General features: G+C 75.1%; 48 protein-coding genes. 30 read left to right on the forward strand and 18 right to left on the reverse strand.

Annotated elements, in window-relative coordinates; translation table 11 throughout:
- From K1J50_RS10015 to speE, 6 genes are all read left to right on the forward strand, one after another.
- The coding region (locus K1J50_RS10015) for a MotE family protein (protein WP_220117576.1) at positions 1 to 607 on the forward strand (607 nt) is incomplete at its 5' end.
- A gap of 153 nt (positions 608 to 760) precedes the next feature.
- Entirely contained in the window at positions 761 to 1,141 is a 381-nt protein-coding gene (locus K1J50_RS10020; protein ID WP_220117577.1) for a chemotaxis response regulator CheY, read from the forward strand.
- Entirely contained in the window at positions 1,134 to 1,796 is a 663-nt protein-coding gene (locus K1J50_RS10025; protein ID WP_220117578.1) for a protein phosphatase CheZ, read from the forward strand. The genes K1J50_RS10020 and K1J50_RS10025 overlap by 8 nt, the downstream gene beginning before the upstream one ends.
- A gap of 1,046 nt (positions 1,797 to 2,842) precedes the next feature.
- A complete protein-coding gene (locus K1J50_RS10030; RefSeq protein WP_220117579.1) occupies positions 2,843 to 5,140 on the forward strand; it encodes a hypothetical protein in 2,298 nt (765 codons plus the stop codon).
- A 156-nt stretch (positions 5,141 to 5,296) separates the two neighbouring features.
- A complete protein-coding gene (speD, locus tag K1J50_RS10035; RefSeq protein WP_220117580.1) occupies positions 5,297 to 5,767 on the forward strand; it encodes an adenosylmethionine decarboxylase in 471 nt (156 codons plus the stop codon).
- Positions 5,768 to 5,846: 79 nt separating this feature from the next.
- Positions 5,847 to 6,716 (forward strand): polyamine aminopropyltransferase, encoded by an 870-nt coding sequence (gene speE, locus K1J50_RS10040; RefSeq protein ID WP_220117581.1) that lies wholly within the window; start codon positions 5,847 to 5,849, stop codon positions 6,714 to 6,716.
- Between the two features lie 16 nt (positions 6,717 to 6,732).
- Here the strand turns inward: speE and K1J50_RS10045 are convergent, their stop codons facing one another.
- From K1J50_RS10045 to K1J50_RS10060, 4 genes are read right to left on the reverse strand one after another with little or no spacing between them, the layout of a single operon-like run.
- Complete coding sequence (locus tag K1J50_RS10045; protein ID WP_255575158.1) at positions 6,733 to 7,188, reverse strand: NUDIX hydrolase; 456 nt, start codon at positions 7,186 to 7,188, stop codon at positions 6,733 to 6,735.
- A 47-nt stretch (positions 7,189 to 7,235) separates the two neighbouring features.
- A complete protein-coding gene (gene fliP, locus K1J50_RS10050; RefSeq protein WP_220117583.1) occupies positions 7,236 to 7,997 on the reverse strand; it encodes a flagellar type III secretion system pore protein FliP in 762 nt (253 codons plus the stop codon).
- Positions 7,994 to 8,284, reverse strand: coding sequence for a flagellar biosynthetic protein FliO (locus tag K1J50_RS10055; RefSeq protein ID WP_220117584.1), 291 nt, complete (start codon positions 8,282 to 8,284; stop codon positions 7,994 to 7,996). The genes fliP and K1J50_RS10055 overlap by 4 nt, the downstream gene beginning before the upstream one ends.
- A 21-nt stretch (positions 8,285 to 8,305) precedes the next feature.
- Positions 8,306 to 8,599, reverse strand: a complete 294-nt coding sequence (locus K1J50_RS10060; RefSeq protein WP_220117585.1) for a hypothetical protein — start codon at positions 8,597 to 8,599, stop codon at positions 8,306 to 8,308.
- A gap of 96 nt (positions 8,600 to 8,695) precedes the next feature.
- On the opposite strand from K1J50_RS10060, the gene K1J50_RS10065 reads away from it, so the two are divergent.
- The 7 genes from K1J50_RS10065 (at position 8,696) to K1J50_RS10095 (ending at position 13,045) form a co-directional block, all read left to right on the forward strand.
- Complete coding sequence (locus K1J50_RS10065) at positions 8,696 to 9,100, forward strand: flagellar basal body rod protein FlgB (RefSeq protein ID WP_220117586.1); 405 nt, start codon at positions 8,696 to 8,698, stop codon at positions 9,098 to 9,100.
- A gap of 32 nt (positions 9,101 to 9,132) precedes the next feature.
- Positions 9,133 to 9,540 carry a flagellar basal body rod protein FlgC gene (flgC, locus tag K1J50_RS10070; RefSeq protein WP_220117587.1) on the forward strand — a complete coding sequence of 136 codons (408 nt, stop codon included), beginning with the start codon at positions 9,133 to 9,135 and terminating at the stop codon, positions 9,538 to 9,540.
- Entirely contained in the window at positions 9,540 to 9,899 is a 360-nt protein-coding gene (locus K1J50_RS10075; RefSeq protein ID WP_220117588.1) for a flagellar hook-basal body complex protein FliE, read from the forward strand. Before flgC ends, K1J50_RS10075 begins: the two co-directional genes overlap by 1 nt.
- A gap of 99 nt (positions 9,900 to 9,998) precedes the next feature.
- Positions 9,999 to 10,268: a flagellar biosynthetic protein FliQ gene (locus K1J50_RS10080; protein ID WP_220117589.1), complete on the forward strand. Its 270-nt coding sequence runs from the start codon at positions 9,999 to 10,001 to the stop codon at positions 10,266 to 10,268.
- A gap of 23 nt (positions 10,269 to 10,291) precedes the next feature.
- Positions 10,292 to 11,068, forward strand: coding sequence for a flagellar biosynthetic protein FliR (locus tag K1J50_RS10085; protein ID WP_220117590.1), 777 nt, complete (start codon positions 10,292 to 10,294; stop codon positions 11,066 to 11,068).
- Between the two features lie 15 nt (positions 11,069 to 11,083).
- On the forward strand, positions 11,084 to 12,202 hold the full coding sequence (locus tag K1J50_RS10090; protein ID WP_220117591.1) for an EscU/YscU/HrcU family type III secretion system export apparatus switch protein: 1,119 nt from the start codon (positions 11,084 to 11,086) through the stop codon (positions 12,200 to 12,202).
- Between the two features lie 441 nt (positions 12,203 to 12,643).
- The gene (locus tag K1J50_RS10095) at positions 12,644 to 13,045 is read left to right on the forward strand and encodes a hypothetical protein (protein ID WP_220117592.1); all 402 of its coding nucleotides are present in this window, start codon (positions 12,644 to 12,646) and stop codon (positions 13,043 to 13,045) included.
- A gap of 70 nt (positions 13,046 to 13,115) precedes the next feature.
- Here the strand turns inward: K1J50_RS10095 and K1J50_RS10100 are convergent, their stop codons facing one another.
- The 4 genes from K1J50_RS10100 to K1J50_RS10115 form a co-directional block, all read right to left on the reverse strand.
- Positions 13,116 to 14,531: an alpha/beta hydrolase family protein gene (locus tag K1J50_RS10100; protein ID WP_220117593.1), complete on the reverse strand. Its 1,416-nt coding sequence runs from the start codon at positions 14,529 to 14,531 to the stop codon at positions 13,116 to 13,118.
- 103 nt (positions 14,532 to 14,634) lie between these two features.
- On the reverse strand, positions 14,635 to 15,543 hold the full coding sequence (locus K1J50_RS10105; protein WP_220117594.1) for a G1 family glutamic endopeptidase: 909 nt from the start codon (positions 15,541 to 15,543) through the stop codon (positions 14,635 to 14,637).
- Positions 15,540 to 16,451 carry a phosphatase PAP2 family protein gene (locus tag K1J50_RS10110; protein ID WP_220117595.1) on the reverse strand — a complete coding sequence of 304 codons (912 nt, stop codon included), beginning with the start codon at positions 16,449 to 16,451 and terminating at the stop codon, positions 15,540 to 15,542. Before K1J50_RS10110 ends, K1J50_RS10105 begins: the two co-directional genes overlap by 4 nt.
- 35 nt (positions 16,452 to 16,486) lie before the next feature.
- Positions 16,487 to 18,043, reverse strand: a complete 1,557-nt coding sequence (locus K1J50_RS10115; RefSeq protein ID WP_220117596.1) for a winged helix-turn-helix domain-containing protein — start codon at positions 18,041 to 18,043, stop codon at positions 16,487 to 16,489.
- A gap of 581 nt (positions 18,044 to 18,624) precedes the next feature.
- Between K1J50_RS10115 and K1J50_RS10120 the strand changes: the two genes are divergently transcribed.
- Entirely contained in the window at positions 18,625 to 20,250 is a 1,626-nt protein-coding gene (locus K1J50_RS10120; protein ID WP_220117597.1) for an ABC transporter substrate-binding protein, read from the forward strand.
- A gap of 106 nt (positions 20,251 to 20,356) precedes the next feature.
- Here the strand turns inward: K1J50_RS10120 and K1J50_RS10125 are convergent, their stop codons facing one another.
- Positions 20,357 to 20,569 carry a dodecin gene (locus K1J50_RS10125; protein ID WP_220117598.1) on the reverse strand — a complete coding sequence of 71 codons (213 nt, stop codon included), beginning with the start codon at positions 20,567 to 20,569 and terminating at the stop codon, positions 20,357 to 20,359.
- Positions 20,570 to 20,871: 302 nt separating this feature from the next.
- Positions 20,872 to 22,575, reverse strand: a complete 1,704-nt coding sequence (locus K1J50_RS10130) for an ABC transporter substrate-binding protein (protein WP_220117599.1) — start codon at positions 22,573 to 22,575, stop codon at positions 20,872 to 20,874.
- 209 nt (positions 22,576 to 22,784) lie between these two features.
- Here K1J50_RS10130 and K1J50_RS10135 point away from each other — a divergent pair, with 209 nt between their 5' ends.
- Both K1J50_RS10135 and K1J50_RS10140 read left to right on the forward strand, forming a co-directional pair.
- The gene (locus K1J50_RS10135; RefSeq protein ID WP_369413570.1) at positions 22,785 to 23,795 is read left to right on the forward strand and encodes an ABC transporter ATP-binding protein; all 1,011 of its coding nucleotides are present in this window, start codon (positions 22,785 to 22,787) and stop codon (positions 23,793 to 23,795) included.
- Positions 23,792 to 24,853 carry an ABC transporter ATP-binding protein gene (locus K1J50_RS10140; protein ID WP_220117600.1) on the forward strand — a complete coding sequence of 354 codons (1,062 nt, stop codon included), beginning with the start codon at positions 23,792 to 23,794 and terminating at the stop codon, positions 24,851 to 24,853. Before K1J50_RS10135 ends, K1J50_RS10140 begins: the two co-directional genes overlap by 4 nt.
- A gap of 15 nt (positions 24,854 to 24,868) precedes the next feature.
- On the opposite strand, the gene K1J50_RS10145 is transcribed toward K1J50_RS10140, so the two are convergent.
- The 4 genes from K1J50_RS10145 to ygfZ all read right to left on the reverse strand — a co-directional run bounded on the left by K1J50_RS10145 (position 24,869) and on the right by ygfZ (position 28,386).
- Entirely contained in the window at positions 24,869 to 25,786 is a 918-nt protein-coding gene (locus K1J50_RS10145; RefSeq protein ID WP_220117601.1) for an ABC transporter permease, read from the reverse strand.
- Positions 25,783 to 26,739, reverse strand: coding sequence for an ABC transporter permease (locus K1J50_RS10150; RefSeq protein WP_220117602.1), 957 nt, complete (start codon positions 26,737 to 26,739; stop codon positions 25,783 to 25,785). Before K1J50_RS10150 ends, K1J50_RS10145 begins: the two co-directional genes overlap by 4 nt.
- Before the next feature lie 236 nt (positions 26,740 to 26,975).
- Positions 26,976 to 27,446 carry a methyltransferase family protein gene (locus tag K1J50_RS19590; RefSeq protein ID WP_220117603.1) on the reverse strand — a complete coding sequence of 157 codons (471 nt, stop codon included), beginning with the start codon at positions 27,444 to 27,446 and terminating at the stop codon, positions 26,976 to 26,978.
- A 97-nt stretch (positions 27,447 to 27,543) separates the two neighbouring features.
- The gene (gene ygfZ / locus K1J50_RS10160) at positions 27,544 to 28,386 is read right to left on the reverse strand and encodes a CAF17-like 4Fe-4S cluster assembly/insertion protein YgfZ (RefSeq protein ID WP_220117604.1); all 843 of its coding nucleotides are present in this window, start codon (positions 28,384 to 28,386) and stop codon (positions 27,544 to 27,546) included.
- 242 nt (positions 28,387 to 28,628) lie between these two features.
- Here ygfZ and K1J50_RS10165 point away from each other — a divergent pair, with 242 nt between their 5' ends.
- From K1J50_RS10165 to K1J50_RS10220, 12 genes are all read left to right on the forward strand, one after another.
- Positions 28,629 to 29,963: an ABC transporter substrate-binding protein gene (locus K1J50_RS10165; RefSeq protein WP_220117605.1), complete on the forward strand. Its 1,335-nt coding sequence runs from the start codon at positions 28,629 to 28,631 to the stop codon at positions 29,961 to 29,963.
- 80 nt (positions 29,964 to 30,043) lie between these two features.
- A complete protein-coding gene (locus K1J50_RS10170) occupies positions 30,044 to 30,982 on the forward strand; it encodes a carbohydrate ABC transporter permease (RefSeq protein ID WP_220117606.1) in 939 nt (312 codons plus the stop codon).
- 1 nt (position 30,983) lies between these two features.
- Positions 30,984 to 31,835 (forward strand): carbohydrate ABC transporter permease, encoded by an 852-nt coding sequence (locus tag K1J50_RS10175; RefSeq protein WP_220117607.1) that lies wholly within the window; start codon positions 30,984 to 30,986, stop codon positions 31,833 to 31,835.
- A gap of 6 nt (positions 31,836 to 31,841) precedes the next feature.
- The gene (locus K1J50_RS10180; protein ID WP_220117608.1) at positions 31,842 to 32,933 is read left to right on the forward strand and encodes an ABC transporter ATP-binding protein; all 1,092 of its coding nucleotides are present in this window, start codon (positions 31,842 to 31,844) and stop codon (positions 32,931 to 32,933) included.
- A 1-nt stretch (position 32,934) separates the two neighbouring features.
- Positions 32,935 to 33,705 carry an SDR family NAD(P)-dependent oxidoreductase gene (locus tag K1J50_RS10185; RefSeq protein WP_220117609.1) on the forward strand — a complete coding sequence of 257 codons (771 nt, stop codon included), beginning with the start codon at positions 32,935 to 32,937 and terminating at the stop codon, positions 33,703 to 33,705.
- A gap of 126 nt (positions 33,706 to 33,831) precedes the next feature.
- Positions 33,832 to 34,077 carry a helix-turn-helix domain-containing protein gene (locus tag K1J50_RS10190; RefSeq protein WP_220117610.1) on the forward strand — a complete coding sequence of 82 codons (246 nt, stop codon included), beginning with the start codon at positions 33,832 to 33,834 and terminating at the stop codon, positions 34,075 to 34,077.
- Positions 34,078 to 34,086: 9 nt separating this feature from the next.
- Positions 34,087 to 36,105: a hydrogenase 4 subunit B gene (gene hyfB, locus K1J50_RS10195; protein WP_220117611.1), complete on the forward strand. Its 2,019-nt coding sequence runs from the start codon at positions 34,087 to 34,089 to the stop codon at positions 36,103 to 36,105.
- Positions 36,096 to 37,052: a respiratory chain complex I subunit 1 family protein gene (locus K1J50_RS10200; RefSeq protein ID WP_220117612.1), complete on the forward strand. Its 957-nt coding sequence runs from the start codon at positions 36,096 to 36,098 to the stop codon at positions 37,050 to 37,052. The genes hyfB and K1J50_RS10200 overlap by 10 nt, the downstream gene beginning before the upstream one ends.
- A 1-nt stretch (position 37,053) precedes the next feature.
- Positions 37,054 to 37,716, forward strand: coding sequence for a hydrogenase-4 component E (locus tag K1J50_RS10205; RefSeq protein ID WP_220117613.1), 663 nt, complete (start codon positions 37,054 to 37,056; stop codon positions 37,714 to 37,716).
- Positions 37,713 to 39,161 carry a hydrogenase 4 subunit F gene (locus K1J50_RS10210; RefSeq protein ID WP_408869369.1) on the forward strand — a complete coding sequence of 483 codons (1,449 nt, stop codon included), beginning with the start codon at positions 37,713 to 37,715 and terminating at the stop codon, positions 39,159 to 39,161. The genes K1J50_RS10205 and K1J50_RS10210 overlap by 4 nt, the downstream gene beginning before the upstream one ends.
- An 8-nt stretch (positions 39,162 to 39,169) precedes the next feature.
- Positions 39,170 to 40,678, forward strand: a complete 1,509-nt coding sequence (locus K1J50_RS10215; RefSeq protein WP_220117614.1) for a hydrogenase large subunit — start codon at positions 39,170 to 39,172, stop codon at positions 40,676 to 40,678.
- Between the two features lie 16 nt (positions 40,679 to 40,694).
- Positions 40,695 to 41,207 (forward strand): NADH-quinone oxidoreductase subunit B family protein, encoded by a 513-nt coding sequence (locus K1J50_RS10220; RefSeq protein WP_220117622.1) that lies wholly within the window; start codon positions 40,695 to 40,697, stop codon positions 41,205 to 41,207.
- An 11-nt stretch (positions 41,208 to 41,218) separates the two neighbouring features.
- On the opposite strand, the gene K1J50_RS10225 is transcribed toward K1J50_RS10220, so the two are convergent.
- The 4 genes from K1J50_RS10225 to K1J50_RS10240 form a co-directional block, all read right to left on the reverse strand.
- Positions 41,219 to 41,632, reverse strand: a complete 414-nt coding sequence (locus tag K1J50_RS10225) for a hypothetical protein (RefSeq protein WP_220117615.1) — start codon at positions 41,630 to 41,632, stop codon at positions 41,219 to 41,221.
- A 38-nt stretch (positions 41,633 to 41,670) separates the two neighbouring features.
- Entirely contained in the window at positions 41,671 to 42,222 is a 552-nt protein-coding gene (locus tag K1J50_RS10230; protein WP_220117616.1) for an NUDIX hydrolase, read from the reverse strand.
- A 440-nt stretch (positions 42,223 to 42,662) separates the two neighbouring features.
- Positions 42,663 to 43,901, reverse strand: a complete 1,239-nt coding sequence (locus tag K1J50_RS10235; protein ID WP_220117617.1) for a CaiB/BaiF CoA transferase family protein — start codon at positions 43,899 to 43,901, stop codon at positions 42,663 to 42,665.
- Positions 43,894 to 45,081, reverse strand: a complete 1,188-nt coding sequence (locus K1J50_RS10240) for an acyl-CoA dehydrogenase family protein (RefSeq protein ID WP_220117618.1) — start codon at positions 45,079 to 45,081, stop codon at positions 43,894 to 43,896. The genes K1J50_RS10235 and K1J50_RS10240 overlap by 8 nt, the downstream gene beginning before the upstream one ends.
- Positions 45,082 to 45,321: 240 nt before the next feature.
- Between K1J50_RS10240 and K1J50_RS10245 the strand changes: the two genes are divergently transcribed.
- Together K1J50_RS10245 and K1J50_RS10250 are read left to right on the forward strand one after the other, a co-directional pair.
- A complete protein-coding gene (locus tag K1J50_RS10245) occupies positions 45,322 to 45,984 on the forward strand; it encodes a Bug family tripartite tricarboxylate transporter substrate binding protein (protein ID WP_220117619.1) in 663 nt (220 codons plus the stop codon).
- Positions 45,985 to 46,104: 120 nt separating this feature from the next.
- On the forward strand, positions 46,105 to 47,319 hold the full coding sequence (locus K1J50_RS10250; protein WP_369413569.1) for an acetate/propionate family kinase: 1,215 nt from the start codon (positions 46,105 to 46,107) through the stop codon (positions 47,317 to 47,319).
- Positions 47,320 to 47,442 lie beyond the last annotated feature (123 nt).

Consider the following 47,442-nt stretch of genomic DNA (forward strand, 5'->3'; position numbering starts at 1 on the left):
GCAGGGCGGGGTGCCCGCTGCCCGGCCGGGCGGGCCCGCACCGCCCTCCCGGCCGGCGGCGGTAGCCCGCCCGGCGCCGGCCGCGCTGGTGCAGGCGGCTGCGGCGCAGCCGGCCGCGGGCGCGCCGGCCGTCGCCCCTGCGGCCGCGGCGCCGGCGGCGGAGACGCAGGCCGCCGCCGCGGAGCGCGCGCTGCTCGGGCAGTTGCGGGAACGGCGTGCCGCGCTCGAGGCGCGGGAGCAGGCGCTCGCGACGCGGGAGATCGTGCTCGCCGCGGCGGAGCGCCGGCTCGCCGCGCGGATCGAGGAGCTCGCGCGCCTGCAGCAGCGGCTCGAGGCGCTCGAGCAGGCGCGCGCCGAGCGCGAGGAGAGCGGCTGGCGCGGGCTGGTGCGGGTCTACGAGAGCATGCGCCCGCGCGAGGCGGCGGCGATCTTCGACGAGCTCGAGATGCCGGTGCTGGTGCAGATCCTGGATCGCATGCGCGAGGCGAAGGCGGCGCCGGTGATCGGCGCCATGCGGCCGGAGCGGGCGCGGGAGGCGACCGCGGAGCTCGCGCGCCTGCGCGGCGAACGCGCCCGCCCGCCGGTCCGCGAGCCGGACGGGGGCTGAGGCGATGCGTCTGGCTGCGCAGGAGGCGGGGCGCGGCGCGGCGGGGCCGGGGTGCCCGGCCGACGGCGGCGCCCGCGACGGACGGGGCGCCGCCCGGCGCCGGCGGGGACGCGGCGGTGCGCCGCGAGCATGGAAGGGGACGCGGCAGGGATCATGGACAAGTCCATCAACGTGCTGATCGTGGACGACTACCGCACGATGCTGCGGATCATCCGCAACCTCCTCAAGCAGCTCGAATTCGAGAACGTCGAGGAGGCGACCGACGGGCGGGAGGCGCTGGCCAAGCTGCGCGCCGGCAATTTCGGGCTGGTGATCAGCGACTGGAACATGCAGCCGATGACCGGCCTCGACCTGCTGAAGGAGGTGCGGGCGGACCCGAGGCTGAAGGCCACGCCCTTCATCATGGTCACCGCCGAGAGCAAGACGGAGAACGTGATCGCGGCGAAGCAGGCGGGCGTCTCCAACTACATCGTCAAGCCGTTCAACGCCGAGACGCTGCGCGAGAAGATCGAGAAGGTGCTGGCCCATGCCTGACGGCCTCCGCGGCCGCGGCGCGTCCGCGGCCGCCGCGCCGCCCCCGCCGCCCTCCGCCGAGGCGATCGAGGCGGCGGTGCGCGCCGTGCTCGGAAGCCTCGAGGGCGACCTGACGGCGAAGGAGGCCGCGCTGCTGGCGGAGCTCGAGGCGCTCGGCCGCACCGTCCGGCGCGTCAAGGCGGAGATCGCCGCGCTCGGCGTCGAGGACATCACCGCGAGCCACATCCCGAGCGCGACGGACGAGCTCGACGCCGTGGTCGAGCACACCGCGGCCGCGACCAACGAGATCCTCGACTGCTGCGAGACGCTGGAGCGGCTGGAGCCGCAGCTCGGCGGCGAGGGCCAGGCGGCGCTGCGCGGCGCGATCACCCGCATCTACGAGGCGTGCAGCTTCCAGGACATCACCGGCCAGCGCATCGCCAAGGTGGTCGCGGCGCTGAAGGCGATCGAGGCGCGCGTCGCCGCCGTGGTCGGCACCGTCGCGCGCGTGGCTCCGGCGGCGGACGCGGGCGGCGCCGCGGCATCGCCGGCGGAGGCGGCGGCAGGCGCGCGGCCGCCGCCGACCGAGGGCCAGGCGCTGGCGCAGGGGCCGCAACTGCCCGGCGCGGGCGTCAGCCAGGACGAGATCGACCGCCTGCTGGCGAGTTTCGACTGATGCGCGGCGCCCTTCCGCGCCCTGGCCCCCTCGGGGCCGGGCGGGCCGCCCGCATCGTCCTGGTCCTGGCCCTGGCGGCGGCGCCGGCGCAGGCGCTCGAGGCCGTGCCGGCGGCGGGGCCGGACCGGGCCGCGCCGCTGCGGATCGGCGTGCGCGTGGGGAACCACCCGGGCTTCGGGCGGATCGTCTTCGACAGCCCCTCCGCCCTGGCGTACCGCGTCGAGCGCCTGGACGAGCAGCGGATCGCGCTGCGCTTCCACGCGCCAGGGGGGCTGGTGCTCGACCTTCCGGCGGCGTCGCGGCTGCCGCGCCATGTCGCGGGCCTCGCCGCGACCGGGGACGGCGCGGACATCCTCCTGCGCCCCGGCGTGCAGCCGCGGCACTTCCGCCTCGCCGACGGCCGGGTGGTGCTGGACCTGGCCGATGCGCCCCCGGCGCCGGGGCAGCGGCCGCAGGCGGCGGAAGGCGCGTCGCGGGACGGGGGGGCGGGAGAGGGCCCGAGGGCGTCGCCGGCGCGTGCGGCGCAGCGGGCGCGGTCGCCGGAGCGGGGGCGCGAACCCCCGGGCCCGGCGCCGACACGCGGGGCGGCGGATCGGCCGCGGCACGAGGGGGCGGCGGGCGCCATCAGCGGGGACGCGACGCGGCCGGCCGCCCGGGCCGGGGGTGCGGCCCCCGCTGCGTCCTCCGTCCGCGGCGCGTCCGCTCCCGCGGCGGCCGCGCCGGACGGGCGCCCGGGGCCGCATGGGGCCGAGCCTCTTCCTGCCCCCTCGGCGGGCAAGGCGGTGGACGGGGCGGCGGCGCCGGCGGGCGATCCGGTCGAGGCGCCGCCGCCGCGGGGGCCGCTCGCGTCCGTCGCGGCGCCGTCCGCGCCGTCTCCGTCCGGAGCGGCCGACGCCCCGGCGGGACCGGGCGGCGGCGTCGCGTCCGCGGAAGCCGGCGGCCCCGCCGCGCCGGCGGCCGCGCGCGCGCCGGACGCCGCGCCGCCGGCCGCGGCCACCCCTGTCCCGGGTTCCGCTCGGGCGCCTTCCGCACCCCCTCCGCGCCCGGTGCGTCTCGTCCCCGCGCCGGAGGCCCCGGGACGCGCGCTCCTGCTGCCCTTTGGCCCCGAGGTCGGCGCCGCCGCCTTCCGCCGCGGCGATGCCGCCATCGTGGTCTTCGATGCCGCCGCGCCGCTCGATCTGGGCGCGCTCGCCGGCGATCCGCTGTTCGGCGCCGCCGAGGCCTGGACCAGCGGCGACGCCACCGTGCTGCGCCTGCGGCTCGCGGCCCCTGCCCGGCTGGTGCCGCGCCCCGCGCCGGACCGCGGCGGCTGGCTGGTCGAGGCACGGCCGGAGGGGCTCCCGGGCCTGCGCGTCCTCGTGCCGGAGGCGGAGCCCGAGCCGCCGCGCCTCGTCATCCGCGCCGCCCGGCCGGGCCGGGCCGTCGTCCTGGCCGATCCCGCAACCGGCGCGCCCCTGCTGGTCGGCACGGTGCGGGAAGGGGGACAGGCCCTGCTGCTTGCCCGGCGCGGCGCCCAGTTCGACCTGCTGCCGAGCGCGCTCGGCGCGGTGGTGCTGGCGCGTTCGGACGCGCTGGTGCTGCGCGCCGGCCCGGACCGCTTCACGCTCTCGGCGGCGGGCGGCGCGGCGCTGATCCTCGGCGAGGCCTGGCGCACCCCGCCGCTGGCGGCCGAGGCGGCGGCCATGAGCCGCGTGCTCGACCTGCGCCCGGCCGGCGGGCCGACGCTGGCGGCGCGCCTGCGCGACCTGCGGGGGGCGATCGCGGCGGCCCCGCCGCTCGCCCGCGCGCCGCTGCGGCGCGAGGCGACCGAGACGCTGCTCGCCCTCGGCTTGGCGCCGGAAGCGCAGGCGATGGCGTCCCTCGCCTTCCAGGAGGCGCCACAGGCCAGGGACGATCCCCGGCTGCTGCTGGCGCATGGCGCGGCGGCCCTGCTCGCCGGCCGGATCGCCGAGGCGGCGCCGGCCCTCGAGGACCATCGCCTGCCGGAAACCGACGAGACGCTGCTCTGGCGCGGCCTCCTCGCCGCCGCCCGGGACGGCGCGGCCGAGGCGGCGCCGGCGCTCGCCGCCACGGCGCCGCTGCTCCTGACCTATCCGGAGGCGCTGCGCGCCAGGCTGCTGGCGCCGGCCGCCGAGGCCCTGATCGAGGCGGGCGGCGCGCCGGCGCTCGCCCTGGCGCGGCGCCTGCTGGAAGGGGACGAGGCGGCGCCCGGCCTCGCCCTGGCGCGGGCCCGGCTCGCCGAGGCGGAGGGACGGGTGGAGGAGGCGCTCGCCGGCTACGACGCGGTCGCCCGCGGGCGCGATCGCCTGGCCCGGGCGCGCGCGATCCGGCGTGCGGTGGAGCTCCGCCTTGCCACCGGCGCGCTCGACGCCGCCGGCGCGGCGGCGGCGCTGGAGGCCGCGCTCTACGCCTGGCGCGGCGACGCGCTGGAGCGCGAGGCGCGGATGCGCCTCGCCGCCCTCAAGCGCCAGGCCGGGGACGCCGAGGGCGCCTTCGTCCTGCTGCAGGAGGTCGAGGCGCAGAGCCCCGCCGACGCCGCCGCGTTGCGGCCGCTGCTGCGGGAGGCGCTGCTGGAGGCGATGGCCAAGGTGCCGCCCCTCGCCGCGGTGGCGCTGGCGGATGCGCGGCGCGACCTGCTGCCGGAGGCGGGCGAGGAGGGCGTGGCGGCGGTGACGCTGCTGGCCGACCGGCTGGTGGCGCTCGATCTGACCGAGCGGGCCGCCGGCCTGCTGCATGAGGCGGCGGCAGGGAGCGCGACGCCGGCGGCGCGGGCGGCGCTCGGGACGCGGCTGGCGGCGCTGCGCCTGCGGGAGGGCGATGCCGCCGGCGCGCTGGCGGCGCTCGAGGAGACGGCGGCGGAACCGCTGCCCGCGCCGCTGGCGACCGAGCGGGAGGTGCTGCGCGCCCGCGCCCTGGCCCGCCGCGGCGACCGCGACGCCGCGGCCGCCCTGCTGCGGGGCCTCGGCGCGGCGGGGGCGGCGCCGCTCGCCGAGCTGCTGGCCGAGGCCGAGGACTGGCCGGGGGCGGCCGCGGCCCTGGCGGCCCATCTCGCGGCCACGCTGCCGGCATCGCCCGCCCCGCTCGCGCCGGAGCACCGGCGCGCCCTGGCGCGGCTGGCGGCGTTCGCGGCGCTGGCCGGCGACGAGGCGCGGCTGGCCGCCCTGCGGGCCGACTACGGCGCGCGCATGCGCGACGGCCCGCTGGCCGAGACCTTCGCCATGCTCACGGCCGATCCGCCGCGCGGCCTCGCCGACCTGCCGCGCCTGCAACGGGAGCTGGAGCTGATCCGCGCGCTGCCGTCACGGCTGGAGGCATTGCGGACAGGCGCGCCCGTCACGCGATGAGTCCCGCGTCCGACGCGGGGCGGCCCGGCGGAAATTCCGGCCGAGGGGGGAAATTTTCCCTTGCGATGGGGGGCCGCTTGCCCCATATGCGCGCGCCGTTGACCTGATCGAATCCCCGATCGCCCTGGTCATCTGCTGGCTGGAAGGAGCCCGACGATGGAAGCTCTCGTCCAACCGGGGATGGTCTCGGAGCTCCCGAGCGAAGCCCGGACTTGCGAGACTGAGACGCGCTCGGAGAGCGTGACCGGGAAGGCGAAGGACTACTTCGTTTTCCGCAACGGCGTGCGCTACGCCGGGACGCACCTGATCGTGGATCTCTGGGGCGCGACCAACCTGGCCGACCCGGACCACATCGACCGCGTGCTGCGCGAGGCGGCGGAGGTGAGCGGCGCCACCATCCTGCACGGGCACTTCCACCACTTCTCGCCCAACGGCGGGGTGAGCGGGGTGCTGGTGCTGGCGGAGAGCCACATCTCCATCCACACCTGGCCCGAGCGGGACTACGCCGCGCTCGACCTCTTCATGTGCGGCGAGTGCGACCCCTATCGGGCGATCCCCGTGCTGAAGCGGGGCTTCGCGCCGGAGCGCGTGCAGCTCGCCGAGCACAAGCGCGGCCTGGTCGGCTGAACCCCGGCCCGCCGCGGCGATCACGGGGCCGGGCCGGTCGGTCCGGCCCTTTTCCTGTCCGTCCTCGGAGGAGGGTCCGATGGCGACCGACGCATGGGTGAACGAGACGCTCTACCCCGGCTGGGGCCAGCGCTTCCGGATCAGGCGCGAGCTTGCCCGGGTGCGCTCGCCCTTCCAGGACATCATGGTGTTCGAGAGCGAGAGCCACGGCCGCGTCATGCTGCTCGACGGCGTGGTGCAGATCACCGAGGCGGACGAGTTCATCTACCAGGAGATGCTGACCCATGTGCCGCTGCTCGCGCATGGCGAGGCGAAGCGGGTGCTGATCATCGGCGCCGGCGACGGCGGCGTGCTGCGCCGGGTGCTGCAGCACCGGGGCGTCGAGCGCGCGGTGATGGTCGAGATCGACAGCGAGGTGATCCGCCTTGCCAGGGAGCACATGCCGGGAATCGCCGGCGACGCCTGGAACGATCCGCGGGCCGAGGTGATCATCGGCGACGGGATCGACTACGTCCGCCAGGCCCCGGCGGCGAGCTTCGACGCGGTGATCGTGGACAGCACCGACCCGATCGGCGTGGGCGAGGTGCTGTTCACCGAGGAGTTCTACGCCAACAGCGCCCGCCTGCTGAGCGCGCGCGGGCTGATCGTGAACCAGTGCGGCGTGCCTTTCATGCAGGCGCAGGAGCTGCACGACAGCTCGGCGCGGCGGGCGAAGGCCTTCCCCGACGTCTGGGCCTATGTGGCGGCGGTCCCGACCTATGTCGGCGGGTTCATGACCCTGGGCTGGGCGGCCAAGGACCCGGCGATGCGCCGGCTCGGGGCGGAAGAGATCCGGCGGCGGGCGGCGACGGCCGGAATTCTCGGCACCACGCGCTACTGGACGCCGGAAGTGCACGTCGCCGCCTTCCATCTGCCGCCCTACATCGCCGAACACCTGCCGCGGCGCTGAGCCGGCGGCGGGCGGTTCAGGCGGGGTCCGGGAAGGGCCAGGCGGGGCTCTGCCGCGCCTCCGTCAGCACGCGGGCCAGGTTCCTGCCGACCCGGGCGAGCGCCTCCTCCCACGGCACGACGGCGAAGGCGGCGATCTCCGGGATGCGCCTGCCGCCGGGCAGGCGGACCGTGGAGCGGCAGCGCAGCGTCGCCGGATCGGGCATCGCCGGCGGCCGCCAGAGGAACAGGGCGAGGTCCTTGCCCGGCCGGTAGGCGTGGACGCCGAGGGGTGCCAGCGCCTCCGGCGGCACCCGCAGGCCGGTCTCCTCCTCGAGCTCGCGCGCGGCGGCCTGGGCGAGGGTCTCGCCCGGGGCCGCGAGGCCCTTCGGGATGTCCCAGAGCCGCGACTGCGGCGGACGGCCGAGCAGGACCCGCGCGCCGTCGGTCACCACCACCCCGCAGCTCGTTCTCCGCCCGGCCTGCCGGCCCATGCGCGCAGGATGGGGCGCGGGCGCGGCGGGAGTCCAGGATGGCGCGCTCAGCTCGCGGCGAAGCCCTGCACCAGGCTTCCGGCCACCAGCCGCCAGCCGTCCACGAGGACGAAGAAGATCAGCTTGAACGGCAGCGACACGACCGAGGGCGGCAGCATCATCATGCCGAGCGACATCAGGACGCTCGCCACCACCATGTCGATGACGAGGAACGGCAGGAACAGCAGGAAGCCGATCTCGAAGGCGCGCCGCAGCTCGCCGACGAGGAAGGCCGGCACCAGGGCGCGCCAGGGGGTCTGGTCGGCGGCGGCCGGCGCGGGCAGGCCGGCGAGGTCGAGGAACAGCGCCAGGTCCTGCTCGCGCGCCTGGGCCGCCATGAAGCGGCGGAACGGCTCGGCTGCGGCCTCGAGGCCGGCGATCTCGCCGATCCGGCCCTCGGCGAGCGGGGCGAGGCCCTGGGTCCAGCTCGCCTCGAGCACGGGCTGCATGACGAACAGCGTCAGGAACAGCGCGAGGCCGATCAGCACCGGGTTGGGCGGGATGCCCTGCGCGCCGATGGCGCTGCGCAGCAGCGACAGCACGATGACGATGCGCGCGAAGGCGGTCGCCATCACCAGCAGCGAGGGCGCGAGGGAGAGCATCCCGATCAGCGCGACGAGCTGCACCAGGCGCGCCGTCGCCCCCGGCTCGCCGGCGGCGCCGAGGTCGATGCTGACGCTCTGCGCGAGCGCGCCGGCGCGCGGCGCGAGCAGAAGGAGCGCGGCGGCCAGGAGGCCGGCCGCCGCGTGCGGCGCGGCGCGGCGCCTCATGGCCGCGGCGCCTCCTCGCGCGCGGGAAGCCAGCCGAGCAGCGCGTCCTGGCCGCCGCCGGTGAGGAGCAGCGCCTCCCGCCCGTCGCAGCGCACGAGGAGCAGGCGGCGGCGCGGATCGAGCGCCAGCACCTCGACCAGGACGAGGCGGCGCCCCGCGCGCGCCCCGGCGCCGAGGCCGGAGCGCCGCGCCGCCCAGGCGAGCAGCGCGATGAGCGCGAGCACGGCGGCGAGGGCGGCGAGCGCGCCCGCCAGGCTGGCCGGATCGGCGGCGAATCCCGTCGGCATGCGGCGGCGGCCGGACCGGGATCAGGGCGCGGCGTGCGCCGCGGCGGCCGGCGCGGCGAGTCCCGCGCGCAACCGGTCCACCTGGCGGGCGAGCCGCTCGAGCGCGGGGCGCAGCCCGCGCGCGACGTGCCGGTCGAGGCCGAGCACCGCCGCGCAGAGCGCCTCGGCCTCGGCGTCGAGGCCCGCGAGATCCACGGCACGGCCCGCTGCGACCAGCGCATCCGCCACCGCAAGGGTGGCGGCCAGGGACTCGATCGCGGCATTCGCGGCGGCGGCGTTCGGGGCGGCGTTCGGGGCGGATGGCGGCGGATGCATGGCCGAAGGGATGCACGGCTGCGGTTACTGAAGTCCTGCGCCCGCCCCGCGTCGCCGTTTAACCCATTCTTCGCCGTGCGGTGGCAGGCTCGGCGCATGGACCCGACACGCAGCGGCCCGATCGCGCTGGCGGAATACCGCCTGCGGTGGCTCGACCGGCGCCAGGAAGTGCTGGCGCAGAACATCGCGAACGCCGACACGCCCGGCTACCGGCCGCGCGACCTGCGGCCCTTCGCGGAGATCCTGGCGCGGAGCGGCGCCGCGCCGGCGGCGTTCGCCGTGACGCAGCCGGGGCATCTGCGGCCGGCGCGGGAGGGCGCCGGCGCCTGGCGCGCGGTCGAGGACCGGAACGCGGCGGAGCGCGCGCCGAACGGCAACGCCGTGGCGCTCGACGAGCAGGCGCTGCGGGTCGCGGACACGGACGCGGCGCATGCGCTCGCGATGGGGCTGCACCGCCGCTACCTGGCGATGTTCCGCGCCGCGCTCGGGCGTCCGGGCTAGGCGCGGGCGGGCGAGAGGGGAGGGAGGCTCGGATGGACCTCGAGCGGGCGCTGCGGATCTCGGCGGCGGGCATGCAGGCGCAGTCGGTGCGGCTGCGGGTGGTGGCGGAGAACCTCGCCAACCGCGAGAGCACCGGGCAGACGCCGGGGGCGGACCCCTACCGGCGCAAGACGGTGGTCTTCGCCAACCGGCTCGATCGCGCGCTCGGGGCGGCGACGGTGCGGGTGGCGCGCATCGGCGCCCAGCCCGGGGCGTTCCCCGAACGCTACGATCCCGGGCACCCGGCCGCCGACGCGCGCGGATACGTCAAGGAGCCCAACGTGGACAGCCTGGTGGAGATGATGGACATGCGCGAGGCGCAGCGCAGCTACATGGCGAACCTCGCCGTGCTCGAGACGACGCGCGGCATGCTCGCGCGCGCGATCGAGGCGCTGCGCTGATGGCGGCGCCGCTGCTCGCCGCCGCTCCGCTGCTGGCCGGCGCGGCCGGTGCCGTCGCCGCGGCGGCCTATCGTGCCGCCGGGGGCGCCGCCGCGGCGGCGCCGGGCGGGGCCGGCACGGCGACCGCCGCCGGCCAGGCGGAGGGAGGTTTCGGCGCGGCGCTGCGCCGCGCCGTGGAGGGCGCGGTGGAGCTCGGCCGGTCGGCGGATGTCGCCGCCACGCGGGCGCTGCTCGGGCAGGGCAGCGTCACCGACGTGGTGCTGGCGGTCTCCAGCGCGGAACTCGCGCTCCAGACCGCCGTCGCGGTGCGCGACCGCGTGGTTGCCGCCTACCAGGACGTGATGCGCATGCCGATCTGACGGCACCGGCATGGCCCGCAGGATGCGGCCCGGCGATGCGGTTGCGGGGCGCGGGTGGCGGCGCGGGCGCGGCGCCTGCATGACGGCGCCTCTCCGCCGATGAACGACCCGGTCGTGCTCGCGGCGCGCGATGCGCTGTGGTTGACCGTCCAGCTCGGCGGTCCCCTGCTGCTCGCGATGCTGGCCATCGGGCTCGGCGTGGCGCTGCTGCAGGCGCTCACGCAGATCAACGAGGCGACGCTGGCCTTCCTGCCGAAGCTCGCCGCGCTGGGCGCGGCGCTGCTGCTGCTCGGACCGCCGATGGCGGAGGCGCTGCGAAGCTACGCCGAGCGGCTGTTCGAGGCGGCGGTCGCGACGGGGTTGCGCTGATGCCGCCCGGGGCGGAGACGGCGATGGCGGGCCTGTCCGGCGGCGCGCCGCTGGCGACGCTCGCCTTCCAGGCCGTGCTGGTCTTCGCCCGCATCGGGGCGGCAGCGATGCTGCTGCCCGGGCTCGGCGAGCAGGAGGTCCCCGCGATGCCGCGCCTCGCGCTCGGCCTGGCGCTGGTGCCGCTGCTGCTGCCGGGACTCGCGCCCGCGCTGCCGCCGGCGCCCGAGGCCCCGGCGGAGACGCTGCGGCTGCTGGCGCTCGAGGCCCTGGCCGGGCTGTTCCTCGGCGGGCTGGCGCGGCTGGTGGCGCTCGCGCTCGGCATGGCCGGGCAGGCGGTGGCGCTGCTCCTGGGGCTGGCGACGGTGCTGGCGCCCGATCCCCAGTTCGGGGCGCAGGGCACGGCGCCGGCGCGGCTGCTCCTGCTGGCGGGGGCGGTGCTGGTGCTCGGCTCGGGGCTCTACGCGCTGCCGCTGCGCGCGCTTGCCGAGAGCTACGCGGTGCTGCCGCCCGGCGCCCCCTGGCCGGCCGGCGAGGCGGCGGAGCTCGCCGCGCAGGCGGCGAGCGACAGCCTGGCGCTGGCGCTGCGTCTCGCCGCTCCCTTCGTGCTGGCCGCCGTGCTGTTCCACCTGGCGCTCGCGCTGCTCGCACGGCTTGCGCCGCAGGTGCAGATCTTCTTCGTCGCCACGCCGGGGCAGCTTCTGCTCGGCCTCGCGCTGTTCGCGCTGCTCTTCCCGGCGATGATGGACGCCTTCGCCGAGGCGGCGGCCGCGGCCTTCGCGGCGCTCGCCGGGCGCGGCTGAGGACGGGCGCCGGCCATGGCCGGGGACGACGCGCGGGAACAGGGCGCCGAGGACCGGACCGAACCGGCGACGCCGCGCCGCATCGAGCGGGCGCGCGAGGAGGGCCAGGTCGCGCTGTCGCGCGAGGCCGTGGCGCTCGGCACGCTGGCGGGCGGGCTGGTCGTCGCGGCCGTGGCGCTGCCGCCGCTCGGCGCCGAGGCACTCCGCGCGATGCGCGGCGTGTTCGCGAAAGCCGGGCACGCGCTGGCCTGGCAGGAAGCGGCGGCGGAGATCGCGCGGACCGGCGCGCTGGCGATCGCGGCGGGGGCGGGCGGGGCCGCGCTCGGCGCGGCGGTGGCAACGCTGCTGCAGACGCGCGGGCTGGTCGCGCCGCGCCTGCTGCGGCCGCAGCTCGCGCGGATCAGCCCGCGCGCCGGGCTGCGGCGCCTGGTCGGGGCGGAGGCGGCGACCGAATGGGTGCGCACCGCGCTGAAGCTCGGCGCCGTGGGGGCGGCGCTGTGGTCGGCGGCGCCGCATGACCTCGCGCAAGTCGCTGCGGCGCTGCACCTGTCGCCGGCCGGCCTGGCCGGCGCCATGGCCGCGGCCGGAGCGCGCCTGGTCGCCGCCGGGCTTGCCGCCTTCGCGCTGATCGCCGCGCTCGACCTGCTGCTCGCGCGCTGGCGCCACCTGCGGCACCTGCGCATGAGCCGCCAGGAGCTGCGCGAGGAGCTGCGCGAGAGCGAAGGCGACCCGCAGGTGAAGGCGAAGCTGCGCCAGATCCGCCAGGCGCGGTCGCGGCGGCGCATGCTGGCGGCGGTCCGCACCGCGGCGGTGGTGGTGACCAACCCGACGCACTACGCGGTCGCGCTCGCCTACGAGCGCGGCTCGAGCGCGGCGCCGCGCGTGGTGGCGAAGGGCGTGGACACGCTGGCCGCGCGCATCCGCGCCGAGGCGGAGCGCCACGGCGTGCCGGTGGTGTCCAACCCGCCGCTCGCGCGCGCGCTCTACGGGCTGGAACTGGAGGCCGAGATCCCCGTCGCATACTACCAGGCGGTGGCGGAGATCATCGCCTTCGTCTGGCGTCGGAGTGCGCGGACCGCACCGCGCCCGGCGGGAGAGGCGGAGACAGAGAGAGCGCACGGCGGCACGCGTTGAGGACGGGCCCGGCCCAGCGCGCCGCGGCGGAGACAAGGCGCGATGCCCGGGCGGCGCGGGGGGCCGCGGCGCGGCGGCGGGCCGGCGGCGCAGCCGCCGGTGCCCGCGCCCGGCGGCCCCGGCGCGCTGCTCTCGCTCCCGCCGCCCGTGCGCGATGCCCCTGGCTTTCGGCGCAGTTTCGGACGCCTTTCGGGACTTTCCCCCCGAGCCGGGCGCATCGTCCCAAGCACCGCACGCCGAGCGGCATCGAGGCGATCTGCTCCGGCCGCGGCCCGTCCGATCGGTGCGATCCCCTCGCACGGCACGACGTGCCGTCCGCTCCGCGGTGTGCGGCCTCATCCCGGGGGATCGCGGCCAGGGAGCAGCGGCGATCGCGCCTGGGGGGAAACAGGGCGCCGGCGCGGCAGGCGCAGGCGCACCGAAGGACGGAAGGAGAGCCCCATGTTCGGACAGGCGCAGACGATCCGTATCTCCGGCATCGCCGCACTCGCCTTCGGCATCGCGGCGGCGACGCTCGCCACGGCGCGGGCGCAGGCCCCCGAGGCCGGCTTCCGCGGCCCGGAGCGCGGCGCCGCCGGGAATATCGTCGGCGGCGGCGTGGCGACGATCCACGGCGGCGGCGACGAGATGGTGATCCTGTACAGCGCCACCGGCGCCGGCGCCGGTGCCGAGCTGGCGCAGCCGGGGCGCGTCGCGCACCTGACCGGCGGCGCCGGGGACGGCCCGGAGGTCGTCTACCTCCGGCCGGAGACGGTGCGCCTTGGCCGTGAGGCCTGGGTGACCGGCGGCGGCGACGAGATGCAGGTCGTCTACACCTCGCCCTACGCCACGCCGGCGCGCTGACGCGCCGCCCGCCGCGACCGCGACGCGGCCCAGGGCCGGCCCTGCCCCGGCAGGCGCCGGCCCTCTCGCGTCAGGGCCGGGGCGCGGTGTCGGCGGCGGGCCGCGGTCCGGCGACCGCAAGGTAGGTCGCGGCGAGCCGCGGCGGATCGCCGGCCACGACGTGCAGGAGCGCCCCGTCCGCGCGCACCTCCCCGCAGCCGTGGCGCGAGGTGCAGAGCCGGTCCCCCTCCACCCACCAGCGCAGCTCGGCGATCCGCCGGCCGGGGCGGCGCGGGCTCGCCTGGTACAGCCGGCCGTCCGGCATCCAGACGGTCAGCACGAGCGCCCGCGGCTGCCATGCGGTGCCGTGCAGCGTCTGGCCCGCGAAGGCGTCGCGGATTTCCGCGCCGTCCAGGCGCCGGCCGCGCGGCAGCAGGAGCGGCTCGCCCGTGACGAGGGCGCGCTGCACGTCCGCGGGCGCCATTCCCGACGCGCAGGCATAGCCGACCTCCAGGGCGCGGCCCGAGGTGTGGTGCCGGGTCTCGACCGGGCCGCCGAGGTCCGGCCGGTCGTGACCGGGGATCTCCGCGATCAGCACCTGCAGGCCGGCGCGCCGCGCGGCCTCGGCCCAATGCTCCCAGGCGGCCGCCGGAACCCTCCGGTCGTGGTGGTCGCCCATGACGAAGACGGTCGCATCGGCAGGGAGCTTCCTGCCCCCCGCAAGGGCGCGCATGGGATCGGCGAGGTCGTCCCGCATGGCGAGGCTGTCCAGGGCGGCCACCCCGCCGCCGCCGCCGCCGCCGGCCGTGCGGTAGTACTCGCCGAGGTCGAGCGGCGCCGAGGCGAGCACCGCGCAGCGGATGTCGGCCCGCCGCGTCAGCAGGTTGGCCAGCACGGTCCCGCCGGAGGAGAAGCCCACGGCCGCGAAGTCGCGGATCCAGGGATGGCGCCGCCGCAGTTCGGTCAGCGCCGCGTCGAGGAGCTCCACCTCGTCGTGCGAGTGGCGGTCCTGGGCCTGGTCGCCCGAGGAGCCGTGCATGCCCGGCCGGGCGAGCAGGACCACGGGCAGCCCGCCCATGACGGCGCTGAGCATCTCCGCCCCGCTCCACCGCAGCTCGGCCGTCAGCTCGTAGAGCATGCTGGCGCTCTCGAGCCGCGGCCTTCCACCCGCCATGCGGTAGGTGGCGCCGGTCGGGTCGCCCGGGATCCAGACCAGCGCCGTCGCCGGTCGCGGCGGCGGCCCGTCGAGGCCCGCCGCGTGGTAGCGGATGCATTCGCTGCGGCGCCCGTCCGCCGTGCCGACCCAGAGGCCGTCGGGCAGCGCCCGGCAGCCCGCCTCGGTCGCCCTGGCGCCGCTGAGCAGGCCGGCAAGGCCGAAGGTGTCCGCGGTGAAGCCCGGCGGCGGCTGGGTGCCGCCGGGCGCGCCGGCGCAGCCCGCGCCGATCGCCAGGAGCGGCAGCATCGGCAACAGGCGCAGCGCGCGCCGCCGCACGCGGCCATCGGTCATGAGGCACCGTCCTCGCGGGCGACTTTGCACCTTCGGCGACCGGCCGTCAGCAGGAACCGCACCGCCCGCCGCACCGGAGGCCCGGCGCGCCGGCCGTGCCGGCTCAGCGGAACGTGACCTCGACGAGAGGGCCGCGCGGGCCGGTGCGCCGCCGCGGGGCGGCGATGCAGCGGCTCCGCCGGGGCAGGCCCGTCGCGGCGATCATGCGATGCAGGCGGTCCGCGCCGGCCGGACGTTCCGGGACGCCGGTCGCGCCGGCGGCCGCGTCGCCGAACACGACGGTGCCGAAGTCGGCCAGCGGATGCAGCGCCTTCGTCCTCGGGTCGCGCGGCCGCTCGACGATCCACTGGGCGGATGCGCCGGCCGCCGGGACCCCGTCGTCCGGAGAGCGGAGGCAGGCGGCGACGGGCGGCGTGCGCGCGTTGGCGTTCGCCAGCCAGATCGCCGCCTGCCACGGCGAGCGGAGCCAGAGGAAGCAGAGGACGCGCTCGCCCGGTCCGATCCGCGGCCGGTCGAGGATGAGCGCGCCGGAGCGCGGATTGCCCCTGATCCACCACTGGACGAAGGGCAGGTGGCGGTCCGGGGCGCCCGCGATGTGGAGCGTGCCGAGCTGCGGCAGCGCGCGGCTCCACAGCCGGTGCCCGCCGAAGCCGATCCACACCGAGCAGCGGTGGTCGAGCCCCGCCGCGTCCGGCGCCGCGGCCGGCGCGAGCCGCGGCGCCTGCCAGCCGCCCGCGACGAAGCGGAAACGCTGCCCGCCGACCGGGACCGCCCGCGCGCCGCTCCAGTTGCGGCTGGATTCGAGACAGGTGCCGCCCGGGAGGTATCCGCCGGCCTCGGCGTCCAGCACCGCCGCGATCCCGGGCGTCTGCGGCGTGCCGCAGGACAGGATCTCGCGCCAGACCCGGGCCAGGACGGGATGCAGCGCCTCATCGAGCGGCGGCGGCTCGTCCGGCGGCGGCGCGAGCCGCGCGCGAGCATCGGCGGCGGGCGGGCGCCAGGCGCCGCTCACGACGCCCACTCCTGCTGCGCCTTCTCGAGCGTCGCGAGGAACAGCGTCGGCTGCGCCGGCGGCGGGTCGGGGTTCAGGAGGGCGAAGACCTGCCGGGCCAGGTCCCGGCCCGCCGCGCTGTCGCTCGGGAAATGCAGGCCGGCGATCTCGCGGTTGCGGGCGATGCGCATCGCCAGCGTCGCGAGGAGCGGCCCCATCCGGCGCGAGCGCGCCGTCTCGGCTCCGCGCGGCGGCCGTTCCGCGCCTTCGGGGCGGACCGGAGGCGCCTTCATCGCCTCCTCCAGGCAGAGCGCCATCAGCATGGCCTGGGTCGCGTGCCCGCTCGGGTAGGCCGGGTGGCCGGGAACGGGAAGGGGCGGCAGCAGCGCCGGACAGACCTGGGACGGCCGCGGACGGCGGGAGGCCTGCTTGAAGTGCATCGAGGTCAGGATCCCGAGCAGCCCCGCGATGTGCAGCAGCCGGAAGCTCGCCGGGTGCGTGGACGGCGAGATCCTGAGGAGCGCCGCGAACGGGGCCATGATGTCGGTGTAGAAGGCGTTCTGGGCGAGGATCTCGCCGAGCGCGTCGGCGCGCTCGTCCTGGGCCATCGCGACGAGGTCGTCGAGTTCCTTCTTCTCCGCCGCGGACCCGGGCGCCGGCATGGCCGGCTCCAGCCGTGCGATCCGCCGCTGCCAGCCGGTGCCGGCGAATTCGAGGAGCGCGAGCCAGGCCCACCATTCGGCGCCCCAGTCGCGGCTGCCCCATTGCGCCTCGGGGACGAGGATTCCCGCGACCGGGGCGGCGGTCCCGGCCACCGTCTCCGCCACGAAGGGCAGGTCAATGCGGTCGGGCAGCGCCGCGTGGCCCGGCCCGGCGCCGACATTGCCGATGTTCCCGACGTTGCCCACGTTCCCGACGTTGCCGACCATCGTTTCCTCCCTTTGCCCTCGGCCGCGCTGCGCCTTCAGTCCGGAAGGCCCGCCGCGCGCAGGCGTGCCAGGAAGTGCTCCAGCGCGCGGCCGGCGAGCGGCGTGCGGGCCGCGAAGCGGGCCAGACGGAAGCCGGGATTGAGGGCGAGGAGCTGGCGCGCGACCGCGCGCGCCTCCTCGGCCTCGCCGCTGGCGACGAGGGAGGCCGTCAGGGTGCGCAGGTTGGCGGCGTGGCGCGCATTCTTCTGCGCCACCCAGCGCCCCCAGCGCACCGCCTCGGCGTAGTTGCCGGCGATGTAGTGAGCCTGCGACAGGAGGTGCTCGCTGAGATAGACGAAGGGGTCTATCGGCGAGAGCCGGATCGCGTGCTCGGCCTGCTCGACCGCGCGCGGGCCGTCGCCGAGATAGCCGGTGGTCGCGCTGCGGAAGGCCCAGGCCGTCGGGTTGCTCGGGCCCGCCTCGGTCGCCCGCTCGAGGATCCGCGCGGCGGCCGCGAACTCCCGGCGCGTGTAGGACAGCATGTGGCCCTGGATCGCGAGCGCCGTGGCGTTGTTGTGCTCGCGCTCGAGCGCCGCGGCGGCGTCGCGCGCGGCGGCGGCGGAATCGCCGGCCGGATCCGGGGTCCAGCCCTGCGCGATGCGGATCAGGTGCCACAGCGCCGCGTAGGACCGCGCCGGCGCGAAGCCGGGGTCGAGGGCGATCGCCTGGCGCAGCAGGCTCCCCGCCCGGTCGTAGAGGCCGGAGTCGAGCCGCGGCATCAGGTCGAGCGCCTGCAGCACCAGGTCGTACGCCGTCAGGCTGCTGGGCGGCTTGCGCATCGCCCGCCGGAGCTCGTGCTCGTGCACCGTCGGCGCGATCGTCGCGATGACCTGCGCCGCGATGCGGTCCTGCATCTCGAACAGGTCGGCGGTCGCGCCGTCGCGCTTCTCGGCGCGCAGCACCCTGCCGTCCAGCGCGTCCACCAGCTGCGCGGTGATGCGCAGCCGCTCGCCGGAGCGCTGCACCGTGCCGCGCAGGACGTAGCGGACCCCGAGCTCGTCCGCCACCCGGCGCGGATCGGGGCCGGTGCCGGCATAGGCGGCGGCGGAGGCCTGCGCGATGACGAACAGGTTCCCGATGCCCGAGAGCACGTGGATGATGCCCTCGATGATGCCCTCGGCGAACCAGCTCTGCTGCGGGTCGCCGTGCAGGACCCGGAACGGCAGCACCGCGACCGAGGGCCGGTCGTCGCCGAACGCCGTGCCCGCGGGCGCGCGCCTGCCGGCCTCGGCATCCGGCCCGCGGGCGTCCCGTCGCGTCACCGCGACGTCCAGCAGGTAGCCCCGCCGCGGGAAGGTGCGCAGCAGCCGCGTCGCCTCCGGCCCCAGGGCCCGCCTGATCTCGGTGATGCACTGGGTGATGCTGTCGTCGGTGACGAACACGTTCGGCCAGACCGCGGACATCAGCGCCTCCCGCGAGACCACGCGCCCGGCGTTCTCGGCAAGGAAGCGCAGGACCTCCGCGGATTTCGGCCGCAGCGTGGCCTCTCTTCCCGCCGCATCCATCAGGGTGCCCCGTTCGGTGTCCAGGGCGAAGGCGGCGAAGCGGTACACGGACGGCGGGGCCCGCGGCTGAGCGGCGCGTTCCGAAGGAATCATCGCGTCACCTCCGGCGGTGCGCTCGAAGCGGAACCCTAATCCAGGACCGGGGTCCCGTCATGCCGCAGCTGCGGGCGCGTCCGTCGCCACGGGCGATGCGCGGTCCGGCGACGGATGCCGAGATCGCCGCTCCGGTTGCGTCCGCCCCGCGCGCCGGAGGGGCGCGCTGCGCGGCGCTTCGGGCGCCGGCCGGAGGAACGGCGGTCCCGCGGCCCGGAATGCGGGCGGGCGGATGCCTCCCGTCGCGCGGCGGAGGCCGGCCCGGCGCGCCCTGCGCCTCACCGTCTCTTGATCGCGCGGGGAGTTCGCAACGCCCGTGGTCGGCGCGCCGCGGGCGGGGACGGGATCGCGCGCCGGCGGGCGGGGCCGTGACACGGGCGGCCGGAGCTGCGGAACAGGTGGCGCGTCCGGCTGGCGTCGGCCGCGGCGCGCCCGCTAGAGTGGCACCATGTCCGGCCGGACCGCGCGCCGCGGCCGGCGGCGGCGGACCGGGCAAGGGTGGCCGCGCCGTTGCGGCTCCGGCTTCGGAGGTTCGCATGAGCGACGACCGGTGCGTCCGCCGTGCGGCGTCCGCCCTTGCGATCGCCCTTCCGGTCGCGTGCGCGCTGCTCCCCGCGGCGGTCCGCGCGCAGCAGGCCGCGGCGGCGCGCGACGTCGCGATCGGCCTCGCCGCGCCGCCCACCTCCTTCGATCCGCACTACCACGCGCACGTGCCGAGCCTCGGGCTGCAGCTGCACGTCTTCGAGCCGCTGGTGTTCCGCGACGCCGCGCTGCGCCTGGTTCCGGCGCTGGCGCGCGAGTGGCTGCCGCTGGCCGACGGCAGCGGCTGGGAGTTCCGCCTCGACCCCGCGGCGCGGTTCTCCGACGGCGCGCCGGTGACCGCGGCCGACGTCGCCGCGACCTTCGCGCGCCTGCCGAACGTGCCGAACAGTCCGGGCCGCGTCACCCACTACGCCGCCGGGATCATCGCGGTGGAGGCCGGAGCGGCGCCGCAGGTGGTGCGGCTGCGCACCGCCGGTCCCGCGCCGCTGGTGCCGGAGAACCTGACCGCCCTGATGATCGTGCCGGAGCGGATCGCGCGCGGCGCCGCGACCGCCGATTTCGCCGCCGGCCGCGCGGCCATCGGCTCGGGCCCGTTCCGCCTGCGCGAATACGTCGCGGGGGAGCGCGTCGTGGTCGAGCGGAACGAGGCCTGGTGGCGCGGCGGCCAGGCGGTGCCGTGGGCGCGCGTCGCCTTCCGCGTGATCGCCGGCGACAGCGCCCGCGTCGCCGCGCTGCGCGCCGGGGACGTGCAGCTCATCGAGGCGGTCCCGGCGCGGGACGCGGCGTCGCTCGCGCGCGATCCGGCGCTGGCGCTTGCCCGCGCGCCGAGCCTCAGGCTGATCTACCTGTCCCTCGACGTCGCGCGCGCGCCTTCGCCCGGCGTGTCGGACGCCGAGGGCCGTCCGCTCGCGCGCAATCCGCTGGCCGACCGCCGCGTGCGGCGCGCGCTGTCGCTCGCGCTCGACCGCGAGGCGATCGTCGGCAGGCTGATGGAGGGCCAGGCCGTCGCGGCCGGCCAGCTCCAGCCGGACGGGCTCGGCGTGGCGGATCCGGCCCTCCGCCCCGATCCGTACGACCCGGACGCGGCCCGCCGGCTGCTCGCCGAGGCGGGCTGGAGCGGCGGGTTCCGGCTGACGCTCGCGGGCCCGAACGACCGCTACGTGAACGACGAGAAGATCCTGCAGGCCGTCGCGCAGTACTGGGAGCGCATCGGCGTCCGCACCCGCGTCGAGGCGCTGCCCTCCGCGGTCTTCTTCGGCCGCTCGGCCGCGGGCGCCTTCAGCGCGCAGCTCGGCGGCTGGCTCACCACCTCGGCGGAGCCGGCGAACATGGTCGCCGCCCTGCTGCTGACGCCCGGCCGCGCGCCCGGCTGGGGCGTGGCGAACCGCGCGGGCTATTCGAGCGCGGAGGTCGAGGCGCTCTACACGCGCGCGATCGCCGAGCCGCATCGCGACCTGCGCCTGCGGCACTGGCGCGAGGCGGTGAGCGCCGCGATGGCGGACGCGCCCATCCTGCCGCTGCATCACCAGGTCAACATCTGGGCCACGCGCCGCGGCCTGACCTACACGCCGCGGCCGGATGAGTTCACGCTCGCCGCGGGATTGCGACCGGACCCCTGATCCGGCCTGCACGGCCTTGCGCGGCGCCGGGCGACGGGCCCGGCCGGCGGCCCGCGGCGCGGCGAACCGCTCGTCACGCCGTCCGTGCGGGCCTGCGGGCCCGCCGTCAGTCCTCGACGCGGAACCCGACCCGGAGCGCGACCTGGTACTGGGCGACCTTGCCGTCCTGCACGCGCCCGCGGACCTCGACCACCTCGAACCATTCGACGTGGCGCAGGGTCTTGGCGGCGCGCGCGATCGCGGTCTCGATCGCGTCGCTGACCGACCTGCTCGAGCTGCCGACCAGGTCGGTCCGGCGGTAGACGTGCCCCTCCTGCATCGGTGGTCTCCCTCGCGATCGGCCTCGGCGCCCGCGGCGGCGCCCGCCGCCCGCCGGCCTGCGGGCCCCGGAGGACGCTCCGCGCGGCGCGACTGGCCGGTCGGCGCATCGTGCGCGCCGCCGGCGCGCGGAGCCACAGCGGAATCCGGGCCGTGGCGCCCGGTGCCGATAACCGCCTCGCGAGCGGCGTGGCCGCCCGCCGCCGCATCCCCGGAGGAGGGCCCGGGCGGAGGGCGCACGGCCGCCGGCGACGCGGACGGCGCCGCCGGCGCGCCGGGGAGGACGAGCGAGGCGGGTCGCGCCTACTTGTCGAGCCAGAACGTGTCCATCCGCACGCAGTCGTAGATCCCGAAATAGTCGTAGGGGACGTGGCCCTTCACGTAGTTGTACCAGCCGTCGTTGATCTTCTCCCAGGCCACCGGCAGCAGGGGCGGGTTCTCCTCCATGATCGCCTCCGCCTGGCGGATCAGCGCGAGACGCCGCTCCCGGTCCACCTCGCGGTCGATCTGCGGCAGCAGCGCCTCGAAGCGCGGGTCCTTCCAGTTCGAGTAGTTCTGCGGCCCGCCGTCCTTGTACCAGGCGTTGAAGTAGTCGGAGGGGTCGATCAGCGTCGAGACGATGGCGCCGATGGCGAGGTCGTAGTTGCCGTTGCGCACGTCGTCGAACCATACGGACTCCACCACGGTGCGCAGCCGGCACTCCACGTTGAGCGTCTGCTGCAGCATCGCCTGGATCGCCTGCGCCCACAGCTTGAAGGTGGCGACGTCGCGGATCAGGAAGTCGAGGCCGCGGATGCCCCGCCCCTGGCCGGCCGCGGCGAGCAGCGCGCGCGCCTCGCGGACCGCGGCGCCGGCGTCCGCCTGGTAGCCGAGGCGGCGCGCCATCTCCTCGCGCGGCGTCGCGAACTCCGAGAACGGGTAGATGAAGCCGCCGACCATCATCGGCGCCACGTCCTTGACCACGTCCACCAGCACGGCGCGGTCGAGCACGAGGTGCAGGGCGCGGCGCACGCGCGGGTCGTCGAAGGGGCGCCTGCGGGCGTTGACCCAGGCCGCCTGGATGACGCTCTGGTAGAAGTCCGTGCCGGACATGCCGGGCGTCTGCTTCACCCGCCGCAGCGAGACCGGATCGAGCAGCCGCGCGTAGTCGGTGCGCCCGGCGAGGAGCGCGGAGCCGAGCTCGGGCGAGAACGGCAGCGCGTGGTAGAACTCGATGCCGTCGAGGTAGGGCAGGCCGCGGTTCCAGTAGTTCGGGTTCCGCTCCATCGCCCAGACCTCGTTCTCCACCCGGCGGACGGGCCGGAACGGGCCGGTGCCGGGATAGGTGACGACGCGGCGAAGGTTGTAGTTGTTGTCCTCCAGGGTCTTCTTGCGGAGGATCACGTTCCAGCCGCTGGCGAAGGCGCCCATCATGAAGCTCGCGGGGCGCGGCTCGGACAGCTTGAACTCGACGGTGTACCTGTCGCGGGCGTTGATCTCGCTCACCGCGGTGAAGAGCGAGCTGCGCGGGATGCTGATCTCGCGCGGCGGGCGGACGATGCGGTCGTAGGTCGCCTTCACGTCCTCGGCGGTGAGCTCCGCGCCGTCGTGGAACAGCACGCCGCGCCGCAGGTGGAAGGTGTAGGTCCTGCCGTCGCGGGCGATCTCCCAGCTGTGCGCGAGGTCGGGGATGATCGTCCTGCCGGAATCGCGCGGGTCGCGGCGGACGAGGTTGTCGAACATGCAGCCCTGGGAGCCGAGGTTGTTGATCGTGCCGGACTGGTGCACGTCGAAGTGCGGCGGCCGGCTGGTGATGCCGTAGCGCAGCACGCCGCCCCGCTTGGGGTTCGGCTCCGGCGCGGCGAGCTGGAAGTTGCGTCCGTCGAACTCCAGGGGGACCTCGGCCGCGAGGCCCGTATCGGGCGCCAGGGCGTGCGCGCCCAGCGCGGTGGCGGCGGCGCCCTTCAGTCCGGTCTCCAGGACGCGCCGGCGGCTCCACGCCGCACCCTGCGAGCGAGGATGGTCCATGTGCGTGCCTCCCTTGTCGCCGGCCTTTCTCTTCCGGCCGCCTTCTTCTTGCGCGCGGGAGGTGCCACCGATGGACGTTGAGATCGGCGTTCCACCGATGTTACCGTCCCGGGAAAAGGCTACACGCCGGCCGCGGGAGGAGTCACGTGAATCAGACCGCGTCGTCCGACCTGCCGGACGGGCCCGGCCCCGGCTCGCCCGCGCCCGGGGTGGTGCTCGAGATCGAAGGGCTGCGGACGGAATTCCGCACGCCCGCGGGGATCGTCAGGGCGGTGGACGGCCTGTCCTGCGTGGTGCGCCGGGGCGAGACGCTCTGCGTCGTGGGCGAGTCCGGCTGCGGCAAGAGCGTCACCGCGCTGTCCATCCTGCGGCTCGTCCCGAGCCCGCCGGGCCGGATCGCCGGCGGGCGGATCCTGTTCGAGGGCCGCGACCTGCTCGCGCTGGGCGAGGCGGAGATGGAGCGGGTTCGCGGCAACGCGATCTCCATGATCTTCCAGGAGCCGATGACCTCGCTCAACCCGCTCCAGCCGGTCGGGCGGCAGATCGCCGAGGCGATCGCGCTGCACCAGGGCCTCGCGCGGCGCGATGCGATGGCGAAGGCGGTCGGGATGCTGCGCCGCGTCGCCATCCCCGACGCGGAGCGCAGCGCCGCGGCCTATCCGCACCAGCTCTCCGGCGGCATGCGCCAGCGCGTGATGATCGCGATGGCGCTGTCCTGCAACCCGAAGGTGCTGATCGCCGACGAGCCGACCACCGCGCTCGACGTCACCATCCAGGCGCAGATCCTGGAGCTGATCCGCGAGCAGCAGGAGCGGCTCGGCATGGCGGTGATCCTGATCACCCACGACATGGGCGTGGTGGCGGAGAACGCCGACCGGGTGGTGGTGATGTACGCCGGCCGGAAGGTCGAGGAGGGGGGCGTCGAGGACCTGTTCGAGCGGCCCGCGCACCCCTACACGCGCGGCCTGCTCGGCTCCATCCCGCATCTCGACGACGCAGCGCGCGCCGGCGCCGGGGCGCGCCGCGCGCGGCTGGCCGAGATCAAGGGCTCGGTCCCCTCGCTCGCGCGGCTGCCGCCGGGGTGCAGCTTCGCGCCGCGCTGCGCCCTCGCCGAGGCGCGGTGCCGCGAGGCGGCGCCGCCGATCGTGCGGCACGGGCCGGGGCACCGGGTCGCGTGCTGGAACGCCGGGCACGCCGCGCCCGGCGCCGCCGCGGCATGAGCGCGCTGCGCGACGTCGCGGCGCCGGAGGCGCGCCCCGGCCCCGCGGCGGCCGCCGAGGCCCTGGTCGAGGTGCGCGACCTCAAGAAGCACTTCCCGGTCCGGCGCGGGCTGTTCGGCGGCGTCGCGGGCCACGTCCACGCGGTGGACGGCGTGTCCTTCCGCATCGCGCCCGGCCAGACGCTCGGCCTGGTCGGCGAGAGCGGCTGCGGGAAGTCCACGGCCGGGCGCACGCTGCTGCGGCTGCTCGAGCCGACCGCGGGCGAGATCCGGTTCCGCGGCGAGGACATCACGCGCCTCGACGCCGCGGCGATGCTGCCCTACCGGCGGCGGATGCAGATGGTCCACCAGGACCCCTACGCCTCGCTCAACCCGCGCATGCCGGCCGGCGAGATCGTCGCCGAGCCGCTGGTGATCCACGGCGTCGGCGGCGGGCGGGCGGAACGGCGGGAGCGCGTGGCGCAGCTGTTCGAGCGCGTCGGGCTGCGGCCGGAGCAGATGGACGCCTATCCCCACGAGTTCTCCGGCGGGCAGCGGCAGCGCATCGGCATCGCGCGCGCGCTCGCGCTGGGGCCGGAGCTGATCGTCTGCGATGAGCCGGTTTCCGCGCTCGACGTCTCGATCCAGGCGCAGATCCTCAACCTGCTGATGGACCTGCAGGACGAGTACGGCCTGTCCTACCTGTTCATCGCGCACGACCTAGCGGTAGTGGAGCACATCAGCCAGCGCGTCGCGGTGATGTACCTCGGCCGCATCGTCGAGCTGACCGACCGCGCGAGCCTGTTCGAGACGCCGCTGCATCCCTACACGGAGGCGCTGCTCTCCGCCGTGCCGATCCCGAAGGCGACGGCGCGGAGGCGCCGGCGCGTGATCCTCGCAGGCGACGTGCCGAGCCCGATCAGCCGGCCGGCCGGGTGCCACTTCCACACGCGCTGCCTCTACGCCCACGCCCGCTGCCGGAGCGAGGCGCCGGCGCTGCGGGAGGTGCTGCCCGGGCACCTCGCGGCGTGCCACCTGCACGACGCGGGGGTGACGCTCCCGCTGGCGAGGCCGGCCTGACGGCGGGGCGGCGCCTCAGACCGACCCGCGCAGCTTCGGATCCAGCATGTCGCGGATCCCGTCGCCCAGCAGGTTGAACGCCAGCACCGTGAGGGTGATCGCGAGCCCCGGGAACAGCACCAGCCACCAGGGCGGCACCAGGCCGGCGTTCAGGCTGTCGGCCAGCATGTTGCCCCAGGTCGGCGTGGGCGGCGGGATGCCGACGCCGAGGAAGCCGAGCGAGGCCTCGATGACGATCGCGACGCCGAGATGCGCGGTCGCCAGGATCAGGTAGGGCGCCACGCACTGCGGCAGGATGTGGCGGAACATCAGCCGCCACTTCGACGCGCCCAGCCCCCGCGCCGCCTCGACGAACGGCATCTCCTTCACCGAGAGCACGACCGAGCGGATCACCCGTCCGCCGAAGGGGATGCGGGTGATGGCGATCGCGACGATCACCGTGCCGGTGCCGGCGCCGAGCGCCATGGCGATCGCCATCGCCAGGATCAGGTCGGGGAAGGACTGCATGAACTCGATGACGCGCTGGCTCACCAGGTCGAAACGGCCGCCGAAGAAGCCGCTGGCAAGCCCCCAGAGCGCGCCGAGCGTCGTCCCGAGCAGCACCGCCCCGAAGGCGACGGTCAGCGACACGCGGCTGCCGTGGATCACGCGCGACAGCACGTCGCGCCCGACCTGGTCGGTGCCGAACCAAGCGGCCTCGCTCGGCGGCCTTCCCATCTGGCGGAAGTTCGCCGCCAGCGGGTCGCTCGGCGCGATCAGCGGCGCGGCGAGCGCGACCAGCACGATCGCCGCGGCCACGACCCCCCAGAAGGCCGAGAGCGGCGACCGCCGCGCGAACGCCGCCAGCGCCGCGCCGATGCCGCGCCGCCGGCGCTGTCCGGCGGACGCGACGGCGGCGGAGGCGGCCTCCGGAGCGGGGGCGGCGGCGCTCATCGCAGGCGGATCCTCGGGTCGAGCCAGGCGATCAGCACGTCCACCAGGATGTTCAGCGCCACGAACACCACGGCGTAGAGGAACACGAGGTTCTGCATCACGAACACGTCGCGCTCGCTGACGGCGGTGAACATGGCGTAGCCGAGGCCCGGCGTGCCGAAGGCGCGCTCCACCGGGATCGAGCCGGCGAGCACGAAGCCGAGCAGGATGCCGGAAAGCGTGATCACCGGCAGCAGCGCGTTGGGCAGCGCGTGCAGCGCGATCACGGCGCGGTTGTTCAGGCCCTTGGCGCGGGCGGTGCGCACGTAGTCCTCGCGGATCACCTCGAGCAGGCTCGAGCGCGCCATGCGCGCGATGTAGGCCGCCTGCCCGAGTCCGAGCACCAGCGCCGGCCCGAGGATCATCTGCAGCGTGGTCCAGGGATCGGCGAGCAGCGAGGCCCCGGTCAGCGGCGCCCGGTAGCCGAAGGCGAAGAGCAGGCCGAGCACGATCAGCATGCCGAGCCAGAAGCCGGGCACCGCGAGGAACAGGATGCTCAGGAACCGCGCGGCGTTGTCGGCGAGGCTGTTGGGCCGGAGCGCGCTGATGAGCGCCACCGGGATGCCGACCAGCCAGGACAGCAGCACCGAGAGCAGCGCGATCTGCGCCGTCAGCGGCCCGCGGCGGAGGATCATCTCGGCCACGCTCTCGGAGCGGAAGAAGGAGTGGCCGAGCTCGCCGCGCAGGATGTCGCCCATCCACCGCAGGTACTGCACCGGCAAGGGGTCTCTCAGCCCGAGCTCCGCCATGTAGCCGGCGCGCTGCTCCTCGGTGAGCCGCGTCAGTCCCTCCGGCCCGAAGATCGCGACCAGCGGGTCGCCCGGCAGGATCCGCATGATCACGAAGACGACCACGGAGACGCCGAGCACCGTCAGCGCGCCGTACGCCAGCCGGCGGAGGATGTAGCCGAGCATCAGTGGGCAACCGCACGCGTCATGGCGGTGCCGCCGCACGCCACCCGGCAGGCCATCGGACGCCTCCCTTCCCGATCCGCGCGAGGTGGGCCAGGCCGCGCACGTCCGGCGCGTTGGGCGAACGGTAGTCCTTGCCGGCAGCGCGGGTCAACGCGGAGCTGCGCCTCCGCCGCCGGCCCGGCCGGGGTTCCGCCGCGCCCGGCCCGGCCGGGCAGGGGAGCGATCGGGCGGGGCTTCTAGATCCAGCGCCGCACCCGCGCGGCATAGGCTTCGTAGGCGGAGCCGAAGCGCCGGCGCAGGTAGCGCTCCTCGCGCCGCACCACGAGGCGGTCGAGCAGGACGCCGATCACCGCGACCGCAAGCCAGCCCCACAGGTCGCCCCAGCGCAGCGCGAGGCCCGCGGCGAACACCAGGAAGCCGAGATAGATCGGATTGCGGCTGAAGCGGAACGGACCGCTCTCGATCAGCCGCGCGGCCGGGCGATCGGGCCGCGGATCGGTCCCGGCGCGCAGCATCAGCGCCAGCGCCCAGCCGCCCAGCGCCACGCCGAGGCCGGCCACGACCAGCCCGGGCAGCCGCAGCGGCGGCGCGACCGGCACGGGAACGGCGCGGCCCAGGAGCCAGGCGGCCAGCAGCACCGCGCCGACGATCACCGGCGGCGGCACGACGACGCCGGGCCCGCGGTCCGTCTCCTCCGGTGCCGCCACGCTCAGGCGCCCTGCCGCCGGACGGCGGCGCGCGGCCGGCCGGTGCTGCCCGCCGCCCGGCCCGCGGTGCGGGAGCGCATCGGCCGGCGCCCCCCGCTCAGGCCGCGTCGCGCGCGGGAAGGCGCATCCAGGCGGGGACGCATGGCGTGATCCGCGCCTCGCCGCAGGCGAGCGCCTCGCCCCCGGCGATCGCCTCGAGGCGCAGCAGGGCGAGGCCGCGATCCCCTCGGCCGGAGCGCATCGCGCCGCGTTCGGCGCCGTCGGGGCCGAACGCCGGCGTGCCGGGCGCCGGGAGCGGCCCGGCGACCGTCACCGGCACCAGGCGCCGCTTCACCAGGCCGCGGTACTTCGTGCGCGCGGTCAGCTCCTGCCCCATGTAGCAGCCCTTGGTCCAGGAGATGCCGTTCAGCTCGTCGAATCCGGCCTCGAGCAGCACGGTCCGGTCCGCCTCGAGGTCGCGCGAGCCGTCCGGCAGGCCGAGCGCAAGCCGGTGGCGGTCCCAGTCCGCCGGGCCGGCATCGGCCGCCGGCGCGGAGGCCGCCGGCGCGAGCAGCCGCCACCCCGCCTCCGGCAGGCGCGGGTCGGGGGCGGCGAGCGCCGCGGGCGGCCGCGCGCTCCCGCCCCAGCCCGCCAGCACGGCGAAGGCGTCGCTCGCATCGCGCAGCGCCACGCGGGCGCGCAGCCGGAAGCGCCCGAGCCGCTGCACCAGCAGCGGCGCCTGCGCCCGCTCGCAGTCGAGCAGCAGGCGCTGCCCGTCCCCCGCATCGAAGACGAAGAAGTCCGCCAGCCACTTGCCCTGCGGCGTGAGCAGCGCGGCCCACACCGCGCGGCCGGGCGCGGCCAGCGTGACGTCGTTGGACACCAGGCCCTGGAGGAAGGGGACGCGGTCCTCGCCCGCGACCTCCACCACCCCCCGGTCGGGCAGCAGCGCGGTCGGCATGCGCCAGAGGTGTGGCGCCGGGCCCGCCGCTGCAACCTCCCGCCCGCCGACCGGTCCCTGTCCCCTCGGCCGCCCCGGGCCGGCCCCGGGCGGCGCGGCGCCGCGGCGGGTAGTGTTTGATTCCGCTGTTTGATGCGCGGCATGATGGGCGTGCGTCCGGACCGGCTCCGGCAAGAGAGCCCGGACGGAACCGACGGAACCGCGGAAACCGGTCCGACAGCGACCGGCACAGGGAGGAAAGCATGGTGCGTCCGATCAGGCGGCGTCGCGCATTGGCCATCTCCGGCGCCGGCGTCGCCGCCTCCGCAGCCGGGGGGCTGGCCGGCGTTCTCGCCTCCGGCCGCGCGCCGGCCTACGCGCAGGCCGCAACGATCCACTGGCTGCGCTGGAACGACTTCGTCCCCGCCTCGGACCAGCTCCTGCGCCGCGAGATCGCGCAGGAGTGCCAGCGCGCCCTCGGCATCCGCCTGAACATCGAGACGATCAACGCCAACGACATCCAGGCGCGGATCACCTCGGCGGTGCAGTCCGGCAGCGGGCCCGACATCGTCTGCGTGCTCAACAACTGGGCGCAGCTCTACGGGCAGAGCACGGCCAACGTGGACGACGTCGCCGAGGCGATCGGCGCCGCCCAGGGCGGCTTCTACGAGACCTCGCGCACCGTGGCGCACGACGGGCAGCGCTGGGTCGGCGTCCCGTGGAGCATCGTCGGGCTGCAGATCGCCTACCGCAAGTCGTGGTTCGCCGAGGTCGGCTACGAGCGCTTCCCGCAGACCTGGGAGGAGTACCGCGATGCCGGGCGCAAGCTGAAGGCGAAGGGCCGGCCGATCGGCCAGACGCTCGGCCACACCTTCGGCGACGCGCCCGCCTTCGCCTACCCCTACCTCTGGTCCTGGGGCGGCAAGGAGGTGGAGGCGGACGGCCGGACGGTCGTGCTCAACACGCCGCAGACGGTCGAGTCGGTGCGCTTCATGACCGCCTTCTGGCGCGAGGCGCACGACGAGGGCGGGCTCGCCTGGGACGACTCGAACAACAACCGCGCCTTCCTCTCGGGCTCGATCTGCGCCACGCTCAACGGCGCCTCGATCTACGTCGAGGCGCTGCGCCGCCCGCAGGCCTACCAGACCGAGCGCGGCACGCCGATGAAGGACGACATCGGCCATGCGCCGCTGCCGCGCGGGCCCGGCGGCCAGTTCAGCTACCACGTGCCCTTCACCAACATCCTGATGCGCTATTCGCGCCAGCAGGAGGCGGCGAAGCGCTTCCTCGCCTGGATCGGCTCGCGCGAGGTGTTCGACAAGTGGTTCGTCTCGCAGAAGGGCTTCTCCGTCGGCCCGACGAGGATCTGGGAGCAGCACCCGCTGTGGAACGAGGACCCGGTGATGCTGCCCTACCGGACGGCGGCGCAGACCGGCCGCTTCGCCGGCTACGCCGGTCCCTCCAACCGCAAGGCGGCCGAGGTGCTCACCAAGTACATCCTGACCGACATGTACGCGAAGGCGGTGCAGGGCATGGCGCCCGAGCAGGCCGTGCGCGAGGCGCATGAGGAACTGGTCCGGATCTACGGCGCGGCCTGACGCGGCCGCCCGCCCGCAGCGCGCGCGGTCCCGCTGCCCCCGCCGGGGCGGCGGGGCCGGCGCAGGGAGCGTGAAACCCGATGTCCGTGACCACCACCGCCGCCCTTCGCGCCCCTGAGGCCGCCGGCCGGGGGCGCCTGAAGGGCCTGTTCGAGGACGAGCGCCGGCTCGCCTTCGCGCTGCTGTTCCCGACCATGCTGCTGCTCGGGCTGTTCATCGCCTACCCCTTCGTCAAGGGCGTGATGCTCTCCCTGACGAACGCGAAGGTGGGCGAGCCCGGCGAGTGGGTGGGCCTCGCGAACTTCGCGAAGATCTGGAACGACGCGATCTTCCGCACCGCGGTGTGGAACACCTTCTGGTACACGGCGGTCACCACCGTCTTCAAGCTGGCGCTCGGCCTGTGGCTCGCGGTGCTGCTGAACCGGCACTTCCGGGGCAAGGCGTTCGTGCGCGCCTTCATCCTGCTGCCCTTCATCATCCCGACGGTGCTCTCGACCTTCGCCTGGAAGTGGATGTTCGACCCCACCTTCAGCGTGCTGAACTGGAGCTTCTACAAGCTCGGCCTCATCGGCGGGCGCATCAACTGGCTCGGCGACCCGGACCTCGCCATGGCCTCGGTGATGATCGTCAACATCTGGCGCGGCGTGCCCTTCTACGCGATCAGCCTGCTCGCCGGCCTGCAGACCATCAGCCCGGAGCTGCACGAGGCGGCGGCGATCGACGGCGCCAGGCCCTGGCAGCGCTTCTGGCACGTCACCTGGCCGCTGCTGCTGCCGGTGACGATGGTGGTGGTGCTGTTCTCGGTGATCCAGACCTTCGCCGACTTCCAGCTCGTTTACGTGCTGACCGGCGGGGGGCCGGCGAACGCGACTCACCTGTTCGCGACCTACGCATACCAGATCGCGATCGGCACGGGGCTGCTCAGCGAGGGCGCGGCGATCTCGCTCGCCATGTTCCCGGTGCTGTTCCTGGTGGTGGTCGTGCAGCTCCTCTACATCCGCCGGGTGGAGACGCGCTGAGATGATCGAAGGAGCCGTGTGGCGGAAGTGGGTGTTCTTCTACATCCCGCTCGCTGCCTTCGTCTTCCTGCTGCTGTTCCCCTTCTACTGGATGATCATCACCGCGGTGCGCCCGGACGCGGAGCTGTACCGGCCGTGGAACGCGCCCAACTACGCGCCGTTCTGGACCGCGAACCCGACCCTCGAGCACATCCGCTACCTGCTGGAGGAGACGCTGTTCAGCACCTGGATGCTGAACACGATGATCATCGCGCTCGTCTCCACCCTGATCTCGCTCGTCTGCGGCGTGTTCGCGGGCTACGCGCTGGCGCGGCTGAACTTCCCCTTCGCCGGCGGCCTCGGCACCGGGATCTTCGTCACCTACCTGGTGCCGCAGACGCTGCTGTTCATCCCGCTGTCGGACATCGTGCGCAACTTCCGCCTCGGCGACACGCCCTGGGCTCTGATCCTCACCTACCCGACCTTCCTGATCCCGTTCTGCACCTGGCTGATGATGGGCTACTTCAAGGCCATCCCGAAGGAGCTCGAGGAGTGCGCGCGCATTGACGGCGCCTCGCGCTTCAAGGCGATGCTCTACATCATCCTGCCGATCGCGGTGCCGGGCATCCTCTCGGCCGGCATCTTCGCCTTCACCCTTTCCTGGAACGAGTTCATCTACGCGCTCGTCTTCCTCTCCTCGCCGGAGCAGAAGACCGTCCCGGTCGGCGTCACCTCGGAGCTGATCCGCGGCGACGTGTTCTTCTGGGGACCGCTGATGGCCGGCGCGCTGCTCGGCTCGATCCCGGTGGCGCTGGTCTACTCGTTCTTCGTCGAGCACTACGTCGCCGGCCTCACCGGCTCCGTGAAGGGATAGTCCGCCGTGGCCCAGGTCGTCATCCGCAACCTCAACAAGAAGTTCGACGAGGTCCACGCCGTGAAGGACGTGAACCTCGACATCCGCGACAAGGAGTTCATGGTCTTCGTCGGCCCCTCCGGCTGCGGCAAGACGACGACGCTGCGCATGATCGCGGGGCTCGAATCCGTCACCTCCGGCCAGATCCTGATCGGCGAGCGGGTGGTGAACGACCTTCCCCCGATGGACCGCGACATCGCGATGGTGTTCCAGAACTACGCGCTCTACCCGCACATGAGCGTGTACGACAACATGGCCTTCGGCCTGAAGATGCGGAAGTTCGACCGCGAGGAGATCCGCCGTCGCGTCCACGAGGCGGCGGACATCCTTGGCATCCGCGACTACCTGCACCGCAAGCCGCGCCAGCTCTCCGGCGGCCAGCGCCAGCGCGTCGCGCTGGGCCGGGCGATCGTGCGCCACCCGCAGGTGTTCCTGTTCGACGAGCCGCTCTCCAACCTCGACGCCAAGCTGCGCGTGCAGATGCGGGTCGAGCTCAAGAAGCTGCACGAGCGCCTCGGCACCACCGCCGTCTACGTCACCCACGACCAGGTGGAGGCGATGACGCTCGGCGACCGCGTGGTGGTGATGCGCGACGGCGTCGTGCAGCAGGTCGGCGAGCCGCTCGAGCTCTACAACCGTCCCGCCAACCTGTTCGTCGCCGGGTTCCTCGGCTCGCCGGCGATGAACTTCTCCCGGGTGCGCGTCGCCGCGGCGAACGGCGGCCTGCGGATCGAGAACGAGGGCCTCCGCCTCGCGGTCCCGCCCCCCCTCGCCGGGCGCGTCGGCCGCTACGTCGGGCGGGAACTGACCTTCGGCATCCGGCCCGAGGACCTGCGCATCGCCACCGAGGCCGATCCGCGCGACCTCTCCTTCGAGGCCGTCGTCGAGGTCGTCGAGCGGCTGGGCTCGGAGACGCTGCTCGACCTCTCCGTCGGCGCCGACACGATGGTCGCGGCGGTCGAGCCGGACGCGCCGGCGCGCGTGCGCGGCCGGCTGCGCCTCGCCGTGAACCCGGAGCGCATGCACTTCTTCGACCCCGCAACCGAGACGGCGGTCTGAGATGCCGCGACTCGGGGGCAAGGTCGCCGTCATCACCGGCGGCGCCGGCGGGATCGGCGCCGCGACCGGCCAGCTGTTCTGCGAGGAGGGCGCGCGGGTCGTCCTGGTGGACCGCGACGCCGCGGCGATGGCCGCCGCCTGCGCCGCGATCCGCGCCGCCGTGCCCGGCGCCGTGCTGCTCGACCTCGTGCTCGACACGGCGGAGGAGGCATCGGCCGCGCGCATCGTCGCCGAGACGACGCGCGCCTTCGGCCGCCTCGACGTGCTGGTCAACAACGCCGGCATCCGCAGCTACGAGCCGCTCGCCGAGGCGAAGGCGGAGACCTGGCGGCGCATCCTCGAGGTCAACCTGCTGAGCCACGCCTTCCTCTCGCGCGAGGCGCTGCCCGCGCTGCGGGCGACGCGCGGCAACATCGTCAACGTCGCCTCCACCCACGCGGTCAATCCGCGCGCCGGCATGGGGCAGTACGACGCGACCAAGGCCGCGATCGTCTCGCTGACGAAGACCCTCGCCTTCGAGGAGGCGCGGCACGGGGTGCGCGTCAACGCCGTCTGCCCCGGGGCGACGCTCACGCCCTTCCACGTCCGCCGCTTCGCCGCGCAGGGCCGCACGCGCGAGGCGCTCGAGGCCGAGCGGCTGGAGAACTGCCTGCTCGCCCGCTGGGCGCAGCCGCGCGAGATCGCCTATCCGATTCTCTGGCTCGCCTCGGACGAGGCCTCCTATGTCACGGCGGCGGTGCTGATGGCGGACGGCGGCATGAAGGTGCTGTAGCCGCCACGCGGAACGGGCACAGAACAGATGTGCCAGACATGAATTTTCCATCTTGAAGCCAAGAAAGCAATGCATTAGCTTCGGGCCGGTCAGGGAAGACAGCCCAGCCGACATGTCCCTCCGCCCATGATCACCGCGGCGCAGATCCGCGCGGCGCGTGCGCTGCTCGGCATGGACCAGCGCCGGCTCGCCGAGCTCTCCGGCCTCTCGCTGCCGACCATCCAGCGCATGGAGGCGAGCGAGGGCGTGATCCGCGGCAACGTGGATTCGCTGATGAAGCTGATCGCGGCGCTCGACGCCGCGGGCGTGGTGCTGATCGCCGAGGGGGCGGTGAGCCCGGGCGGCGGCCGCGGCGTGCGGCTGAAGGGCTGAGGCGCGGGCATGCTGACCGCGCTGCTCCTCTGCGCCGCGGGACTGCTGGCGGTGGCGGCGCTCGCTGCGCTCGGGCGCGGCGGCCGTTCCCGGGCCGAGGCCGCGACCATCGCCGTCTATGGCGGCTGCCTTGCCGTCTCGACGCTCGCCTTCGTGCTCGCGCTCGCGGCGCTTCTCGGCGGCGCGAGCGCGGGGCTGACCGTCCCGCTCGGCCTGCCCTGGCTCGGCGCGCATTTCCGCCTCGATGCGCTGTCGGCCGCCTTCCTCGTGCTCGTCACGCTCGGCGCGGCCGGCGCCAGCCTCTACGCGCTCGGCTACGGCCTTCATGCCGAGGCGCCGCTGCGCGTGCTGCCCTTCTATCCCCTGTTCCTCGCCGGCATGCTGCTGGTGCCGCTCGCCGACGACGCCTACGCGTTCCTGCTCTGCTGGGAGCTGATGTCGCTCGCCTCCTGGGCGCTGGTGCTGGCGGAGCACCGGCCGGAGGAGAACGCGCGCGCCGGCTTCCTCTACATCGTCATGGCGAGCTTCGGCACGCTCGCCCTGCTGCTCGCCTTCGGCCTGCTCGCCGGCCCCGAGGGGCGCTACGCCTTCGCCGCCATGCGCGAGGCCGAGCGCGGGCCGCTCGCCTCCGCCCTCGTGCTCGCGCTCGCCATCCTCGGCGCCGGCTCCAAGGCCGGGCTCGTGCCGCTGCACGCCTGGCTGCCGCTCGCGCACCCCGCGGCGCCGAGCCACGTCTCGGCGCTGATGAGCGGGGTGATGACCAAGGTCGCGGTCTACGCCTTCGTCCGCATCGTCTTCGACCTGCTCGGCCCGCCGGCGTGGTGGTGGAGCGTCCCCGTGCTCGCGCTCGGCGCCAGCTCGGCGGTCCTCGGCGTGCTGCATGCGCTGACGGAGAACGACCTCAAGCGTCTCCTCGCCTACAGCACGATCGAGAACATCGGCGTGGTGTTCCTCGGGCTCGGGCTCGCCCTCGCCTTCCGGGCGGGCGGGCAGCCTGCGGCCGCCGCGCTCGCCCTCGCCGCCGCCCTGTTCCACGCCTTCAACCACACCCTGTTCAAGAGCGCGCTGTTCTACGGCGCGGGCGCGGTCCTCACCGCCGCCCGCGGCGAGCGCAACATCGAGCGCCTCGGCGGGCTGATCCGGCGCATGCCCGTCTCCTCCGCCGCCGTCCTGGTCGCCGCCATGGCCGCCGCGGCGCTGCCGCCGCTCAACGGCTTCGCCTCGGAGTGGCTCGCCTTCCAGGCCATCCTGCTCAGCCCCGACCTGCCGCAGTGGGCGCTGAAGTTCCTCATCCCGACGGTGGGCACGCTGCTCGCGCTCGCCGCCGCGCTCGCCGCCTCCTGTTTCCTGCGCGCCTACGGCATCGCCTGGCTAGGCCGCCCCCGCTCGGCAGCGGCGGCGGAGGCCGAGGAAGTGGACCGCTTCTCCCGCGCCGCCATGACGGGCTTCGGCGCGCTCTGCGTGCTGTTCGGCCTGTTCCCGGGGATGGTCCTCGACGCCCTCGCGCCCGTGACCGAGCGCCTGCTCGGCGCGCGCATGCCGGCCCAGCTCGGCGAGGCCTGGCTCTCGATCGTGCCGATCGCCGACAGCCGCAGCTCCTACAACGGGCTGCTGGTGTTCCTGTTCGTCGTCGCCTCGGCGGCGATGGCGGCGGCGGCGATCCACCGCTTCGCCTCGCGCGCGCTGCGCCGCGCCCCGCCGTGGGACTGCGGCTTTCCCGGCCTCGCGCCCTCCATGCAGTACACGGGCACGAGCCTCTCCCAGCCGCTGCGCCGCGTCTTCGGCCCCGTCGTCTTCCGCGCGCGCGAGGTCGTGGAGATGCCGCTGCCCGGCTCCGTCGCCCCGGCGCGCATCGTCCGCCGGCGCCAGGACCTGGTGTGGGAGTTCCTGTACGTCCCGATCGGCCGCGCCGTCGGCCGCGCGGCGGAGCTGCTCAACCACCTGCAGTTCCTCACCATCCGGCGCTATCTCGTCCTCGTCTTCCTCTCCCTCGTCCTGCTGCTGCTGGGGCTCGGCCTGTGGCGCTGATCGGCTCGCTCGCCGCGCAGGCGGTGCAGATGCTTCTCGTGCTCCTGGTCGCGCCGCTGCTCACCGGCCTGGTGCGCAAGGTGAAGGCGCGGCTGCAGCGCCGGCGCGGCCCGCCCCTGCTGCAGCCCTACCGCGACCTGCGCCGGCTGATCGCCAAGGAGGTGGTGCTGGCCGAGAACGCCTCCTGGCTGTTCCGCGTCGCGCCCTACCTGATCTTCTCCACCACCTGGGTCGCCGCGGCCCTGGTGCCGACCTTCGCCACCGGCCTGCTGTTCAGCTGGACCGGCGACCTGATCGCGATCATCGCGCTGCTCGGCACCGCGCGGTTCCTGCTCCAGCTCGCCGCGCTCGACATCGGCACGAGCTTCGGCGGCATCGGCGCCAGCCGCGAATCGCTGATCGCCTCGCTGGCCGAGCCGGCGACGATCATGATCGTCTTCACCATCGCGCTGATCGCGGGCTCGACCCAGCTTTCCCACGTCGCCGCCTTCATGGCCTCCGGGCAGGTGGGCCTGCGCGTCTCCCTCGCCTTCGCCCTGGTCGCGCTGGTGATCGTCGCCATCGCCGAGAACGCCCGCATCCCGGTGGACAATCCGGCCACCCATCTCGAGCTCACCATGGTGCACGAGGCGATGGTGCTCGAGTACTCCGGCCGCCACCTCGCGATGATCGAGCTGGCGGCCGCGGTGAAGCTGCTGTTCCACCTCTCGCTCATCGCCTGCGTCTTCTTCCCGTTCGGGCTGGCGCAGGACGGCTGGGATCCCCTCGCCTGCGCCGCCGGCGCCGGGCTCTGGCTGGCGAAGCTCGCCGCCGGGGGGGTGCTGCTCGCGATGTTCGAGACCTCGATCGCCAAGATGCGGGTCTTCCGCGTCCCCGGCTTCCTCGGCGCGGCGCTGATGCTCGGGCTCCTCGCGACGCTCCTGCTCTTCATCTCGCGGAGCCTCTGAGATGCCGAAGCTCTACTTCGACGTCGCCCACACCCTCGCCGGCTCCCTGGTGCTGCTGAGCTTCGTCATGCTCTACCAGCGGCGCCTCGGCGCGCTGCTCAACGTGCTGGCGCTGCACGCCGCGGTGCTCGCCCTCTCCGTCGCCTGGCAGGCCCACATCCAGGGGGCGCCGCACCTCTACATCACTGCCGCCATCGCCCTGGCGTTCAAGGCGATCGTCGTGCCGATGGCGCTGCGGCGCATGATCGTCCTCCTCGGCATCCACCGCGAGATCGAGACGGTGACCGGCATCGGCCTCTCCATGCTCGCCGGCATCGGCCTGGTCGCCCTCTCGATGGCGGTGATGCTTCCCGTCACCGCCGGCGCGGACCCGGTGGCGCGGGAGGACATCGCGCTCGCCCTCTCGGTGGTGCTGATCGGGCTGCTGCTGATGGTGACGCGGCGCAACGCGGTGAGCCAGGTGGTCGGCTTTATGTCGCTCGAGAACGGCATCGTGCTCGCCGCCACCGGCGCCCAGGGGATGCCGCTGGTGGTCGAGATCAGCGTCGCCTTCTCTATCCTGATCGCCTTCATCGTGATCGGCATCTTCCTGTTCCGCATCCGCGAGCGGTTCGACACGGTGGACGTGCAGGCGCTCGACCGCTTCCGGGGAGAGCGCCGGTGATCGGCACCCCCGTCCCGCCGGAGGCCGCCGTCCTCCTCGTGCCGCTGGCGGCGGCGGCGCTGCTCGCGCTGCTGCCGGGCTACCGGCTCTCGGCGCGGATCAACGTCGTCGCCAGCGCGCTCTCGCTGCTCGCCGCGGCGCAGCTCCTCTTCCACCGGCCGGGGGCCGGGGCGCTGCTCTTCGTGGACGACCTCAACGTCGTCTTCATCCTGCTCAACACCCTGGTCGGCTTCACCACCAGCGTCTTCAGCGCGAGCTACATCGGCCACGAGCTGGAGATCGGCCGCCTCACGCGCGGCTACCTCCGCTTCTACCACGCCATGTACCAGCTGATGATGTTCGGGATGAACCTCGCGCTGGTCGCCAACAACATCGGCCTGATCTGGGTCGCGGTCGAGCTCGCCACCCTCACCACCGTCCTCATGGTCGGCATCTACCGCACGCACGAGGCGCTGGAGGCGGCCTGGAAGTACTTCATCCTCGGCAGCGTCGGCATCGCCCTGGCGCTGTTCGGCACCATCCTCGTCTACCTCGCCGCCCAGCCGGTGATCGGCGAGGGGCCGGAGGCGATGGTCTGGACCGCGCTGATCGGGCGCGCCGCGGAGTTCGACCCGGCGCTGCTCAACCTCGCCTTCGTCTTCCTCCTGCTCGGCTACGGCACCAAGGTCGGCCTCGCGCCGCTGCACGCCTGGCTGCCCGATGCGCATGCGGAGGGCCCGACGCCGATTTCGGCGGTGCTGTCGGGGCTCCTGCTCAACGTCGCGCTCTACGCGCTGCTGCGCTTCAAGATGCTGCTCGCGGCCAATCCCGGCGCGATCGCGCCGGGGCCGCTGATGGTGGCGCTCGGCCTGGTCTCGCTCGTCTTCGCCGCCTTCATGCTCTACCGCCGGCGCGACATCAAGCGGATGTTCGCCTACTCCTCCATCGAGCACATGGGGATCATCGTCTTCGCCTTCGGCATGGCGGGACCGCTCGGCAACTTCGCGGGGCTCCTGCACATGACCATGCACAGCCTGACGAAGTCGGCGATCTTCTTCACCGTCGGCCACATCGCCCAGGTCAAGGGCACGCAGCGCATCGCCGAGATCAGGGGCCTGACGGAGAGCCATCCCGTGCTCGGCTGGTCGCTCGTCGCGGGCGTCGCGGCGATCGCCGGCCTGCCGCCCTTCGGCGTGTTCATGAGCGAGTTCCTGGTGGTCAGCTCGACCTTCGCCCGCGCGCCGCTGCTCGCGCTGGTGCTGGTCCTCGGCCTGCTGATCGGCTTCGGCGCGCTGCTCCTGCGCGTCACCGGCCTCGCCTTCGGCGAGCCGGTCGGCCGCACCGGCCCGGTGCGCGCCTCGACCTTGCCGATCTTCGTCCATCTCGCGCTGGTGCTGGTCGCCGGCCTCTGGCTGCCGCCGGGGGTCGTCGCCTGGTTCCAGAACGTCGCCCGGCTGCTCGGATAGGGGGCGCGATGCGCGGCGAAGCCGACACCCGTTGCCGCCCCTGGCCGCGCCGCGCGGTGGACGCGCCCGCCTGGGAGGCCGCGGCCGAGCGGCTGGCGGAGGGCCAGGGGACGCTGCTCGCCCTCTGGGGCGAGGTCGGTGGCGTCCACATGGCGGTGCTCGACGAGGCCGCCGCGCCGGGCATCGAGGTTCTGAGCCTCGCCTGCCCCGACGGCCGCTTCCCCTCGGTCGGGCGCGTGCACGCGCCGGCGATCCGGCCCGAGCGGGCGATGCGCGACCTGTTCGGCCTCGAGCCGGTCGGGCTGCCGGACCCGCGGCCCTGGCTCGACCACGGCCGCTGGGGCGTCGCCGCGCCGCTTTCCGCCACTCCGTCGGCGCGCGCGGCGCCGGATGCGGCGCCCGCCTATCCGGTCCTGCCGGTCGAGGGCGAGGACCTGCACGAGGTCCCGGTCGGCCCGGTCCATGCCGGCATCATCGAGCCCGGGCACTTCCGCTTCACCTGCGACGGCGAGACGGTGGTGCGCCTCGAGGAGCGCCTCGGCTACGTGCACAAGGGCATCGAGGAGCGGATGCGCGGCGCCGATCTCGACCGCGCCGCGCGGCTCGCCGCCCGCACCTCCGGCGATTCCACCGTCGCCTACGGCATCGCCTTCGCCCGTGCCGCCGAGGCCGCGCTCGGCGTCGCGCCGCCGCCCCGCGCCGTCTGGCTGCGCGCGCTGATGGCGGAGCTCGAGCGCCTCGCCAACCATCTGGGCGATGTCGGCGCCATCTGCAACGACGCCTCCTTCGCGCTGATGCATGCGCATTGCGGCATCCTGCGCGAGCGGGTGCTGCGCGCCGCCATGACCTGCTTCGGCCACAGGCTGATGATGGACCGCGTCGTCCCCGGCGGCGTCGCCTGCAACCTCGACGCCGCCGGCGCGGCCGCGCTGCGCGCGCTCGTCGCCGAGATCGCGGCGCGCTTCCCGCGCCTGGCCGATCTCTACGACCGCACCGCCTCGCTGCTCGACCGCACCGTCGGCACCGGCATCGTGCGGCCCGACCTCGCGCGCCGCTTCGGCGCCGGCGGCCATGTCGGCCGCGCCTCCGGCCGCGCCTTCGACTCGCGCCGCGCGCTCGGCGGCTATCCGCCCTACGACGCGCTGCGCTTCGAGGTCCCGGTGCTGGAGGAGGGCGACGTCAACGCCCGGGTCTGGATCCGCATCCGCGAGATCGAGCAGAGCCTCGCCCTCATCGGCCAGATCCTCGACCGCTTGCCGGACGGCCCGGTGCGCGTCCCGCTCTCCCCCGCCGCCGGCGAGGCCTGCGAGGGCCTGGCGCTGGCCGAATCCTTCCGCGGCGAGGTGCTCGTCTGGCTCCGCCTCGACGCCGAGGGGCGCGTCGCGCGCTGCCATCTGCGCGACCCGTCCTGGTTCCAGTGGCCGCTGCTGGAGGCGGCGATCGAGGACAACATCATCGCCGACTTCCCGCTCTGCAACAAATCCTTCAACTGCTCCTATTCGGGCCACGACCTCTGAGGAGGGACCGATGCCGATGCGCAAGACCTTCCTCGAGGGCCTGCTCCACCGCCCGCTCACCGATCCGCCGCCGGCGCTCGACGACCCCGAGCTCGCCGAGCTCGGCCGGAAGCTCGACGCGGCGGCGCGCCGGCGCCTGGGCCGCAGCCTCGCGATCCGCGAGGTGGACGCCGGCTCCTGCAACGGCTGCGAGCTGGAGATCCACGCCCTCAACAACGCCTTCCACGACCTCGAGCGCTTCGGCCTGCGCTTCGTCGCGAGCCCGCGCCACGCCGACGTGCTGCTCGTCACCGGTCCGGTGACGCGGAACATGCGCGAGGCGCTGGAGCGCACCTGGCGCGCCACGCCGGATCCGAAATGGGTGGTCGCGGTCGGCGACTGCGCGCTGGACGGCGGCCTGTTCGCGGGCGGCTACGCCTGCGTCGGCGGCGTTTCCGCGGTGGTCCCGGTGGACCTGCACATCCGCGGCTGCCCCCCGATGCCGGCACAACTGCTCAAGGGCCTGCTCACGCTGCTGGCGCCGCCCTGAGCGCCGCGGCGTCAGTAGGAGAACGGGATCCGCAGCGTCGCTCCGGGCGCGGGCTGCTCGAACAGCCCCTCGCGCTGGCGCTGGAACTGGTCGCCCTCGAAGGTGCCGCCGCGCGCCGTGCTGCGCGGCTGGATGAAGCCGAGGCCGACGCGCGGCCGCCCCTCGCCGCCCGCGCCGTCCGGCGCGCGGAGGTCGCGGTCGGGGATGGGCGCGCGCTCCCCGCGCGGCGGCTCCGGGGGGCGGGCTGCCGTCGGGCGGTCTGGCGCGGCCGCCCCCGGCCGCTCCGGGCCCTGCGGACCCGGGGCGGATCGTCGCGCCTCGGCGGGCGCCGCGCCGGGGCGGCTCTGCGCCCACCCCGCCTCGTCCTGCGCGCAGCCGCTCCCGGCGAGCGCCATGCCGCCCCACGCCGCCAGCCCCGCCAGCACCCTCCGCCGTGCCGGCGCCGGCGGGGGGAGGCCGGCGCTCAGAGGCCCGGCGGCGTGGTTCCGGGCATGCCCGTCCCGTCCGGCTCCAGCGCCGCCGCCGGCAGCGGACCCGTCGCCGCGCCGCGCCAGGCGCCGAGCGCCCAGTGCACGGACGGGAAGGCGATCTGCTCCCATGGGATCTCCTCCCAGGCGAAGAGCCGCGTCTCGAGGCTTTCCGGGCCCGGAGCGAAGCCCGGCTCGGCGAAGCGGGCGCGGAAGATCACCTGCACCTGCCCGATCCGCGCGATCGAGTACACGGCCAGAACGCCGTCGAGCGCGATCCGGGCCTGTGCCTCCTCCCACGCCTCGCGCCGCGCGCCCTCGGCCACCGTCTCGCCCATCTCGAGGAAGCCTGCCGGCAGGGTCCAGAAGCCGGCGCGCGGCGCGATCGCGCGGCGGCAGAGCAGCACGCGGCCGTCGGCGGCGGCGACGACGCTCCCGACCACCACCTTCGGGTTCTCGTAGGCGACGAAGCCGCATTCGGGGCAGGTCAGGCGCTCCCGGGTGTCGCCTTCGGGAATGCGGCGGACGAAGCGCGGTGCGGCGGGCATGGGGCGAGCCTGCCGGGCGGGCGCGCCGCAGGCAAGGCGGGAACGGCGCGGCGCCGCCGCCTGCCGGCGGTCGCGACCGGGGCCGCTTGCCGCGCCGCAGGCGGCCCGGCGCCGGGCGCTGCGGAAGCCCCTGCGCCCGGGGTGTCGCACGTCCGGTTGCCGCTCCCCGCCGGGCGGGATGCGAACCGGCGCGCCGGCGCGCGCCGCGGATCAACGTTGCGATTTTCTCTCCGATTCGCGATTCTCGGCGCCGCAGGCGCGACGTCCCGCCCCGCAGAGGGCGGACGCGACAGGGAGGAGAAAGCCGATGACGGAGGAGTCCGGCGAGCGGCGCCGTTCCGATCTCCCGTGGATCGGGCTGTTCGCGGCGCTGTGCGTGTTCCTGATCTACGCGATGGCGACCGGGCTGAAGCTCTGAGGCGGCCGGCCGCCGCGCGGGCTCAGTCCGCCGGCGGCTCCGCCTGGCGCACGGCGCCGCCGGCGAGGAGGGCGGCGATCTCGTCCTCGGCGTAGCCCAGCTCGCGGAGGATCGCGACGCTGTGCTCGCCGAGACGGGGCGCGGGGAGGCGGAGGCGCGCCGGCGTCGCGGCGAAGCGCGTCGGCGGGCGGATCTCGCGGATCGGCCCCTCGCTCGGGTGCTCGCGGCGCTCGAACAGGCCGACCGCCTTGAGGTGCGGGTGCTCCGGCAGGTCGTCGAGCGCGGTGATGGCGGCGGCCGGGATGTCGAGCTTCTCGCACAGGGCGAGCCACTCGGCGGAGCGGCGCTCGACGGTGATCGCGGCGAGCGCGCGGTAGATCTCCTGGATGTTGGCGTTGCGCGTGTGCCGGTCGGCGACGCCGAGGCGTTCCGCCAGGTCCTCGCGTCCGACGGCACGGAAGAAGGCGAGCCAGTGCTCGGCGGTATAGGGCAGCAGCGCGACGAAGCCGTCCGCCGTCGGCATCGGCCGCCGCCCGCCGGCGGTGACGCGCCGGTAGCCGGCCGGCGCCGGGGCGGGCTCGAAGGTCAGGCCGCCCATGTGCTCGGCGAGCACGAAGGCGGTCATGGTCTCGAGCATCGGCACCTCGACCTGCTGGCCGCGCCCCGTGCGCTCGCGGTGCAGCAGCGCCGCGAGCACGGCGTTGACCACCGCCATGCCGGTGGTCTTGTCGGCGATCAGGCTCGGCACGTAGTCGGGCCGCTCGCGCCCCTCGCTGACCAGGGCGGCGAGGCCGCAGCCGGCCTGGATCACGTCGTCGAAGGCGGGGCGGCCGGCATAGGGGCCGTCCTGGCCGTAGCCGGTGGCGGCGCAATAGACGAGGCGCGGGTTGAGCGCGGCGCAGGCCTCGTAGGCGAAACCGAGGCGCGCGATCGCCTGCGGGCGCATGTTGTGCACCAGCACGTCGGCGGTGGCGATCAGCCGGCGCAGCACCGCCGCCCCCTCCGGCCGCTTCAGGTCGAGCGCGAGCGAGCGCTTGTTGCGGTTGAGCGCGAGGAAGATCGAGCCCATGCCGCGGTGGCGGGAGACGCCGTTGCTGCGGATCATGTCGCCGCCCTCGGGCGCCTCGACCTTGACCACGTCGGCGCCGTAGTCGCCGAGGATCTGCGTCGCCAGCGGGCCGAGCACGACCGAGGTGAGGTCCACCACCCGGATGCCGGCGAGCGGGCCCTCCTCCGGCCGGTCCGCGGCCGCCTCAGCCATGGGCCTTGAGGATGCGGCGCGCGATCGCCATGCGGTGCACCTCGGACGGTCCCTCGTAGATGCGCATCACGCGCACCTGCTGGGCGAAGAGCTGCAGCGGCATCTCCTTGGTCATGCCCATCGCGCCGAAGCACTGCATGGCGTTGTCCACCACGCTCTGCGCCATCTCGGTGCCGAACACCTTGACCATCGAGGCCTCGTTGCGGACGTCGCCGCCGGCGTCGAGCTTGGCGGCGGCGTCGCGCACCATCAGCCGGCAGGCGTGGATGCGCGTCGCCGCGTCCGCGATCCACCACTGGATCGCCTGGCGGTCCGCGAGCCTGACGCCGAAGGTGACGCGCTGCTTGGCGTGCTCGCACATCATGGCGAGCGCCCGCCGGGCGATGCCGATGCAGCGCGCGCCCATCTGCAGGCGGCGGACGTTGAGGCGGAGCTGCATCGGCGCGTAGCCCTTGCCGAGCTCGCCGAGGACGCGGCTCTCCGGCACGCGGCAGTCCTCGAACACCAGCTCGTAGGTGCGCCGGCCGCCGATCATCGCGATCTCGCGCTCGATGACGAAGCCCTTCTGGCCGCGCTCGACGATGAAGGCGGTCATGCCCTCCTCGCGCTTGCCCTCGCCGGTGCGGGCCATGACGATGACGAAATCGGCGCGGGGGACGCCGCTGACCCAGATCTTGCGCCCGTTGATCACCCAGTCGCGGCCGTCCTTCACCGCGCGCGTCGTCATCCCCGCCGGGTCGCCGCCGGCGCCGGGCTCGGAGATGGCGATCGAGGAGCGCGCCTCGCCGGTCGCATAGGGGCGGAGATACCTCTCGCGCTGCTCCTCGTTCGCCACCGCGAGCAGCATGTGCAGGTTCGGGCTGTCGGGCGGGAAGACGAAGGGGGTGACGGTGCGGCCGAGCTCCTCCTCGACGGCCATCAGCGCGGCCAGGGGGAGGTTGGCGCCGCCGAACTCCTCCGGCACGTCGAGGCCCCAGAGGCCGAGTTCCCGGCACTTGGCGAGCAGGGGGCCCTCCTCCTCCGGCGTCAGCGCGTAGCGCTCGCCGCGCGCCTCGCGCGCCAGCACCGCGGGTTCGAGCGGCATCAGCTCGCGCTCGACGAAGCGGACCACCAGGTCGCGCACCATGCGGTGCTCCTCGGCGAGGTCGGCGCCCGCGCCGGGTTCGATGATCGTGCTCATGCGCATTCCGTCCCCAGGGTGTGCGACCATAGGGGGCGACGCCTCCGCCGGGCGTGCCGCGGCCGCTGTTCCGCAGGCGATGGCGGATGCTAGCCAGCGCCCGCGGCAGGGTAAAGCGCGGGCGGCCGCGCGGCGCCGCCTGGGCGGGCCTCTGCGCTTGACAGCCCGGGCCGGCGGCCCGCGAAATGCGGCCGCGAAGCATCGGCGCAAAGAACGCCGCACCGCTCCGGGAGGCAACGGATGAAGCGCCAGTCGCTGCTGCGCGGGGCTCTCGCGCTCGCTCTCGCCGCCTCCGCCATCGGCGGCACGGCGCGGGCCGCGGACTATCCCGCCGTGCCGATCCGCATCGTCGTCCCCTGCGCGGCCGGCGGCATCGCCGACGTGCCGGCGCACCTCGTCGGCGCGCGGCTCGCGGCGAACCGGCGCCAGCCGCTGGTGGTGGAGAACCGGCCCGGGGCGAACGGCACCATCGCGCTGCAATTCGTCGCCCGCGCGCGGCCGGACGGCGACACCCTGCTGCTCGGCAATACCGGGACGCAGGTGGTCAACCGGTTCCTCTGCCGCAACCTGCCCTTCGATCTCGAGAAGGACTTCCAGCCGATCGGCCTGATCGCCTCCACGCCGATGCTGCTCGTGGTCGCGCCGTCGCATCCGGCGCACGGCGTGGCGGAGCGTGTCGCGATGGCGCGGGCCGCCCCGGGGCGGATGAATTTCGGCTCGGCCGGCAACGGCTCCGCCTCGCACCTGGCGCCGGGCGGCGAGCCCTGTGGGGGCGAGAGGGAGCTGACGCCGGTGGATGACGGCAAGGACCGCCGTCCCGGCACGTTCCGCGGCTACGAGGGCATCGTCTTCGACGTCGCCGCCAGGCCCTGGCCGGGCACGGAGGAATACGACCGGGCCTGAGCGCGGCGCCGGCGGAGGCGGCCGTTTTGACATGCCGCAAGACGGCACGCCGGGGCCTCGGCCACCCTGCCGCCACGCGGCCGGCCTCCGGCGAACCGGCGCGGCGGAGCGGGGCACGACGTGATCCGGACCGGCGATGCGATCCTGGTGCTGAACGCGGGATCCTCCTCGATCAAGTTCGAGCTGTTCGAGGCGACGGCCGGCGGGCCGGTCTCGCGCTACGCCGGCCAGGTCGAGGGGATCGGCACCGGCGCGCCGCACTTCACCGCCCGCGGCGCCGATGGCGCGGTGCTCGCGGACCGGCGCTGGGCCGAGGGCGGCGAGGGCGGCGCGCCTGCCGACCACGCCTCGGCGCTCGGCGCCGTCATCGCCTGGCTGGAGGGCCTGCCGGCACCGCGCCCCGCGATCGCCGCCGTGGGGCACCGCGTCGTGCATGGCGGCCCCGATCTCGCCGCGCCCGTCGTGGTGGACGCCGCGGTGCTCGCGCGGCTGCGCGCCCTGGTGCCGCTCGCGCCCCTGCACCAGCCGCACAACCTTGCCGGGATCGAGGCGGCGGCGGCGCGTTTCCCCGGCGTGCCGCAGGTCGCCTGCTTCGACACCGCCTTCCACCGCAGCCATCCCTGGGAGGCCGACACCTTCGCCCTGCCGCCCGAGTTCCACGCCCGCGGCATCCGCCGCTACGGCTTCCACGGCCTGTCCTACGAGTACATCGCGCGCCGGATCGCGCGCGAGGATCCGGCGCTCGGCCAGGGGCGCCTCGTGGTCGCGCATCTCGGCAACGGGGCGAGCCTCTGCGCCATCCGCGCCGGGCGCAGCGTGGAGAGCACGATGGGCTTCACCGCGCTCGACGGCCTGCCGATGGGCACGCGCTGCGGGCAGATCGACCCGGGCGTGCTGCTGCACCTGATGGCGGCGGAGGGCTGGGACGCGGCGCGGCTCGCGCACCTTCTCTACCACGAGAGCGGCCTCAAGGGCATGTCCGGGCTGAGCCAGGACGTGCGCGTCCTGGAGGCGAGCGGCCGGCCGGAGGCGGCGCGCGCGCTCTCCTACTTCTGCTGGCGCGCGCGGCGCGAGATCGGCGCGATGGCGGCGGTGCTCGGCGGGATGGACGCCCTGGTCTTCACCGCCGGCATCGGCGAGAACGCGGCCGGCGTGCGGGCGCGGATCTGCGAGGGACTGGAATTCCTCGGCGTCACGCTCGACCCGGCGCGCAACGCCGCGCACGCGCCGGAGATCTCGGCGCCGGGGGCGCGGGTGCGCGTGCTGGTGCGCGCGACCGACGAGGAGCGCATGATCGCCGAGCACGTGATGGAGACGCTGCGCGGCGCCGGCTAGGTCCTGGACTCAAACCGTGTCCACAGCCGGATGGCGGCGAGGGCGACGGTGGAGAGGTAGTTGCGTGCGAGCTTGTCGAAGCGTGTGGCGATGCGGCGGAAATGCTTGAGGCGATTGAAGCAT

Origin of the sequence: Caldovatus aquaticus (genome assembly GCF_019458025.1) — a bacterium.
Taxonomy (GTDB): Bacteria; Pseudomonadota; Alphaproteobacteria; order Acetobacterales; family Acetobacteraceae; genus Caldovatus; species Caldovatus aquaticus.

Bases quoted from the DNA above. Each gene is read 5' to 3' on its own strand.
- K1J50_RS10150 (WP_220117602.1), bottom strand. From the start codon at position 26,739: ATGCTCGGCTACATCCTCCGCCGGCTGGCGTACGGCGCGCTGACGGTG.
- K1J50_RS10165 (WP_220117605.1), top strand. From the start codon at position 28,629: ATGGTGCGTCCGATCAGGCGGCGTCGCGCATTGGCCATCTCCGGCGCC.
- K1J50_RS10075 (WP_220117588.1), top strand. From the start codon at position 9,540: ATGGCGGCGCCGCTGCTCGCCGCCGCTCCGCTGCTGGCCGGCGCGGCC.
- K1J50_RS10145 (WP_220117601.1), bottom strand. From the start codon at position 25,786: ATGAGCGCCGCCGCCCCCGCTCCGGAGGCCGCCTCCGCCGCCGTCGCG.
- K1J50_RS10090 (WP_220117591.1), top strand. From the start codon at position 11,084: ATGGCCGGGGACGACGCGCGGGAACAGGGCGCCGAGGACCGGACCGAA.
- fliP (WP_220117583.1), bottom strand. From the start codon at position 7,997: ATGAGGCGCCGCGCCGCGCCGCACGCGGCGGCCGGCCTCCTGGCCGCC.
- K1J50_RS10045 (WP_255575158.1), bottom strand. From the start codon at position 7,188: ATGGGCCGGCAGGCCGGGCGGAGAACGAGCTGCGGGGTGGTGGTGACC.
- K1J50_RS10215 (WP_220117614.1), top strand. From the start codon at position 39,170: ATGCGCGGCGAAGCCGACACCCGTTGCCGCCCCTGGCCGCGCCGCGCG.
- K1J50_RS10055 (WP_220117584.1), bottom strand. From the start codon at position 8,284: ATGCCGACGGGATTCGCCGCCGATCCGGCCAGCCTGGCGGGCGCGCTC.
- K1J50_RS10175 (WP_220117607.1), top strand. From the start codon at position 30,984: ATGATCGAAGGAGCCGTGTGGCGGAAGTGGGTGTTCTTCTACATCCCG.
- K1J50_RS10235 (WP_220117617.1), bottom strand. From the start codon at position 43,901: ATGGCTGAGGCGGCCGCGGACCGGCCGGAGGAGGGCCCGCTCGCCGGC.
- K1J50_RS10240 (WP_220117618.1), bottom strand. From the start codon at position 45,081: ATGAGCACGATCATCGAACCCGGCGCGGGCGCCGACCTCGCCGAGGAG.
- K1J50_RS10025 (WP_220117578.1), top strand. From the start codon at position 1,134: ATGCCTGACGGCCTCCGCGGCCGCGGCGCGTCCGCGGCCGCCGCGCCG.
- K1J50_RS10130 (WP_220117599.1), bottom strand. From the start codon at position 22,575: ATGGACCATCCTCGCTCGCAGGGTGCGGCGTGGAGCCGCCGGCGCGTC.
- K1J50_RS10065 (WP_220117586.1), top strand. From the start codon at position 8,696: ATGGACCCGACACGCAGCGGCCCGATCGCGCTGGCGGAATACCGCCTG.
- K1J50_RS10085 (WP_220117590.1), top strand. From the start codon at position 10,292: ATGGCGGGCCTGTCCGGCGGCGCGCCGCTGGCGACGCTCGCCTTCCAG.
- ygfZ (WP_220117604.1), bottom strand. From the start codon at position 28,386: ATGCCGACCGCGCTGCTGCCCGACCGGGGGGTGGTGGAGGTCGCGGGC.
- K1J50_RS10080 (WP_220117589.1), top strand. From the start codon at position 9,999: ATGAACGACCCGGTCGTGCTCGCGGCGCGCGATGCGCTGTGGTTGACC.
- K1J50_RS10190 (WP_220117610.1), top strand. From the start codon at position 33,832: ATGATCACCGCGGCGCAGATCCGCGCGGCGCGTGCGCTGCTCGGCATG.
- K1J50_RS10100 (WP_220117593.1), bottom strand. From the start codon at position 14,531: ATGACCGATGGCCGCGTGCGGCGGCGCGCGCTGCGCCTGTTGCCGATG.
- K1J50_RS10125 (WP_220117598.1), bottom strand. From the start codon at position 20,569: ATGCAGGAGGGGCACGTCTACCGCCGGACCGACCTGGTCGGCAGCTCG.
- K1J50_RS10060 (WP_220117585.1), bottom strand. From the start codon at position 8,599: ATGCATCCGCCGCCATCCGCCCCGAACGCCGCCCCGAACGCCGCCGCC.
- K1J50_RS10185 (WP_220117609.1), top strand. From the start codon at position 32,935: ATGCCGCGACTCGGGGGCAAGGTCGCCGTCATCACCGGCGGCGCCGGC.
- K1J50_RS10230 (WP_220117616.1), bottom strand. From the start codon at position 42,222: ATGCCCGCCGCACCGCGCTTCGTCCGCCGCATTCCCGAAGGCGACACC.
- K1J50_RS10220 (WP_220117622.1), top strand. From the start codon at position 40,695: ATGCGCAAGACCTTCCTCGAGGGCCTGCTCCACCGCCCGCTCACCGAT.
- K1J50_RS10205 (WP_220117613.1), top strand. From the start codon at position 37,054: ATGCCGAAGCTCTACTTCGACGTCGCCCACACCCTCGCCGGCTCCCTG.
- K1J50_RS10095 (WP_220117592.1), top strand. From the start codon at position 12,644: ATGTTCGGACAGGCGCAGACGATCCGTATCTCCGGCATCGCCGCACTC.
- K1J50_RS10110 (WP_220117595.1), bottom strand. From the start codon at position 16,451: ATGGTCGGCAACGTCGGGAACGTGGGCAACGTCGGGAACATCGGCAAT.
- speD (WP_220117580.1), top strand. From the start codon at position 5,297: ATGGAAGCTCTCGTCCAACCGGGGATGGTCTCGGAGCTCCCGAGCGAA.
- hyfB (WP_220117611.1), top strand. From the start codon at position 34,087: ATGCTGACCGCGCTGCTCCTCTGCGCCGCGGGACTGCTGGCGGTGGCG.
- K1J50_RS10170 (WP_220117606.1), top strand. From the start codon at position 30,044: ATGTCCGTGACCACCACCGCCGCCCTTCGCGCCCCTGAGGCCGCCGGC.
- K1J50_RS10020 (WP_220117577.1), top strand. From the start codon at position 761: ATGGACAAGTCCATCAACGTGCTGATCGTGGACGACTACCGCACGATG.
- K1J50_RS10120 (WP_220117597.1), top strand. From the start codon at position 18,625: ATGAGCGACGACCGGTGCGTCCGCCGTGCGGCGTCCGCCCTTGCGATC.
- K1J50_RS10245 (WP_220117619.1), top strand. From the start codon at position 45,322: ATGAAGCGCCAGTCGCTGCTGCGCGGGGCTCTCGCGCTCGCTCTCGCC.
- K1J50_RS10140 (WP_220117600.1), top strand. From the start codon at position 23,792: ATGAGCGCGCTGCGCGACGTCGCGGCGCCGGAGGCGCGCCCCGGCCCC.
- speE (WP_220117581.1), top strand. From the start codon at position 5,847: ATGGCGACCGACGCATGGGTGAACGAGACGCTCTACCCCGGCTGGGGC.
- flgC (WP_220117587.1), top strand. From the start codon at position 9,133: ATGGACCTCGAGCGGGCGCTGCGGATCTCGGCGGCGGGCATGCAGGCG.